General features: G+C 45.3%; 57 protein-coding genes, 11 tRNA genes, 1 rRNA gene, 1 riboswitch and 1 other annotated feature. Of the genes, 55 read left to right on the top strand and 14 right to left on the bottom strand.

Going from position 1 to position 57671, the window contains the following annotated elements; all coding sequences use genetic code 11:
• Positions 1 to 144 precede the first annotated feature (144 nt).
• From BHE18_RS01890 to BHE18_RS01865, 6 genes are all read left to right on the top strand, one after another.
• Entirely contained in the window at positions 145 to 1200 is a 1056-nt protein-coding gene (locus BHE18_RS01890; RefSeq protein ID WP_071617031.1) for a DmpA family aminopeptidase, read from the top strand.
• A gap of 85 nt (positions 1201 to 1285) precedes the next feature.
• A complete protein-coding gene (locus BHE18_RS01885) occupies positions 1286 to 1870 on the top strand; it encodes a DNA-3-methyladenine glycosylase (protein WP_071617030.1) in 585 nt (194 codons plus the stop codon).
• Positions 1871 to 2607: 737 nt separating this feature from the next.
• Complete coding sequence (locus tag BHE18_RS01880; protein ID WP_171910638.1) at positions 2608 to 4323, top strand: ABC transporter permease subunit; 1716 nt, start codon at positions 2608 to 2610, stop codon at positions 4321 to 4323.
• Between the two features lie 16 nt (positions 4324 to 4339).
• Positions 4340 to 4810 (top strand): helix-hairpin-helix domain-containing protein, encoded by a 471-nt coding sequence (locus BHE18_RS01875; RefSeq protein WP_071617028.1) that lies wholly within the window; start codon positions 4340 to 4342, stop codon positions 4808 to 4810.
• A 225-nt stretch (positions 4811 to 5035) separates the two neighbouring features.
• Positions 5036 to 6403: an LVIVD repeat-containing protein gene (locus BHE18_RS01870; protein WP_071617027.1), complete on the top strand. Its 1368-nt coding sequence runs from the start codon at positions 5036 to 5038 to the stop codon at positions 6401 to 6403.
• A 139-nt stretch (positions 6404 to 6542) separates the two neighbouring features.
• Entirely contained in the window at positions 6543 to 7301 is a 759-nt protein-coding gene (locus BHE18_RS01865) for a (S)-benzoin forming benzil reductase (RefSeq protein WP_071617026.1), read from the top strand.
• Between the two features lie 46 nt (positions 7302 to 7347).
• Here the strand turns inward: BHE18_RS01865 and BHE18_RS01860 are convergent, their stop codons facing one another.
• Positions 7348 to 8664 carry a Na+/H+ antiporter NhaC family protein gene (locus BHE18_RS01860; RefSeq protein ID WP_071617025.1) on the bottom strand — a complete coding sequence of 439 codons (1317 nt, stop codon included), beginning with the start codon at positions 8662 to 8664 and terminating at the stop codon, positions 7348 to 7350.
• 84 nt (positions 8665 to 8748) lie between these two features.
• A riboswitch (SAM riboswitch) is annotated at positions 8749 to 8853 on the bottom strand.
• 269 nt (positions 8854 to 9122) lie between these two features.
• Here BHE18_RS01860 and BHE18_RS01855 point away from each other — a divergent pair.
• The 3 genes from BHE18_RS01855 to BHE18_RS01845 all read left to right on the top strand — a co-directional run bounded on the left by BHE18_RS01855 (position 9123) and on the right by BHE18_RS01845 (position 11684).
• Positions 9123 to 10295 carry an MFS transporter gene (locus BHE18_RS01855; RefSeq protein WP_071617024.1) on the top strand — a complete coding sequence of 391 codons (1173 nt, stop codon included), beginning with the start codon at positions 9123 to 9125 and terminating at the stop codon, positions 10293 to 10295.
• 129 nt (positions 10296 to 10424) lie between these two features.
• Entirely contained in the window at positions 10425 to 11279 is an 855-nt protein-coding gene (locus tag BHE18_RS01850; protein WP_071617044.1) for a phosphotransferase family protein, read from the top strand.
• 132 nt (positions 11280 to 11411) lie between these two features.
• Positions 11412 to 11684 (top strand): DUF2187 family protein, encoded by a 273-nt coding sequence (locus BHE18_RS01845; RefSeq protein ID WP_071617023.1) that lies wholly within the window; start codon positions 11412 to 11414, stop codon positions 11682 to 11684.
• A 47-nt stretch (positions 11685 to 11731) separates the two neighbouring features.
• Here the strand turns inward: BHE18_RS01845 and BHE18_RS01840 are convergent, their stop codons facing one another.
• Entirely contained in the window at positions 11732 to 11992 is a 261-nt protein-coding gene (locus BHE18_RS01840) for a DUF2533 family protein (protein ID WP_071617022.1), read from the bottom strand.
• A gap of 397 nt (positions 11993 to 12389) precedes the next feature.
• Here BHE18_RS01840 and BHE18_RS01835 point away from each other — a divergent pair, with 397 nt between their 5' ends.
• From BHE18_RS01835 to BHE18_RS01815, 5 genes are all read left to right on the top strand, one after another.
• Positions 12390 to 13493: a sensor histidine kinase gene (locus BHE18_RS01835; RefSeq protein WP_071617021.1), complete on the top strand. Its 1104-nt coding sequence runs from the start codon at positions 12390 to 12392 to the stop codon at positions 13491 to 13493.
• A complete protein-coding gene (locus BHE18_RS01830) occupies positions 13490 to 14122 on the top strand; it encodes a response regulator transcription factor (RefSeq protein ID WP_071617020.1) in 633 nt (210 codons plus the stop codon). The genes BHE18_RS01835 and BHE18_RS01830 overlap by 4 nt, the downstream gene beginning before the upstream one ends.
• A gap of 310 nt (positions 14123 to 14432) precedes the next feature.
• Positions 14433 to 15365, top strand: a complete 933-nt coding sequence (locus tag BHE18_RS01825; protein ID WP_071617019.1) for an ABC transporter ATP-binding protein — start codon at positions 14433 to 14435, stop codon at positions 15363 to 15365.
• 11 nt (positions 15366 to 15376) lie between these two features.
• Entirely contained in the window at positions 15377 to 16648 is a 1272-nt protein-coding gene (locus tag BHE18_RS01820; protein ID WP_071617018.1) for an ABC transporter permease, read from the top strand.
• Complete coding sequence (locus tag BHE18_RS01815) at positions 16645 to 17754, top strand: ABC transporter permease (protein WP_071617017.1); 1110 nt, start codon at positions 16645 to 16647, stop codon at positions 17752 to 17754. Before BHE18_RS01820 ends, BHE18_RS01815 begins: the two co-directional genes overlap by 4 nt.
• 51 nt (positions 17755 to 17805) lie before the next feature.
• Here the strand turns inward: BHE18_RS01815 and BHE18_RS01810 are convergent, their stop codons facing one another.
• The 4 genes from BHE18_RS01810 to safA all read right to left on the bottom strand — a co-directional run bounded on the left by BHE18_RS01810 (position 17806) and on the right by safA (position 21046).
• Positions 17806 to 19236, bottom strand: coding sequence for an alanine/glycine:cation symporter family protein (locus tag BHE18_RS01810; RefSeq protein WP_071617016.1), 1431 nt, complete (start codon positions 19234 to 19236; stop codon positions 17806 to 17808).
• Between the two features lie 327 nt (positions 19237 to 19563).
• Complete coding sequence (locus BHE18_RS23090) at positions 19564 to 19728, bottom strand: hypothetical protein (RefSeq protein WP_171910637.1); 165 nt, start codon at positions 19726 to 19728, stop codon at positions 19564 to 19566.
• Positions 19729 to 19870: 142 nt separating this feature from the next.
• A complete protein-coding gene (locus tag BHE18_RS01805) occupies positions 19871 to 20287 on the bottom strand; it encodes a CBS domain-containing protein (RefSeq protein ID WP_071617015.1) in 417 nt (138 codons plus the stop codon).
• 138 nt (positions 20288 to 20425) lie between these two features.
• On the bottom strand, positions 20426 to 21046 hold the full coding sequence (gene safA / locus BHE18_RS01800; RefSeq protein ID WP_071617014.1) for a SafA/ExsA family spore coat assembly protein: 621 nt from the start codon (positions 21044 to 21046) through the stop codon (positions 20426 to 20428).
• 156 nt (positions 21047 to 21202) lie between these two features.
• On the opposite strand from safA, the gene BHE18_RS23720 reads away from it, so the two are divergent.
• From BHE18_RS23720 to BHE18_RS01790, 3 genes are all read left to right on the top strand, one after another.
• Complete coding sequence (locus tag BHE18_RS23720; RefSeq protein ID WP_306471845.1) at positions 21203 to 21361, top strand: Lmo0850 family protein; 159 nt, start codon at positions 21203 to 21205, stop codon at positions 21359 to 21361.
• A 67-nt stretch (positions 21362 to 21428) separates the two neighbouring features.
• Positions 21429 to 21710, top strand: a complete 282-nt coding sequence (locus tag BHE18_RS01795; protein WP_231937980.1) for a hypothetical protein — start codon at positions 21429 to 21431, stop codon at positions 21708 to 21710.
• 154 nt (positions 21711 to 21864) lie between these two features.
• Positions 21865 to 22767, top strand: a complete 903-nt coding sequence (locus BHE18_RS01790) for a diacylglycerol/lipid kinase family protein (protein ID WP_071617013.1) — start codon at positions 21865 to 21867, stop codon at positions 22765 to 22767.
• A gap of 74 nt (positions 22768 to 22841) precedes the next feature.
• Here the strand turns inward: BHE18_RS01790 and BHE18_RS01785 are convergent, their stop codons facing one another.
• The 3 genes from BHE18_RS01785 to BHE18_RS01775 all read right to left on the bottom strand — a co-directional run bounded on the left by BHE18_RS01785 (position 22842) and on the right by BHE18_RS01775 (position 27479).
• Positions 22842 to 23423, bottom strand: a complete 582-nt coding sequence (locus BHE18_RS01785; RefSeq protein ID WP_071617012.1) for a YqaA family protein — start codon at positions 23421 to 23423, stop codon at positions 22842 to 22844.
• A gap of 709 nt (positions 23424 to 24132) precedes the next feature.
• On the bottom strand, positions 24133 to 25821 hold the full coding sequence (argS, locus tag BHE18_RS01780; RefSeq protein ID WP_071617011.1) for an arginine--tRNA ligase: 1689 nt from the start codon (positions 25819 to 25821) through the stop codon (positions 24133 to 24135).
• Positions 25822 to 26040: 219 nt separating this feature from the next.
• Positions 26041 to 26248: a binding site (T-box leader), on the bottom strand.
• 55 nt (positions 26249 to 26303) lie between these two features.
• Entirely contained in the window at positions 26304 to 27479 is a 1176-nt protein-coding gene (locus BHE18_RS01775; protein ID WP_071617010.1) for an FtsW/RodA/SpoVE family cell cycle protein, read from the bottom strand.
• A gap of 489 nt (positions 27480 to 27968) precedes the next feature.
• On the opposite strand from BHE18_RS01775, the gene BHE18_RS01770 reads away from it, so the two are divergent.
• A complete protein-coding gene (locus tag BHE18_RS01770; protein WP_083573576.1) occupies positions 27969 to 28742 on the top strand; it encodes a hypothetical protein in 774 nt (257 codons plus the stop codon).
• 157 nt (positions 28743 to 28899) lie between these two features.
• Here BHE18_RS01770 and BHE18_RS01765 read toward each other — a convergent pair whose 3' ends face one another.
• Positions 28900 to 29394: a BsuPI-related putative proteinase inhibitor gene (locus tag BHE18_RS01765; protein WP_071617009.1), complete on the bottom strand. Its 495-nt coding sequence runs from the start codon at positions 29392 to 29394 to the stop codon at positions 28900 to 28902.
• A 180-nt stretch (positions 29395 to 29574) separates the two neighbouring features.
• On the opposite strand from BHE18_RS01765, the gene BHE18_RS01760 reads away from it, so the two are divergent.
• The gene (locus BHE18_RS01760; RefSeq protein WP_071617008.1) at positions 29575 to 30231 is read left to right on the top strand and encodes a TVP38/TMEM64 family protein; all 657 of its coding nucleotides are present in this window, start codon (positions 29575 to 29577) and stop codon (positions 30229 to 30231) included.
• A 160-nt stretch (positions 30232 to 30391) separates the two neighbouring features.
• Here BHE18_RS01760 and BHE18_RS01755 read toward each other — a convergent pair whose 3' ends face one another.
• Both BHE18_RS01755 and BHE18_RS01750 read right to left on the bottom strand, forming a co-directional pair.
• Positions 30392 to 30943: a GNAT family N-acetyltransferase gene (locus tag BHE18_RS01755; protein WP_071617007.1), complete on the bottom strand. Its 552-nt coding sequence runs from the start codon at positions 30941 to 30943 to the stop codon at positions 30392 to 30394.
• 119 nt (positions 30944 to 31062) lie between these two features.
• The gene (locus tag BHE18_RS01750) at positions 31063 to 32250 is read right to left on the bottom strand and encodes a dicarboxylate/amino acid:cation symporter (protein WP_071617006.1); all 1188 of its coding nucleotides are present in this window, start codon (positions 32248 to 32250) and stop codon (positions 31063 to 31065) included.
• Positions 32251 to 32551: 301 nt separating this feature from the next.
• On the opposite strand from BHE18_RS01750, the gene BHE18_RS01745 reads away from it, so the two are divergent.
• The 9 genes from BHE18_RS01745 to BHE18_RS01705 all read left to right on the top strand — a co-directional run bounded on the left by BHE18_RS01745 (position 32552) and on the right by BHE18_RS01705 (position 42381).
• Positions 32552 to 33631 (top strand): D-alanine--D-alanine ligase, encoded by a 1080-nt coding sequence (locus BHE18_RS01745; protein WP_071617005.1) that lies wholly within the window; start codon positions 32552 to 32554, stop codon positions 33629 to 33631.
• A 94-nt stretch (positions 33632 to 33725) separates the two neighbouring features.
• Entirely contained in the window at positions 33726 to 35102 is a 1377-nt protein-coding gene (locus tag BHE18_RS01740; protein ID WP_071617004.1) for a UDP-N-acetylmuramoyl-tripeptide--D-alanyl-D-alanine ligase, read from the top strand.
• 96 nt (positions 35103 to 35198) lie between these two features.
• On the top strand, positions 35199 to 35888 hold the full coding sequence (locus BHE18_RS01735; protein WP_071617003.1) for an alpha/beta hydrolase: 690 nt from the start codon (positions 35199 to 35201) through the stop codon (positions 35886 to 35888).
• A 335-nt stretch (positions 35889 to 36223) separates the two neighbouring features.
• Positions 36224 to 37735, top strand: coding sequence for a DEAD/DEAH box helicase (locus BHE18_RS01730; RefSeq protein WP_071617002.1), 1512 nt, complete (start codon positions 36224 to 36226; stop codon positions 37733 to 37735).
• Positions 37736 to 38011: 276 nt separating this feature from the next.
• Positions 38012 to 38152, top strand: coding sequence for a hypothetical protein (locus BHE18_RS23085; RefSeq protein ID WP_171910636.1), 141 nt, complete (start codon positions 38012 to 38014; stop codon positions 38150 to 38152).
• 152 nt (positions 38153 to 38304) lie between these two features.
• Positions 38305 to 39273: a nuclease-related domain-containing protein gene (locus BHE18_RS01720; RefSeq protein ID WP_071617000.1), complete on the top strand. Its 969-nt coding sequence runs from the start codon at positions 38305 to 38307 to the stop codon at positions 39271 to 39273.
• A 60-nt stretch (positions 39274 to 39333) separates the two neighbouring features.
• Positions 39334 to 40296 carry a UV DNA damage repair endonuclease UvsE gene (gene uvsE, locus BHE18_RS01715; RefSeq protein ID WP_071616999.1) on the top strand — a complete coding sequence of 321 codons (963 nt, stop codon included), beginning with the start codon at positions 39334 to 39336 and terminating at the stop codon, positions 40294 to 40296.
• Positions 40297 to 40448: 152 nt separating this feature from the next.
• Entirely contained in the window at positions 40449 to 40928 is a 480-nt protein-coding gene (locus tag BHE18_RS01710; protein WP_071616998.1) for a PH domain-containing protein, read from the top strand.
• The gene (locus BHE18_RS01705) at positions 40918 to 42381 is read left to right on the top strand and encodes a PH domain-containing protein (protein ID WP_071616997.1); all 1464 of its coding nucleotides are present in this window, start codon (positions 40918 to 40920) and stop codon (positions 42379 to 42381) included. The genes BHE18_RS01710 and BHE18_RS01705 overlap by 11 nt, the downstream gene beginning before the upstream one ends.
• Positions 42382 to 42610: 229 nt before the next feature.
• On the opposite strand, the gene BHE18_RS01700 is transcribed toward BHE18_RS01705, so the two are convergent.
• On the bottom strand, positions 42611 to 43195 hold the full coding sequence (locus BHE18_RS01700; protein WP_071616996.1) for a rhomboid family intramembrane serine protease: 585 nt from the start codon (positions 43193 to 43195) through the stop codon (positions 42611 to 42613).
• 98 nt (positions 43196 to 43293) lie between these two features.
• Here BHE18_RS01700 and acpS point away from each other — a divergent pair, with 98 nt between their 5' ends.
• The 14 genes from acpS to BHE18_RS01625 all read left to right on the top strand — a co-directional run bounded on the left by acpS (position 43294) and on the right by BHE18_RS01625 (position 55120).
• Positions 43294 to 43644, top strand: a complete 351-nt coding sequence (gene acpS / locus BHE18_RS01695; RefSeq protein WP_071616995.1) for a holo-ACP synthase — start codon at positions 43294 to 43296, stop codon at positions 43642 to 43644.
• A 204-nt stretch (positions 43645 to 43848) separates the two neighbouring features.
• Positions 43849 to 44862 (top strand): LolA family protein, encoded by a 1014-nt coding sequence (locus tag BHE18_RS01690; protein ID WP_071616994.1) that lies wholly within the window; start codon positions 43849 to 43851, stop codon positions 44860 to 44862.
• Positions 44863 to 45232: 370 nt separating this feature from the next.
• Complete coding sequence (gene alr / locus BHE18_RS01685) at positions 45233 to 46402, top strand: alanine racemase (protein ID WP_071616993.1); 1170 nt, start codon at positions 45233 to 45235, stop codon at positions 46400 to 46402.
• A 165-nt stretch (positions 46403 to 46567) separates the two neighbouring features.
• Positions 46568 to 46849 carry a CopG family ribbon-helix-helix protein gene (locus tag BHE18_RS01680; RefSeq protein ID WP_032085355.1) on the top strand — a complete coding sequence of 94 codons (282 nt, stop codon included), beginning with the start codon at positions 46568 to 46570 and terminating at the stop codon, positions 46847 to 46849.
• 4 nt (positions 46850 to 46853) lie between these two features.
• The gene (ndoA, locus tag BHE18_RS01675) at positions 46854 to 47204 is read left to right on the top strand and encodes a type II toxin-antitoxin system endoribonuclease NdoA (protein ID WP_071616992.1); all 351 of its coding nucleotides are present in this window, start codon (positions 46854 to 46856) and stop codon (positions 47202 to 47204) included.
• A 385-nt stretch (positions 47205 to 47589) separates the two neighbouring features.
• Complete coding sequence (locus BHE18_RS01670; protein WP_071616991.1) at positions 47590 to 48420, top strand: RsbT co-antagonist protein RsbRA; 831 nt, start codon at positions 47590 to 47592, stop codon at positions 48418 to 48420.
• On the top strand, positions 48417 to 48773 hold the full coding sequence (locus tag BHE18_RS01665) for an STAS domain-containing protein (protein ID WP_058300003.1): 357 nt from the start codon (positions 48417 to 48419) through the stop codon (positions 48771 to 48773). Before BHE18_RS01670 ends, BHE18_RS01665 begins: the two co-directional genes overlap by 4 nt.
• A gap of 3 nt (positions 48774 to 48776) precedes the next feature.
• A complete protein-coding gene (locus BHE18_RS01660) occupies positions 48777 to 49178 on the top strand; it encodes an anti-sigma regulatory factor (protein ID WP_032085358.1) in 402 nt (133 codons plus the stop codon).
• A gap of 10 nt (positions 49179 to 49188) precedes the next feature.
• Positions 49189 to 50199 (top strand): PP2C family protein-serine/threonine phosphatase, encoded by a 1011-nt coding sequence (locus tag BHE18_RS01655; RefSeq protein ID WP_071616990.1) that lies wholly within the window; start codon positions 49189 to 49191, stop codon positions 50197 to 50199.
• Between the two features lie 80 nt (positions 50200 to 50279).
• The gene (locus tag BHE18_RS01650) at positions 50280 to 50615 is read left to right on the top strand and encodes an anti-sigma factor antagonist (protein ID WP_071616989.1); all 336 of its coding nucleotides are present in this window, start codon (positions 50280 to 50282) and stop codon (positions 50613 to 50615) included.
• A complete protein-coding gene (gene rsbW / locus BHE18_RS01645) occupies positions 50615 to 51082 on the top strand; it encodes an anti-sigma B factor RsbW (protein ID WP_071617042.1) in 468 nt (155 codons plus the stop codon). Before BHE18_RS01650 ends, rsbW begins: the two co-directional genes overlap by 1 nt.
• On the top strand, positions 51060 to 51857 hold the full coding sequence (gene sigB / locus BHE18_RS01640) for an RNA polymerase sigma factor SigB (RefSeq protein WP_071616988.1): 798 nt from the start codon (positions 51060 to 51062) through the stop codon (positions 51855 to 51857). The genes rsbW and sigB overlap by 23 nt, the downstream gene beginning before the upstream one ends.
• On the top strand, positions 51857 to 52453 hold the full coding sequence (locus BHE18_RS01635) for a PP2C family serine/threonine-protein phosphatase (protein WP_071616987.1): 597 nt from the start codon (positions 51857 to 51859) through the stop codon (positions 52451 to 52453). Before sigB ends, BHE18_RS01635 begins: the two co-directional genes overlap by 1 nt.
• Positions 52454 to 52963: 510 nt before the next feature.
• A complete protein-coding gene (locus BHE18_RS01625) occupies positions 52964 to 55120 on the top strand; it encodes a Tex family protein (RefSeq protein WP_440480375.1) in 2157 nt (718 codons plus the stop codon).
• An 82-nt stretch (positions 55121 to 55202) separates the two neighbouring features.
• Here BHE18_RS01625 and cmpA read toward each other — a convergent pair whose 3' ends face one another.
• Positions 55203 to 55319: a cortex morphogenetic protein CmpA gene (gene cmpA, locus BHE18_RS22810; protein ID WP_098151155.1), complete on the bottom strand. Its 117-nt coding sequence runs from the start codon at positions 55317 to 55319 to the stop codon at positions 55203 to 55205.
• Positions 55320 to 55463: 144 nt separating this feature from the next.
• Between cmpA and BHE18_RS01620 the strand changes: the two genes are divergently transcribed.
• The 13 genes from BHE18_RS01620 to BHE18_RS23425 all read left to right on the top strand — a co-directional run.
• A complete protein-coding gene (locus BHE18_RS01620; protein ID WP_071616984.1) occupies positions 55464 to 55931 on the top strand; it encodes a SprT family protein in 468 nt (155 codons plus the stop codon).
• A 132-nt stretch (positions 55932 to 56063) separates the two neighbouring features.
• Positions 56064 to 56138: transfer RNA gene (locus tag BHE18_RS01615), tRNA-Asn, on the top strand.
• Positions 56139 to 56145: 7 nt separating this feature from the next.
• Positions 56146 to 56236 (top strand) — tRNA-Ser (locus tag BHE18_RS01610).
• 18 nt (positions 56237 to 56254) lie between these two features.
• Positions 56255 to 56326 (top strand) — tRNA-Glu (locus BHE18_RS01605).
• A gap of 111 nt (positions 56327 to 56437) precedes the next feature.
• Positions 56438 to 56514 (top strand) — tRNA-Asp (locus BHE18_RS01600).
• A gap of 76 nt (positions 56515 to 56590) precedes the next feature.
• A tRNA-Gln gene (locus BHE18_RS01595) sits at positions 56591 to 56665 on the top strand.
• A 4-nt stretch (positions 56666 to 56669) separates the two neighbouring features.
• Positions 56670 to 56745 (top strand) — tRNA-Lys (locus BHE18_RS01590).
• 37 nt (positions 56746 to 56782) lie between these two features.
• Positions 56783 to 56864 (top strand) — tRNA-Leu (locus BHE18_RS01585).
• Between the two features lie 73 nt (positions 56865 to 56937).
• Positions 56938 to 57023 (top strand) — tRNA-Leu (locus tag BHE18_RS01580).
• 16 nt (positions 57024 to 57039) lie between these two features.
• A tRNA-Arg gene (locus BHE18_RS01575) sits at positions 57040 to 57116 on the top strand.
• Between the two features lie 53 nt (positions 57117 to 57169).
• Positions 57170 to 57246, top strand: a tRNA-Pro gene (locus tag BHE18_RS01570).
• A 20-nt stretch (positions 57247 to 57266) separates the two neighbouring features.
• Positions 57267 to 57340, top strand: a tRNA-Gly gene (locus BHE18_RS01565).
• Between the two features lie 109 nt (positions 57341 to 57449).
• Positions 57450 to 57671 (top strand): 16S ribosomal RNA (locus BHE18_RS23425); the annotation flags it as partial.

The following is a 57671-nucleotide window of genomic DNA, read 5'->3' as shown; positions in this document are numbered from 1 at the left end:
ACCAGGTACAAGGAGACGGTATTGTACCAGGTACACACCTGTCAACTACGAGAACCAAAACCCTATTGTTTCCCTCTTTCAAAAGGTGATCGCATGTCCATAATCGAATAAGTAAACAACAATATTTAAAAAGGGGAGTTCATCATGACGAATAGAAAAAGGCTGCGAGACCTCGGTGTGGAAATCGGTACTTTCCCATGCGGGCGTAATAACAGCATCACTGATATTCCCGGGGTGAAAGTGGGGCATCAAACGCTTCATCATAAGAAAAATGGGAGAGTGGTCAGGACAGGGGTTACGGCGATATTGCCCCATGAAGGAAATCTATTCAGGGAAAAGGTTTTTGCAGCGAGCCATGTAATCAATGGATTTGGCAAAACGGCGGGAACGATCCAAATCGAGGAATTGGGCGTGCTGGAAAGTCCGGTCATGCTGACGAATACACTTTCTGTCGGCGATGTCATGAAAGGGACGGTAGAGTATTTGATGGGGGAGTGCCCTGAAATAGGAGATACGACAGGGACGGTGAATGTATTTGTCGGTGAGTGCAATGATGGATATTTGAATGATATCCGCGGACTTCATGTGACTGCGGAGGACGCGGGGCAGGCGATTAGAAATGCACGCTCCGGATTGGTCGATGAAGGATGTGTCGGAGCGGGGACAGGGATGCTTTGTCTTGGATATAAGGGGGGCGTCGGGACAAGTTCGAGGCGATACACAATTGGAGCGGATGAATATACTGTAGGAGCTTTAGTGGTGACGAATTTCGGCAGGCTAAGGGACCTTCCCCTCCAAACCGGCATCACAATAGAAGAATGGGAAGTCCCTGACGGATCAATTATGATCATTCTTGCGACAGACGCCCCTATGAATGAAAGACAGCTCAAACGTCTGGCCAAGCGGGCGTCATTCGGCCTTTCCAGGACCGGATCGTATGCTGCGCACGGGAGCGGTGATATTGTCCTAGCCTTTTCCACTGCCCAAAAGGTCCCGCATCAACCGGATGAAAACAATACAAACTCTTATTCATTTATCAAAGAAGATGGAGAGTTCATTTCTACCCTGTTCGAGATGGCTGTTGAGTGTGTTGAAGAAGCCATATGGAATGCCCTGGCAAAGGCAGAAACAACAACTGGAAGGCAGGGACGGCTTGTGGAAGCCATTCCGCTGGAGCTGCTTGCCGGTTTAGGGAAATAAGGAATAGGGAAATGGTAACCTGCACTTAAAATGGTTTTTCCTGAAAGATAAGAGGAAGAATAAGATTGAAAGGAAGTGAAAAACGATGAATCATATACCGCTGCCTCTTTCATTTTACGAGCAGCCGACTTTGGAGCTTGCTCAGAGCTTGCTGGGATGTGTGCTCGTGAAGGAAACGGAAGAAGGAATCGCTTCGGGTTATATAGTGGAAACAGAAGCGTATCTCGGTCCGGAAGACAGGGCCGCACACAGCTTTGGAAACCGCCGGACAAAACGGACGGAAATCATGTTCCATGAAGCCGGCCGTGTCTATACATATTTGATGCATACCCACTGTCTTGTGAATGTCGTCGCTGCAGAAACCGGGGTGCCGAATGCCATCCTGATAAGGGCAGTAGAACCGCTGGAGGGACTCGGCTTAATGAAAGAGCGAAGGAAGGGCCATCCGATGAAAAACTGGACGAGCGGTCCGGGTAAATTGACGAAAGCCCTCGGGATCACGATGGAGGACTATGGAAGATTCTACACCGAGCCTCCGCTTATCATAACGGAGGGATATGCACCTCCAGAGATTGCAGCCGGTAAAAGAATCGGGATCGATAACTCAGGTGAAGCAAGAGATTACCCTTGGCGCTTCTGGGTCAAGGGGAACCCTTATGTATCCAGGTGACCGGATGGATTCTAAATTTTCAAGTAAACACTAGAAAGAATAATCCCAATGTACTAATTTTATGGTATATTTTACTTAATTAGACCTTATTCTACATAAAATGATAATTTCCGCATTGGGAGCTGTGAACCTGACTGATAAATGGGCGCTTGCATTCAGGGGAGCTAGTAGCGCCAACCGACCACATTCGAACGGATTTACGTTCTTTCATGTGGTCTTTTTTCAAGCCGTGCAAACGTCCAAAAAACTTTTAATAAAGAAAGTACAGGGGATTTATGAATATTTTTACGATTTTTCGGGAAACCGAGTAAGCTGCTTGCATAATAACAGAAGATCATAAGCTTCAAGAACGCTTGAATAGGAATTTGACGGGAACAGAAACTTCATATGAAATGAAATTGTTTTAATTGAAATAAAATTGAAAAAATTTACATCTTCATTTAAACTGAAGAAAAAGGAAAAAGGGGATTATTATGAGGGTTTTGAAGTTTCCGTTGAAACTGATATTTTATTATTCTCTTGGTCTAATTGGCATTCTGGCTGTAAGTATAGCTCCTCAAGCATTCACTGAGAGAGGAATGTATAACTTTATAGGTTACTTCGAAGAATTCATCAAGTTTATTTTTTATTTTATGGAGCCGGAAAATTGGATTTATTATTATAAGAATCAACCTGTTGAACTTTTGGAGTTTCTATGGGGTACATATCTATACTCCTTAAAGATTTTGGGGGGAGCTTTGGCTATTGGACTAGGTCTTGCATTAATTTTAAATTTGATTACTGTCTTTCTGCCCCGCTGGTTGACTGTACCGATCAAAAAGCTTCTAAATCTGCTCGAAACTGTTCCGGATCTGATGTTTGCTTTTCTTCTCCAATTATTCATTGTTTTTATATTTAAAAAATCCGGTATTGAGTTAATGCTATTTACCGCTTACGGGGAAGAGACCGTATATCTTGCCCCGATGATTACTCTCGCTGTCATACCGATTATCTCTTTTTTTCGTATTCTACTTTTAATTACAGAAGAGGAATTTTTGAAACCCCATATTGAATTCGCACAAAGCAAAGGGTTATCAAAATGGAAAATATTCCGCTCACATGTAATGAAAAATGTGTCACCGAGTTTTTTTCACCATGGGAAAATCATTATCTGGGGCATGCTCTCAAGCCTGTTCATCATTGAAACAATCTTTAATACGAGAGGAATAACGTACTTCGTCACTGATGATTTCAGGCCGATTGTCATTGCAGTCTCCCTTATACTCATTTTCACCCCATTCTTTGTCATATATCAAGGAGTATATCTGTGGGTGAATGATGGAAGCGGAGAAGACCTTACCAAATATAAGAAAGATCGCAATCATTTCCGGGAATGGAGAATATGGTTGTGGGCCGCCACCCTCAGAAAGCTATGGTGGCAGCATATGCATAACCCTAAGTTTGCAGCCGGATTCAGCATGATTTTTATCATGATCGTGTATAGTTTCATATTTCCGTTGTTTAAAGAAAAACCTATCAACTTTATTAATTACATGAAAAATGATGAAGGGCGGATTATCTCAGCACCGCCGCATCCTCCATCCAAAGAGATGATTTTAGGGTCTGATTTCTTTGGGTACAGCATCATGGATCAAATGATTGTGGGGGCTAAATATACACTTTTATTTGCGTTGATCGTTGCGTTTCTAAGGGTCGTAGGAGGGTTCTACCTTGGTGTGGTGTATCACTTTCATTTAAAAGAATACCGGAAAAACTGGCTTGACCGAATGGTGGATTCCATCCATTTCCTTCCCTTGAGTTTGATTGCTTATTTATTGTTGAGACCCGTATTATGGGGTTCTCCTGCTCAGGGATTTCAAAATTCCATATTTGAACGACTGATTTTTGAAGCTATCCTGCTGACGATACTGGTATTACCCTTAACCACCGTGCTTATCGGGAATGAATTGAAGTTGATAGGCAAGAAAGACTTTGTTCTTTCTGCCAAGCTGCTTGGAGGAAGTAATAAGCATTTGCTCTGGACCCATTTATTCCCCCATTTGGCACCTCGGCTATTTATTATTTTCGGCCATCAATTCATTCAAACGCTGCTCATATTAGTTCATTTAGGTTTATTTCACTTATTCTTGGGAGGAACGATCATTACGGGCGGAGACATGCCTGACCCCCCTAAGACCGGGACCTTTGAGTGGTCAGGACTGATAAGCTCTGCAAGGTATTCACTGATGACAGGTAAATACTGGGTCGTACTTGCCCCGCTTGCAGCTTTCATGATCGCTATCATCGCGATGCAGCTCATTGTCCAGGGAGTAAAGGAAATCCAGCAGAAAAAGGTCGGTGTGCTCGTAAACAACACACCAATCAAGCACAAACGAAAGCGTGTGAAAAAGAAAGAGTACCATCCGGTCATGGACGATTTCAAGTTGACTAATCATCAGACTTATAAAGGATAAAAGGAGTTTTCGAAATATGAGCGGTAAGAGCCCGAAACTGCCTTTGACAGATGAAGAAAGAAGTTCCTTGCGGCGGGAGAAAATAAGATTGAAGGAAATCAAACATTATTCCCCGGAAGAGCTGGGAGAAAGACTGGGAATCCCGATTGAAAGAGCGCAATATCTGGTGGGGATGTCCATTTTTCAGCAGGTTCCTTCCATCGGTCCGAACATGGCTCACAACGTCGTAGAAGATTTGCAGTTTCATACATTTGAAGAGATCAAGGATGAAAAAGGGGAAGACCTCATTATCGCACTCGAGAAAAAATACGGTGTGTGGATGGACCCCTGTGTAGAAGATTCGTTGAGATGTGTTGTTCACCATGCCAGCCACCCTGACAGTGACAAGAACTGGTGGGATTTCACGGCCGAGAGAAAAGCTTACAGGGAAAAATACGGGTATCCTCCTGACAGGCCGACAAAGGCTTGGGACACGATGAAGAAATAAAATAAAGCAGATATGAACATGTCTTATAAGGCATGTTTTTTTCTATGGGTCAATTAGCAGACGGCCCATCCTGACTTACCGACTAAATAATCTAAAAATTCAAAAAAATAACTAGTTCTTTTCATCTGTTTTTACTCGAACATGCTGACAAGCTATTATACATGTGTTAAAACATATAAAACCATAAAAAGGAATTAATGGTAAAAAAGTCAGGGAGGCTGTTACGTGAAAGGAAAATTTCTATTAAAATCAGTTTTTATTGGAGCATTAGGTCTTGCAATGATGACACCAGGTGCGATCGCCCATGACGTATTAGATGACATTTCCATAGAAAAAGGCGAAGGTGCAGGATCAGAAGCCGTGATCCCACAACTTGAAGGCAGCAAGAATCTTAGTGGATGGCATGAAGTAGCAGCGGTTCAATTGGAAGAGAAAGATGGGGTTCAAAACAATACGGCTGATGTCTATGCCCATAATGGCTTTGCCTACGTTGGTACCCATACTCAGAATGGAGGCAACGGGGGTGTACGGGTATTTGATCTCAAAGATCCGTCGAACCCCGAGGAAGTAGCGGTATTTGGCGATGAAATTCCAGGTACATGGACAGAGAAGGTCATCGTGAAGAAGGTAAATACGAAAGATTTTAATGGAGACTTGGCAGCAGTCAGTGTTCAACAGCTTGATCGCAGCAACCCTGACTCTGTAGGAGGAGTTCTTCTTTATGATGTTACGGACCCAAATCATCCTGAAAAGCTTGGATTCTGGGAGGTGGATAAGAGAGCACCGGGAACCCATGAATTATATTTGGCCAAACAGGGAGACCGTGCTTTCGTACTGGCAGCAAGCAACTATGCTGACTATTATACACACGGAGAGAAGAAGGATTTCTCATTGATTGATGTAAGTGATCCATCCAACCCTGAAACCATCTATGAATTTGACCCGCGTCAGCTTGAAGAAGTGGCAGATGACTTTAATGGGTACCACTGGGAGGCTCCGGACGGAAAGACTCGTCCAGTATTCAATCACAGCGTCATGACAGATGAAAATGCAAAGACTGCTTTCTTATCTTATTGGGATCTTGGGACAATCATGCTGGACATCAGTGACCCGGATAACCCTGAGTATTTGGGAAGAACGGAATATGCCTCGGACCAGCAAGGCTCTGCACATTCGGCGCAGGTTGCCAAGGGAGGTACAGTGCTGGTTGAAACAAGGGAAGTATATGCCCCAAAAAGGGAGGGCTATGAAGAGTCCTATGGGTACACGAGGATCTTTGATATCAAGGATAAATCAAATCCTAAGCTCTTAAGCAATTTCAAGACGGATCTTGTTGATGAGGTGGAAGATGGGGTAACATTCGCAAATACTGTCCATGACCCCAAAGTCGTCGGGAATACTCTTTATTTATCCCATTATGCAGGCGGCGTAAGAGCGGTGGACATTACAGACCCTGCGACACCAACAGAGATTGGCCGCTACGTTCCGGAGAACTCGTTTATCTGGGGTGTGTTCGCCGACCGAAACTACATTCTTGCCTCAGATATGGGATCAGGCTTGAAAGTGCTTCAAAAAAGTAATAAACCTGAGTAACGATAAAAAGCTCCACGATTAAGTATCGTGGAGCTTTTTTGAGTGAGCGATTCTGAATTGAAGGTGTAAGAAGTCAAAAGTTTTTGTGATTTAAAATGTCTCCTATATAATCAATTCATATAAGAAAGGAGAGGATAGGATGGATTATGCAATCGTAACGGGTGCCACCAGGGGACTCGGGGAGTCAATCGCAAAGCTCTTCATTGAAAAGGGGATTTCACTCATCAATATTTCACGGTCAGATCATGACGAATTAAAGGAAATGTGTGAAGGAGAAGGAGTCTCCTGCGAGTACGTGCCATGCGACCTTTCCAATCCGGAGGAAGCAGGGAAGGCGGCGAAGAAGGCAGGGGAAATCGCATTGAACTCCAATGCCGAACGCATCTTTTTGATTCAGAATGCCGGTGTGGTGACACCAATCAATCCTTCGGGGCAGGTGGAGAATGCGGATCTTGAAAAAAGTGTGAATGTCAATCTGCTGTCCCCCATGATTATAACCAACGAAATGCTGAGAGCCTTGCAAGATTCGGAAAAAAGCCAGCTGATCATGGTCAATGTGAGTTCGGGAGCGGGAAGCAGGCCTGTCTACGGGTGGAGTACCTACTGTTCCACCAAGGCCGGAATCAATATGATGACTGAAACCGTCAGCCTTGAGCTTTCGAAAAAGGGCAGCCGCCACAAAGTGATTGCGTTCAGTCCGGGAGTGATGGACACGGATATGCAGGGAACCATCCGTTCTTCTTCTGAGAAAGCTTTCGCAGACGTAGAAAACTTCAAGCGATATAAGGAGCAGGGGATGCTGAGAAGTGCGGATACAGTAGCAGGCGCCCTTGTGGATCTTGTAACCGAAACAGATGTGGAATCCGGGAAACTATATCATGTGAATGACTTGTTATAAACAAAAAAAGAGACAAATCCTTAATTCGGATTTGTCTCTTTTTCCATTATGAGCGTGCAGTGCTTGCCTTATGCGCCTTTGCACGCGTGAACTTCGGCAGGGCAAATCGGATCGCGACCAATCCGCATACTGCTGTCAGGATCGGATAGAAAGCATATGGAATAACACTTAAGGGCGAGATTCCTGCTGTTTCTGCGACGAGCAGCGCCTGGGCTCCATATGGGATCAGTCCTTGAACGGAGCAGGAGAAGATATCGAGAATACTGGCAGACTTACGTGCGTCGACGCCGTAATTTTCGCCGATTTCTTTCGCAAGCGGACCAGCAATGATGATAGAGATTGTATTATTCGCCGTACAAAGATTCGTTGAGCTTACAAGACCGGCCGTTGCCAGCTGTGCCCCTTTTGGCGAGAGGATCTTGCGTGTTGCAAGATAAAGCAGCGCCTGAATGCCGCCGTTATAACGGATCAGTTCCACAACGCCTCCAATCAGGACGGTAAGAATGACGATTTCAGCCATACCAGTCATGCCGTCGGCAATGCTTCCGAAATAGCTGGAAGGCGTAAAGCTGCCATCCGCGAACCCGATGATGCCTGAAAGAACGATGCCGCCGAATAACACGACAAACACGTTTAATCCTGCCAATGCCCCGATGATGACTCCAAGATAAGGGAGGATCTTCACCCAGTCATACGTGCCTGCTTCAACCGCAGACTGATTGCCTGCCGTGATAAAGAACAAGATGACCATCGTCAGAATGGCTGCAGGCAGGACGATGAAGAAATTCACTTTGAACTTATCTTTCATTTCTGTTTTCTGCGTGCGCACTGCTGCGATCGTTGTATCGGAAATGAAAGAGAGATTATCACCGAACATCGCACCCCCGATGACTGTTGCCATCGCGACAGGCATGCTGATGTCCGTGCCGCTGCTGATTCCGACACCGATTGGCGCAAGTGCTGCGATCGTACCCATTGAGGTACCCATGGATAGTGAAACAAACGCCGCAATGATGAACAAACCAACGATCAGAAGGTTTTCAGGAAGTACAGTTAAAGCCAGGTTCACGGTAGAATCAACAGCACCCATTTTCTCAGCGACACCGGAGAATGCCCCTGCTAAAAGGAAGATGAACACCATGATCATGATATCAGGATGTCCCGCCCCTTTAGCGAAACGCTCCACTTTCGCATTCAGTGACTCTTTTCGGTTCATAAGCAACGCCGCTACGGCTGCGATGATGATGGAAACGAGTACCGGGAATGCATAGAAATCACCTGAAATGATTCCCGCACCCAGAAACAGTGCAACAAATATGACTAATGGCAGTAACGCCAGAAGATTTCCTTTTTCGTTAAACATTCGAACAACTCCTTTGGCATATGGTGTAGGAAAATAAAAAACCTCTTCTTGGGCAAGAAGAGGTTTCCAATAAAAGAAACACTCCCCTTATCTTTCAAGCATCATGCTTGCTGGATGTGGCACAGCACTCAAAATGAGTCCGCTGCCGAGACATCACAGGGCCAGTCCCTCCGTCTCTCTTGATAAGAAGAATACGTCTATATTCATTTGAAAATTATACTTACATACTTTAAGGCGTTTATAGGAAAAAGTCAAACGTAAATTTGTTCGTATTCTTTTAATAAGGCTATAAATGATTTCCAGTCCACTCGGCTGAATCCGTTGAAGCCCCATAATAATAGGATTTTCAAAAAAGGAGCGATTGATGCAGTATCTTGTTTTATCCATAAAAAGGATTTACAATCTTCTAAAATAGGTCTAGTATTATAGGGATAAAAAAACATCTGGGGGATACGGAAGTGGAAAAAACGGTGCGTAATCAAGTCTTTACATTGCAAGGCTTTTATTTTTTGACTTTTTTTGGGGTGGGCAGCCTATACCCGCTGTTAAGCGTCTATTTAAGCGAAAGTGTCGGTCTGAATGGCTACCAGATCGGGACCATCATGTCGATCGGCCCCATCATGATGATCTTCTTTCAGCCGGTCTGGGGAATGGTGAGCGATTCGACAAACCGTCCGACCCAGGTGCTCTCCTTTACTTCGCTTATTGCGGGGATATTTGCTCTGGGGTATCTGGTGACCGACCTTTATTACGGGATTCTCCTGACAGCCATCCTTGTCGCTGTTTTCCAGAGTGCGATCATACCCGTTTCTGACAGTATCAGCCTGAAATATACTAGTAAAGTGAAATATAATTATGGCAATATACGATTATTCGGTTCACTGGGATTTGGTGTCGCAGTGTATGTGATGGGTAAATTGTCCGAAGGGTTCATCGGTCCGACCATCATTTTCTATGCATTCTTCATATGTCTTGTATTTTCAGCAATACTGGCTTTTCGTTTCCCGAAGGAACGCGCATCGGCCAAGCTTGATTTGAAAGCAGGTATGAAAGAATTATTCGGACTGAAAAAATTCCTCATCTTCCTTGTCGTCACCTTCATGGTATTCGGACCGAATCTCGCCAATAATACGTACTTCGGATTATTCGTCGAAGATTCGGGCGGTACATATGCAGGGATAGGGCTGGCATTCTTGATTGCTGTATTATCGGAAGTTCCGTTCATGAGAATCGCAGGAAGCTGGATCGACCGGTTCGGGCTTTTGTCGGTCGCTGCCCTCGCAGGAGCGGCATCCATGATCCGCTGGCTGTTTTATTTTACGGAGCCGAGTCTTTGGCTTGTATACAGCTCTGCCGTCATGCAGGGTCTGGCGATCGGATTGTTCGTCCCGGCAGGCCTCCGTTATATACGGGAAATTACGCCCGCTCACATCACCGCCACTGCCGTCACGATTTATTCGGCGATCGGAAACGGCCTAGGCAATTGGTTCAGCACGTTTATCGGAGGCTTCATCCTGGAGACCTTCTCCATCTACGCCGTTTATCTTTTCTTCGCCTTCCTGTCCATGATCGGCATCCTCCTTTGCTTTGTGTTGATGAAGGAAGAAAAGAAGCAGGCATTGGCTTATTAAGGAGAAAGACGTTCCCTAAAGTGAAATCTTCGGGGAGCGTCTTTTTTATGGTAAAAAAGGTATTTAACGAAGTGACATCAAATTAATAGGTAAGGAAAATGATAAATGTGTCAGGAAAAGGAGAAGAAAATGCAAGATAAAATCAATCTTATTAAAGAGAAGATACCAAACTTCATCATCCACAATTACTATAAAAATGAACAGGGTCAGAATAATGTTGTACTGATCATCAATGACGAATGGGTTTTTCGGTTTCCAAAGTATAAAGGGGGGATCGAACAGCTGAAGAAAGAGACAGTGATCCTGGAGAGTGTCTCAACAAAGCTCTCCATCCCTGTACCGAAACCGGAATTTCAATCCTTTCATTCTGAAGAACCGGGACAGGTTTTTACAGCTTACCGCCTATTACCCGGATCTCCATTATGGAGAGAAAACATAATCAATATTGAAGAACCTTGGAGACAGCAGGCAGCCGGGGACCTGGCTGTATTCCTGAAAGAACTGCACAGTATTCCAGCGGACACCATTCTCAGCCCGGCCCAGCAGAATTCGGTCGTTGAGGAAATGGAAGATTTGTATAAAAGATTGGAGACAAAGGTATTTCCTTTTATGAAACAGGAGGCGGTCGAAGAAACGGAAAAGCGCTTCACTGCTTACTTCAGCTCCTTTCAATCTGCGGAAGCAAGTATCGTGCATGGGGATTTCGGCTGCTCGAATATTCTATGGGATAAGGGGAGGGTATCCGGCATCATCGACTTCGGCGGAGCCGGGATCGGGGACCCTGCCTATGATGTTGCCGGGATATTAGCGAGCTATGGTGAAGAGTTTCTTAATATGATGATTCCTCATTATCCTGAAATAATTTCATTTCAAGAGAGAGTCCATTTTTACAAGAGTACGTTTGCGTTGCAGGAAGCATTGTTTGGTGTAGAAAACGGAGACAGGCAAGCTTTTGAGAATGGACTGGCAGGGTATAAAAAATAGTTTTCGAAAAAAATTTTATCTGAAAAGGTTTGAATTTTCTCAACAAGTGGTAGAAATACGGTAAGAAAATTATAATCAATCAACTTAAATAGATCGAGCCATAGGCCACTAATTATAAAGGAGACAATTCCAATGAATAACAACTTCGTGTACTCGAAAAATTTTGCAAACCTTGGAGATAAAATTGAATTCAAACGTAAGAAGCATATAGTAAACGGAGTGGTGACCACTTTAAGAGAAAACACCGTCATCATTAAAGTAGATAATGAGACTGCAAAGAAACTGGATCTTCCAGATAACCAGACGGTTGTCTCCCATAAAAATTATGTCATCGTCGAAAGAGCAGAGAATGACACACAGCCGGTATTCGTTTATGACGGCTGGAACAGTGCGTTAAAAGCATAAAAAGAAGAAAGGCTGACTCTGAATCTGCGGGGTCAGCCTTTTCTTTATTATTTATTCAGTTTTGCCGCATACTCCTCGACCATTTCGACGGTCACTGTTTTCCTCTGCGGAACGACTCCCTGTCGTGCAAGGGTGTTGATTTCCCGGGTTGCCTCATTGATCCGGTCTGTTGTAAAGGCATCGCCTGCCTGACAGAGCTTTACCGCTTCATCGATTGCCCTTTCCCGTTCTTCGTCCAGTTTCATGAACTTTTGTACAAGCTGGTTTTGCCTGGTTGAATGTTTGGTGATGTCTTTATGTACACTCATGGTCTCATTCCTCTCAGTCCGTTAGTTTTCTATGTCTTTATTATGCTTTTGTATGATCGAAATGGCAATGTTGTTTTTTTGTTGTGATAATGACGCTGTTGGTTTCCGTGGAAGATTTCGCTTTCCGCGGGCGGGCGGTGAGCCTCCTCGGCTTCGCCTCCGGGGTCTCACCAGCGCCGCTTATCCCGCCGGAGTCTTCGTCTTCCACTCCAACCTACAGCTGGAGCGGGCTGTACTAAACAATATTCCCTATCAACCACTACATAGGTATATCTGTCATTAAGGACGAATATGAATGATAATCCGTCAGCTAACACTAAAATATACCAATTATGTTATTGACTTGAACCTGTTGTTTTAGTAGTTTCAAAGTAAGTGAGGGGAAGGGGGAGTCTTGTTGACAGCTATTATTATACGGACAATTTTTCTGAGTGTGCTGTGGGGTGTGTTGATTTACGATTCTTCTCAAGATTCCATTTCGATGATTTCTCTGATGATGATCTGTTCTCTTTCTTTTGCACTCTTCTTTATCACACCTGTTTCCAGGAACAAGCTCTTCCTTTACATATGCCAGACCCTGCTGCTCCTGGTTTCAAGCTTAGTGAGCCCGGAACCGCTGCTGGCCTGGGGCATCTTCTGTTATTTCCATCTTGAAGCAAGCATCCACCTTCTCCCGGAAAAGTACCGGTTGTTCATGTATAGTACAGTTCTCTTCTTTGGTGTTGAAGCTTTTCTTTTTTGGGATTCCTATACCCCCGCTGTCATCCCTTTCTTCGCCATGTTCTTGTTCATGACATGGAAAGTGAATGAAGGAAGTCATGATTTGAAGGAGCAAAGGCTCCTGTATGATCAGCTGCTCGGGGAATACAGGAAGCTGAAAAGGGTCCTGTATACTGCGGAGCGGAATTCAAAGGCCGAGGAAAGGACGAGGATCGCAAGGGAAATCCATGATTCTGTCGGTCACAATCTTACGGCGCTCCTGATGAAAATCGAAATGTTATCCATTCAGCATGGATATTCCCTTTTCAAAGAGATAAAGAATCTTGCAGCAGCCAGCCTGGATGAAACAAGGGAAGCGGTGAAGGCACTGAAAGAAGGAGAAATCGAAGGGATTCAATCCGTCATCCAGTTGATCAGGAAGCTGGAATCGGAGAGTTCCGTCATGGTTGAGCTGACGACTCAGCATGGGGTGCTCTCAACCAGGCTGACGAATAAACAGAATATTGCGGTGTACCGCTGTATTCAGGAAGGGATCACGAATGCCATGAAACACAGCTGTGTTAAAGAAGTGAAAGTGACGCTCGGCAAGACCGCGCTCGGGCATCTTCATTTCATAATCACCAATCAACTCGATGAAGTCCGTCCCTTCCAAATGGGTTTCGGATTAACCAATATGAAAGAACGGGTGGAGGAGCTTGGCGGCAAGCTTGAAATCCATCAAACTGATAAAGAATTCATACTGAGAGGAGCTTTCCCTGTGGAAGAGGTGGCTACGGCATGAAGAGAATCTTATTGGTGGAAGATCAGGGAATCGTGCGGCAGGGCCTGAAAATGATGATCGAACAGGACGACGCATTAAGGGTAGTTGCAGAAGCGGAAAATGGGGTTCAGGCCATCAGTCAAATGGAGGCCCATCTCATCGATTTGGTTGTCATGGATATCCGCATGCCTGAAATGAATGGTCTGGAAGCGACCAGAGTCATAAAGAACCAATGGCCGCAGGTGAAAATCCTCATCCTGACCACTTTCAATGATGATGAATACGCATTGGAGGCATTAAAGGAAGGAGCGAACGGATTCCTGCTGAAAACCTCTCAAGGGGATAAGCTGATCCGGTCCATACACAGCTGCTTGAAAGGCGGCATGAGCCTGCAGGATGAAGTAGCAGCAAAAGTGGTGCCTAAACTGCTGTCCCGTAAGGAAAATACAGAAGCAGATCATCCTTTAACCGAAAGGGAACTATCGATCACCCGCCTGGTGGGGCAGGGAAGGACGAATAAAGAGATAGCCGGTGAGCTTCACTTATCGGTCGGCACCGTAAAGAATCACCTGACCCAGATCCTTCAGAAATTAGAACTCCGTGACCGGACACAGCTGGCCATATATGCAGTCAAACATGACATCGCCTGACTGACCCGATCATGGGCCGGTCATTTTTTTTTGCGCTTATTTGAAGGCTGATTTCTAAAAGGCTGCTGCTTTTTGTAAATTGGATTACGGCCTGAATATAGCTTGTGGAAGTGCTCTTTTCAAACTCAAGTTCAAACAACAGTTTGACGGACAAGCTGATACCACTGTAAAACAATAAGTATGCGAAAAGAGATTTTTTGAAAAAGTGACGGAGGTCATACCGATACAGGCAGAGTAGTGACAGAGGTAAGTGTGAGGATTCCATTTTGCGAAATACAATAAGAGTATAAATGACAAAGGGGCTGATTTGATGCTGGAAGTGGTGAACCTTTCAAAAAGTTTCAAGAAGAACGTAGCGGCGGACGGTGTGAATCTTTATCTTGAAAAGGGAGAGATGGTCGGGCTGCTCGGTCCGAACGGAGCCGGGAAATCAACAACGATATCCATGATTTCATCGCTCATTTCCCCGAGTGAAGGAGATGTAAGGCTGCATAATGAAAGCATCCTGAAGACTCCGGGTAAACTGAGGAAGGTCCTTGGGGTGGTTCCTCAGGAGATTGCCTTATACACAGATTTAACGGCTAAAGAGAATCTTGAATTCTTCGGGAAGATCCACCGATTGAGCGGAAGGGGACTAAAAGAAAAAATAAAGGATATTTTAGAGCAGATCGGTCTGACCGACCGCCAGAACGATGTAGTCAAAACATTTTCGGGCGGAATGAAAAGAAGGCTCAATATTGGGGTGGCACTCCTGCATGACCCTGAAATCCTCATCATGGATGAACCGACGGTGGGCATCGATCCGCAATCCAGAAACTATATCCTGGAAGAGGTAAAAAGGCTCAATACCCAAAAAAACATGACGATATTATACACCAGTCATTACATGGAAGAAGTGGAATTCCTGTGTGACCGTATTTACATCATGGATAAAGGGAGCATCATCGCTTCAGGAACAAAAGATGAAATCAAAAGTATACTCTCATCGGAATCGACCATCCTCATCAAGCTGGATAAAAATTCACCCCCGTTTGTGGAAAAGTTAAAAGAGCTTGCAGTCTTCAAGTCCGTTACCTCCCATGAGAAAACGGTCACGGTCGTCATTCCAAAAGAAGTACACCCATTCAATCAGATCTTTCAAATCGCTGATGAAACGGAAGCCATTATTGTCACGATCGACCGGCAGACACCGACCCTTGAAGATGTGTTCCTGCATCTGACAGGAAGAGCACTGAGGGATTAGGAGGGGTTAAGATGATTGTTCAATTCATAAAAAAACAGCTCCTCCTGATGGTCCGGAATCCGCAGGTTCTGCTTATTCTGATCGGGATGCCTCTCATTTTGATTACGATTCTCGGATTCGCCCTCGGCAGCGTGATGAACGGGGAAGAAGTAAGCGTGAAAGCAAAAGTAGCGATCATTGAATATGGGGACAGCGCACAGGAACTACAAGATTTTCTAGAGGATCTGGAATCTTCAACGCTTCCCCCGGAAGCAAGGGAAGATGTCTCTCAATCTGCCAAAAGGCTGATGCCGGTTGAACTTTTAAAGAGTGAGGTATTAAAGAGGCCGGAACTGAAAAAATATATATCCGTCGATGAGGCAGAGCCGGGTGACTTGGAAAAAACGAAAGAGGACGACACCTACTCTGCCATCATCGAAATTCCCGAGGGATTCACAGAGCAGATCCTTTCTTCCTTGTTCCTGAAAGGGGGGGAGAAGATTCCGCAGCTCGAGCTTTACCGGAATGAAGGAAAAGAATTGACCTCCAATCTAGTAGAAGATTTACTGGCGGGCTTCCAAAAGCAATACTCGCTTTCAGCTGTCATCGGCAGGTCAAGTGAATCCATTCTGGATACTGACACTATGGATACTGAGGTAATGGGGACGGTGGCAAGCGTGGAAGACCGGGAACCTCTTACTTCTGTGACTTATTATGCAGTAGGAATGAGCGTCATGTTTGTTTTATACATTGCCTCCAATATGGGATCGTTCGCCTATCAGGAAAAGGAGGACCACGTATTCGACCGGATGATACTGGCGGACGTACCGGTCTGGAAATACTTTGTCAGCATTCTGGTGACCACGGTCATTCTCGCGATACTGCAGCTGGGGATTCTCTTTGGGGTATGTGCGATACTTTACGATGTGACATGGCCGGATATAAGTGCTTTTTTACTGGTGACCACTGCACTGAGTCTCGCGGTGGGGAGCATCGGGGCACTGTTGACATCATTAAATTATCGTGCGAATTCCGAGGTCTTTTCTAACTTTTTCTCTACTGTGGCGGTTACGATATTCGCCTTTATAGGAGGCAGTTTTGGAGAATTATTCTCCTCGGACTTTATTCAAAAAATCGGTATCCTAACACCGAATGGTGCAGGCATGGCAGCTTATTTCAAATTATTCCAAGGCTACCCGTTATCAGGTGTATACAGTGAGATGCTTACGCTGATGATTTTCAGCCTCGTTATTCTGACTGCAGCCGCGTTACTATTCCCGAAGAGAGGGGGAACGGCAAAATGAGGGGAATCCTTTTTGCGAAAATGAAAATGTTCCTGCGTAAACCATGGCTCTTTGTCATCATGTCTGCCGTCTGTGTGATGTTTGCATTTTTTACAAGTCAGGGCGGAGTCAATAAAATTCCGATCCCGTACAGTGTGGCTGGTGAAGCCGGTAAAACAGATCAAATCATAAATGAGCTGTCCAACGAAGAAGCCTTTCATTTTCATGAGGTCACACAGGAGGAATTAACAGAGCTGGTGAGTGAAGGGAAAAGGGATGGCGGCCTCATTTTAAAAGAAAATGAGTTCAATATCATCATTTCATCGCGTACCGGCACGACTTCCCTGCTGCAGCAGGCAGTCGGTAAAGCTTATGGCAGCATAGCAAATAAGGAAGCATTGAAAGTGTCTGCAGAATCCAAAGGAATCGATGCAGATGAAGTGGACTCATGGTATTCAGAAGCTGAATCGTCCCCGGTATTTTCAATCAAACAATCTTCATTCAAGGGCAGTGATACGTTCATCTATGACCCGAAACTGCAGTCACTCTTTGGCTTTTCATTGTTTTTTGTCATCTATACAATCGCTTATAATGTCGCGTCGATTCTTTTTGAAAAAAGGGAAGGGGTCTGGGACAGGATGATCCTCTCGCCGATACGCAAATGGGAGATGTATGCCGGGAATCTGGTTTACAGCTTTATCCTCGGGTATATCCAGCTGCTATTGATCTTCCTTGTATTCAGGTATATAACCGATGTGGAATTCTACGGCGGATTCACCACTGTCCTGCTTCTGCTCATTCCTTATGTCTTTTCCATCGTGGCACTGTCGATGCTGATAACGGGACTGGTGAAGAAGGTTCAGCATTTCAACGCGGTCATCCCGATTGTGGCTGTAAGCATGGCGATGATCGGAGGGGCATACTGGCCGCTTGAAATCGTGACGTCCAACATTCTGCTGACCTTGTCTAAAGTTGTGCCGATCACCTATGGTATGGAAGCTTTGAAAGGAGCAACCATTAATGGATGGGGAGCGGAACAATTGATGTTTCCCGTTGCGGTATTGATATTGATGGGAGTTCTGATGATCGGTGTAGGGATCAATCTAATGGAGAAGAGGCATATATAATATAAAAAAGAACAGGCCGACGAGGGGGCCTGTTCTTCCCGTTTAAAGAGTTTATTCATTTGCAGCTTTCTTGCGCAGTTCTTCCCGCTTCGGCCAGCTTTCGACTCCCTTCAAGCCGGGGATGTCATCCGCATAGAAGACTGGATCCAGTCCCTGCCTGCGCTGATCCATATAATTGTTCAACGCTTTAAAGGCGATAGGTGCCAGGATTCCAATCGCAATCAAGTTGGTGATCGCCATCAGGGCCATCGAGAAGTCTGCAAGTGCCCAGACAATATCGAGGCTGGCCAAAGAACCGAATATGACCATGCCAAGGGCGATGATGCGATAGATGAGCAGTCCGGTTTTACTCTTATTGATGAATGGAAGATTGGCTTCCCCATAATAGTAGCTTCCGATAATCGAGCTGAAGGCAAAGGTAAAGATTGCAATTGCCAGGAAGATACCAGCCCATGAGTGGAAATGCTCGGACATGGCAGCCTGTGAAAGCTCGATTCCGGTCAGACCTGATCCATACGCATCTGAAGTAAGGATGATGAACGCCGTGGCAGAACATACGAGAAGCGTATCAAAGAACACGCCGAGTGCCTGGATGAATCCCTGCTTTACAGGGTGGGATACGGATGCTGTCGCAGCCGCGTTCGGCGCACTACCCATACCGGCTTCATTTGAGAACAGTCCGCGTTTCACACCGTTCATGATGGCAGCACCGATTCCGCCTCCGACTACCTGTTCAAATCCAAATGCGCTTTTAAAGATGAGAGCGATTACACTTGGCATTTCAGTGATATTCGTGATGACGACAAACAATGCCAGTACGATGTAAAATCCGGCCATAAGTGGAACGATGGCAGATGAGAAATTGGCAATACGCTTGACCCCTCCAAAAATGATGAGAGCCGTCAATCCCGCCAGGATCAGGCCGATTGCGAGCGGGCTGATTCCGAATGAATTAGTGAACGCTGTCGAAATTGTGTTACTCTGCACAGCATTGAATGTTGTCCCGAAAGAAAGGAGGATCGTTACTGCAAAAATCGAACTCATCCAGCGTTTCCCTAATTGTTTCTCCATGTAGTAGCCGGGACCGCCCTTGAATCCAACTTTATCCTTGACTTTATAAATCTGTGCCAGGGTGCTTTCGACAAATGCACTGGCTCCTCCCAGAATGGCTACAAGCCACATCCAGAATACCGCTCCAGGGCCCCCAAGTGCTAAGGCAATGGCTACTCCAGCTAAATTACCTGTACCAATTCGAGTACCTGCTCCGATGAAGAATGCCTGCAGGGAAGAAATTTGTTTCTTTCCGTCTGCCTCCTGGACATCCTTGTCCCCTAAAAGCCGGATCATTTCACCCAGATGACGGATCTGGACAAATTTCGACCCAACAGTAAAATAAATCCCTAAGATGATCAATAAACCGATTAAGATATAACCCCATAAATATGAATTCGCTTCGTTGACTAAGTTGTTTAGAATCTCCATGATAACCCCCTCGAAAATTTGAATCGGTTACGTTTATTATTATCTGAAAATTGAAACCGCTTGTCAAGTTGTTATCTGAATATTAAAATATTACCAATAATTATTTAGGGGTGCGAAATATACCGTCATAGTAAATCGTTGATTTATATAGGGATAACAAGGAGGAGGGTAATAAGAGGCTATAGATAGAATTATTCTAAGATAATAAAAAATTGATTAATGAATAACTATTTTTTTTGTAAAAAAAGAAAAAGCCACGGATGAATCCATGGCAGAAGGAGGTATTGTTATCAAATTATTAAATGAATTATGTAAATCAGTCAGGGATCAAAAGTAGTTCCAGTAGCTTAAGACAAAGAGTAATACTCCAGTGATCATGGAAATGCCAAACAGCATGAATAAGAAATCAAGAATGCTGTCTACAAATATTTTCTTACGGCTCTCACGTCTGAAATTCCGTACTTCTTTACGATAATAAGCTGAACGGCTCATCCCTTTACCTCCTCGAACTCTTTTAGAGCGATATATACATATTCTCGAAGAAGCAAGAAAATCCTGCCTTTACGTGAAAAAATTGTCGGAAACAAGGGTAAAAAGAGAGAGGCTGGACCAATCCAGCCCCTCTTGTCTGTCACTAGCGTGTTTGGTTCTCAGAAATCTGACTGAGGGCGCCGCCTGCGCTTTGATCGGATTTCTGCTGTACTGCCAAGTCTCCAAGTGCCAGCATTCCGACAAGATTCCCGTTTTCTACAACCGGGAGACGGCGGATTTGATTCTGGGACATCAATGCCGCAGCTTCTTCTGCTGAAGCATCAGGAGAAATGGTTACAACATTCTGGGACATGACATTGGATACGTTGTCCTCTGTACCATTTGTCAATCCGCGGGTGGCGATGTCACGGTCCGTTATCATACCGACAACCTGTCCGTTTTCAACTACAGGCACCGAACCAACATTCTTGGATTGCATTTTTGATGCAACATTCGATAAAGAATCCTGGTTGGATGCAGCTTCAACATTTGTCGACATAAGATCGCGTACTTTCATCATTCTGATTTCCCCCTCAAGTTGTTGTGGCAGTACAATCATTAGTATTTGAAATTTTGCGTTTCATATCCCTTTGCATTACAGGAAGCGATGTCAAGATGCACCAATGTAAATACCCCCGGAAGATCAGGGGGGCACCGGCTATTTTGAGATGAACATCTGTGTCCAGTACGTTCCGTAAGAACCGCCTTTGGCATACCCGACCCCGATATAGGTGTAGGTGCCATTCAAGATGTTTTTACGATGACCGGGACTGTTCATCCATTCGCTGACTACCTGCTCAGGACTGGTTTGGCCGACAGCAATGTTTTCGCCTGCCGAGCTGTACTGAACATTGAAGCTCTTCATCATGTCAAAAGGTGATCCATATTGGGGACTTCTATGGGCGAAATACCCTGTATCCCTCATGTCACTTGATTTATAAAGTGCGACCCTGGACAGCTGCCAGTCCAATTGAAGAGGGGCGAGTCCCGCTTTCTGCCGTTCCTGATTGGTAAGGTCTATCACTTGGCTTTCGACCGACTTTACTGATTTCATGCGGGGGATGAGGATCTCCTGACCTGGATAAATCAAGTCCGGATTTGACAGCTGGGGGTTCGCATCAATGAGTTCAGTTAAGCCGACTCTGAACTTCTTGGATATTTTCCAGAGAGTGTCTCCTTTCTTTACTTGATAAGACTGCGCTGCTTGAGCGCTTTCCATTCCATTAATACCAAAGGCAAGGGACAGGACGAGCATCAGACTAACGAATTTTGTTTTCATAGGTATAAATTGTGTATTTACAGGTGAAATATTCTTAGGAAAAATTAAAAAATAGGATTATTGTTTCATTTAAAGGGAATAGGTAAACCATCTAGAATAAAGTGAAACCTTTTTTATTTTCATACGTACAAATAGATAACGAATTAAAACAAAGAGGTGAATAATGTGGTAAAGGAGAACGATCGCTTTAAAAAGGTGATAACCAAATTGTCGAATGTCGGTGTCAATATCTCCAAGACGAAGTCCAGACGTGAAATTCTCCATTCACTTAAGCAATATCAGCCATTACCCAAAACATTAACACAGGATTCATAACAGGCTGCCAGGCATATTTCTCTTTTTTTCACGATATACTACATAGTAGTGAAAAGGAGGGGAAGATATGGAGAGAGTGATGTTTGATGTACAGACATTAATGGAAATCAGAAAGAAGGCGGATGAAATTTCCTACCGGTGCATGAGCGGGGATCGCCCTTCTGACCTCTACAACATCAACTTGGCGCTGGATCAGGTATCCCGTGCATTGGCCATGTTCGCAGAGATGGAAATCCATCGGATGCAGAACACCCATATTGCATGTGACGGACAAAGCTATATCAAGGGCCGTCTGCGGATAGCATATCGATCGATCCTTCCTCAGGAAGAAGAGTCGAACACAGCATAATAAAGAGGTTGACCCAAGAATACGAAAGTCTAAGAAGCTCCATCCATCAGACGCATTGGCTCATAAAGGACTGATCCTTTAAGGATGAGCATTTCATCTTTTTGGGTCAGCCTCTTTTTTTATCCTTAAAACATTAATAAAGCGTGGTGAGATAATGACAATTCTTTACTCAAAGATATTATTGGTCTGCAATGGAAAAGCAGGCCGGGGGGAATTGGAGACTCAATTGATGGAAGTCACCCCGCCCCTTTTGGACATTTGTGATACCCTGACAATTCATAAAACCAAAGATAAAGGCGGCGCAGAGAAGATCTGCCATGACACAGGAAATGAATATGATCTTGTCGTCATCCTCGGAGGAGACGGAACGGTCCATGAAGCCGTCAACGGGCTGGCACAGCTCTCATCAAGGCCAAAGACCGCCATCCTGCCGGGAGGGACGTGCAATGATTTCGCCCGATCCTTGAATATCCCGATGAACTTGAGGCTTGCCGCTGAGACGATTGCGAATGATTTTCACGAAAAGGATATCGACCTCGTCAAAGCGGATGACCGCTATTTCAGCAATTTCTGGGGGACGGGCCTGGTTTCTCAGACAAGTGAAAATATCGACACGGGATCCAAAAGCGTACTTGGAAAGCTCAGTTATTATATCAGCGCCTTTCAGTCCATACAGGATCCTGTTCTGTTGAATGCCTCAGTCACTGCCGATGGACGGGAGTATAACGAAGAAGTGGTCATGCTGCTCGCTGCTAATGGGCGTTCGATCGGTACGAACCCTCTGCCTGAGTCGATATCGCTTCAGGATGGATTGATCGACCTTTATATGGTCAAGAAAACGGGTCTTCCTTTGATGATGGAATTTTTCAAGATAAGAAGCACCGGAGAAATCAGTTCTGCTTCCGACGACATCATCCACATTCAGGCTTCAGACGTCACGATTCACCTGGATGACGTGAAAAAGGTCGATATGGACGGAGAACTTTATGAGGAACAGAAACAGAACTTGAAGGTTTTGAAGCATCATATGCGTTTCATAACAGGAGAAGATAAATAAAGAAAGTATCGGGCAGCAGCCCGATACTCTCTTTTTGTGTGGTTGGTGATGATACAGCTAATGCGGCATTAGGATTATACCGTATGTTTTTTCTTCCTTATGATCAGGTACACGATATAAGCGAGTATCAATACTCCACCCGCTGCAAGTGTGAGCATGGTGAAGTTTTCTTCGATGAACGGTTTCGCTTTGGCCCCGAGTGTCAAGATAATGGCACCTTCAAGGAAGAAGCGGATGCCTCGTCCGATAATCGACCAGATGACCAGAGTTCGTATCCTGACTCCTGAAACACCGGCGAATATAGTGAAAATTTTATAAGGAACGGGTGTAAGGCCAGCTATGAGAAGCGCCATCGGCCCGTATTTTTTAAAGTATTCTTCAACCTTCTGGATCCTTTGTTCAGAAAACAGATAGACCAGGATCGGGCGTCCCAGCTTCTTTCCGATCCACCATCCGAATAAGGCTCCGATCACTGAAGACACGGTGGTGTATAATGCGTAAAGCAAAGCATTTTCAGGATTGGCGATGGCAAGCGGGATCAACAGGACATCCGGCGGAATCGGGAAGAAGGATGAATCGGCAAACGATACAGCAATAAGCCCCCATACCCCGTAATCCATCAGCCAGGCTTCAAACGCGTGAAGTAATTCAGACATGAGATATCTCCTTTATGATATGCAATTATAGTCAATCTTCATTTTGTTTCATCAATACTCAAAAAGTATATCATCTTTTGAGGAGAGCGTCATGAATTATCTGTCTGGCAGGGGGAGGGTGGATCTGGGTTTGGCGGCTGGCAAATTGGTATCCTGGTGTATCGGCTGATGTAGTTATATGATGATTTCGAATGGCCGAGCATCGGTGTGGGGGTATGCTGATTAGAATAATTCTTAAAAGATCATATAATTTGAAAATGGATCATATATTTTCATTTTGGATCATAAATTTCTGGAATGGATCATAAATCGGAGGAATGGATCATAAATTCCGAATCAGGATCATAAATCTCGTACGTGCCGCTTAGATCCAAAGAAATGAAGCCAAAAAAGCCCTTGTTAAGCCCCTTAAACCCCCAAAAAGGAACGAAAAACCCCTGATTCACAACAGATTTCGAGTAAATATGATGAAACTATCAGAAAAATGTTCTAATTCAACCCAATAGCAAACTCTCCGTCATAAGACTATTTTCAACATGCTTCACTTTTTCGGAAATACCTCACCTCAAAAAAAGCCTTTCCCCTGAAACATACCACCCAACCCCAACCAGCACTTCTTCAACCCAAAACAACAACTAACACTCCAAACTGACCACCCTAACCTAAACCAATCATTTCTCGGGAAATAACGACAAGAACCAGCGGGTTTCTACATTTCCTCCGGCGCCCCGATGCCTAATATGCCCAATCCTGTTGACAGTACAGACGCAACAGAATAGACGAGGGTCAGACGTGAATCCTGCTTGCTGTCATCGTTGATAATCTTGGTATTCCCATAATAGCTGTTAAACGACTTCGCAAGTTCCAGAAGATATTTAGCAAGGATGGAGGGGGCATAGTTTCTCCAAGCCCGTTCCACCGTTTCCGGAAATAGTCGCAGCTGCTTGATGACTTCCCAGCTGGCCTTGTCTTCGAGCCCTTCAAACGTGGAAGGCTTTGAGGCCCCGGCTTTTCTCAATATCGATTGGGCCCTTGCATGCGTGTATTGCAGGTAAGGACCGGTTTCTCCTTCAAACGTAAGCATCTGTTCCAAGGAAAACTCGATGTCGTTCAATCGGTCATTTTTTAAATCATGAAAGAGGACCGCGCCGACCCCAACGTCCCGTGCCACTTGGTCCGCATCTTTAAGATCGGGGTTCTTCTTCTTGATATTTTTACGGGCCATCGTATTCGCTTCCTGCAGTACTTCTTCAAGGAGGATGACGCGTCCCTTTCGCGTAGACATCTTCTTTCCGTCTTTAAGGTAGAGGCCGAATGGGATATGCTTCATGTTATGTGCCCATTCATACCCGAGCTTATCAAGAACGCCTTTCACTTGCTTGAAGTGGACGGTCTGCTCCTGTCCCACCACATAAAGCGCTTCTTCAAACGAGTATTCACGCTGACGGTAAATGGCGGCAGCCAGATCCCTCGTAGCGTACAGGGTGGCTCCGTCTGTTTTTTTGATCAGGCAAGGAGGGAGGGTTTCATCTTCCATGCGGACGACCTTCGCTCCTTGAGAGGTTTCGAGCAGCTGCTTTTCTTCGAGAAGCTTCACCACTTCATCCATCTTGTCATTAAAGAATGCCTCGCCGTTATAGGAATCGAATTCGACTCCAAGCAGGGAGTAAATGGTCTTGAATGCTTCGAGGGATTCCGTTTTAAACCATTTCCAAAGCCTTGTGATTTCCACGTCACCATCTTCAAGGAGCTTGAATGCTTTCCGGCCTTCCTCCTCCAGGGAGGGGTGGAGTGCTGCCTCTTCATGGAACTTCTTATAAAGGGTAAACAGTTCGGCGATTGGGTTCTCTTTCACTTTTTCTTCATCGCCCCATTTTTTAAACGCGACGATCAGCTTCCCGAACTGGGTGCCCCAATCACCGATATAGTTGATCTTTACGGTTTTGTAACCGCAGGTTTCCGCCAGGTTGGCAATTCCGTTTCCGATAACGGTGGAACGGAGGTGCCCCATTGAAAAGGGTTTGGCGATATTCGGGGAGGACATATCCAATACAACGGTCTTGCCGCTGCCAAAAGAATGCTTTCCATAATGTTCGCCTTGCTGCAAGATCGAGTCCACAATTTCTTTACCGGCAGCTGCGGAATCAAAGTGCACATTTACGTACGGACCGGCTGCTTCCACTTTTGAGAACAGGGGGGAAGCCAGTTTTCCGGCCAGTTCCTCAGCTATAGCGCCGGGGGCTTTCCGATATTCCTTCGCCAGTTTAAAACATGGGAAAGCAAGGTCGCCTAGATGCACATGCTTAGGTGTTTCGATTAAGACAAGAAGGTCTTCCTCGGTCCATGATGAGAGAACCTGGGACTTCAATACGTTTGCGAATGCTGATTTCAAATCCAATTTCTCCACCTCCAACTAAAATAGAAAACAGTTTTTTAAAAGGACGCTGCTTTTCGTAAATAGGCTTGCAGCCTGTATATAGCTTGTGGGCGTGCTTTTTCGAACTCAAGCTTAAACAACAGACGGGCGGACAAACCGAAAATACCCAAGTTCCGGTATTTTCTTGTGTTCAAAGCAGCAAGCGAAATGAGCCAAATAAAAAAACCCGTCTCTACACTATGTAGAGACGAGTTTTGGCTCGCGGTACCACTCTTATTCCCTTAAAGGGCGCTCATAAATTAACGGTTTTACCCGGTCTTTCCCTACTGAAATTTGAGGAAAGACTTCTCAGAAGTGCGCTTCATTCCGGGTTTCACACCAGGCTTGCACCGTCCCTGGTTCGCTTCTGGATCCACGTGGGAATTACTCTCTTCATCATTGAATATCCTGTATATGGTTAGATATTATTTTACACATTCTGGAGATAATTACAACAACCATTTTTAAGATTCTTCAGAAGAGAACATATACGTTTTATGATGGTATCTCATACTGAATACGAGGCCGAGAGCGAGCATATTCCCCATCAGGGAACTTCCCCCGTAGCTGATGAACGGAAGCGGGATTCCCGTGATCGGCAATAACTGGATCGTCATGCCGATGTTTTGGAACACATGGAACGTGATCATCGAGATGATTCCTGCACATACATAGGCATTGAATGGTTCCTTTGTATCAAGGGCCGTCTTGGTCAAGTGATAGATCAACAGGAAGAATAAACTGATGACCACACTTGCACCGATAAAGCCGTATTCCTCACCGATGACACTGAATATGAAGTCGGTATGATTTTCAGGGATATACACTTCCCCGTCGCTGTAGCCTTTTCCGAAAATCTGCCCGGATCCGATCGCATTCAACGAATTGATCAAGTGGAATCCTTCCAATTTGGAATAGTTATAAGGATCAAGCCACGCATATATACGTCCGAACTGATAAGGTTCAAAGCCTGTATACTTTTCCAAAAATTCCGGTGCCCAGATGACAAGTGAAAGCAGGATGCCGCCGACCACTCCAAGAAAAGCATAAATCGGGACGATCAGTTTCCATGTGATACCCGACACCAAAATGATCCCTGTCATGATGGCCAGGATGACAAGGGATGTCCCAAGGTCCGGCTGCTGCATGATGAAAGCAAGCGGGATGAGGGTGGTGAATCCAATTTTCAATAATAATTGAAAATCCGACTTCAATGTCTTCCGTACCGTGACTTCATTGTGGTTCGTGATCACACGGGCTAGAGCAATAATCAGAAATGTCTTCATAAATTCTGAAGGCTGGATGGAACCGAGCGGTCCGAGCATGAACCAGCTTTTTGCTCCATTCCGGTAAGGTGCTATGCTTTCGGGAGATATGAGAAGCACAAGAAGCAGGAAGATCCCAAAGCCGTACAGATACCAAGCAAGGCGTTTATACTGATCTGAATCGAAGAACAAAGCACCTGTAATGATGATTGCTCCGACAACATACCAAAAGGCCTGCCGGATGACAAAGTTTGTTTCATATTGACCTGAGGTCTGGGCACTGCTTATCCCAAGCGCACTGACGATAAAAAACATCATCAATAAAAAGAGGAGACCCCAGTCAAATTTATCAGCAAAACGCTGGCGAGTTTCCATAATCAATTCACCTGAATTTCGTAAGATTTCACATTCCTAGTCTAATAGAAAAGAAGGAAAATTTCTACTGCATGCAATCCTGAAATTCCCTTCTTTTTTCACCCGGTTCCCCTAATGAATCATTTAAACAAGATAATAAAGAGGAAACATGCAGACAGCCGTGATTTATTTTCCATATATTACATCAATCTTCCTGTTTAGGAAGATATAAAGATTCGATTTCAAATGTAACATTTCCAGTGGTATATAGCCAGAACAGTCATAACTGTAAAAAACAAGCATTTCTACACTTTAACAGCCGCTCTCCTGGCCCAGCCTCCCCAAGTCCGGCTTACTAAGCTCCTTTTCCCGCACAATGACTTTTTTCGACAATTCCCTGCGACTTTTGTCATCATTTTGAAATGAAATAGAAAAGAACGGTATCCTCCTATCTTTGATAAAATAGATACTATTAGATACGCATCGTGTAAATCAGATGGAGGGAATGTATTGAAGACATACAAACAAACAAAAGATATCATCTATGTACATATGAATACCGATCGGCAATTTGTCGTTTCATACGGCATCAGCTTTCAGGATTTTGCTTCGAATCTGCCGAGGCCCCTCAAGAACCTGTTGTTGATCAAGCATCAGTATGAGCATGGAGCGTTCAATATTCACACTCATCTTGAATATGTGGAACAGGAAGAAATGAACAAGATCACCCATGATCATGTAGATAACTATGGTGACTTTTGCTGGATCGATTTTGACGAGGAAGCTGGCGTCAATGAATTAAATGGCCAGGAGATTGCAGAGCTTCTCTACATGGGCCATCTGAAACAGCCCCTCCATGCCCCTTTTTACTCGAAATTGAATAACCGGTATGCATACCTTTCACATGATGACGGATGGTTCAACAAGATCTACTACCGTGATTTCGCTGATTTCTACCATATGCTTGGGTCGACGGTAGCGTCGAAATTGGGAAGCATTAAGGGCGGTAAAGGATTATTCGGCATGAAAAAGGAAAAACAGTACCCTGATATCGGGTCTCAGATCATCACTTCGTTTAAAGAAAAAATAAAAGAAGGCATGATCATTTCCCTTGAGAAGGCGATTGTCAGCAGGGGGAAGATCGAAATTCCAATCTGGGTCATTGGCGACTATTTCAATATGGATGAAATGATCGAGGATTATCAGCAATTCAGCAAGTCACCTGCAAATGGTTTGCTTGTTTTTGACCGGAAAACGAAGAGCTGGAGCTCCTCCATACGTTAGGCATGCACACCCTGTATTTACGGGGAATAGGTTATAGGGATGAAGCCTGGTACCCAGGACTCAGCATGCCTGCAAAAGGGAAGGATTAATCTGCATAAAGGGCTTCATCAACCGCCTGAGTTGAATGAACCTCTTTATTTGGATTAATCCTTTTTTCTTACGGCACGTTTATTACCTGCTCTACTTTATATTGATCTTCGCCTTTTGCTGTCAGCCATACTGTAAGGGTGTAAGTGCCGCTCTCAAGATTCGGAAGGGTAAGTTTTCTGGAAAACTCTTCACCCTGTTTGACTGGGATTTCCTGAATGGCCTGTGTATACATCTTGCCTTCAGAATCCCGGTAAACGATTTTACCGTTCTGATCTTTTATTTCAAAGTCGATGGTTTGTCCCGTAGAAAACACAAATGTCTTTATGCTTTCGGTTTGATTTTTTATTTTATATTCGTAGACCAGCTTTCCGTTCTTTTCTTCCTGCTCAATTAAAGAAGGTTCCATACTGCCCGCCACAATCCCTTTCTCTGTTTGGTTTGATTCAGGGGTCCCGTTCGTCTCCTGTGAATCTGTGTCAGGGTCTGGACTGCCGCCTGTGCCGCATCCTGTCAAACCTGCAAGGAGAAGTGCCCCTGTAAATACAATGATCAGCTTCTTCATTTGCTTTCACCTCTATACTATTAGACTTGTCTGAATCAGAAAAGTTTCACTACTTTGTTCCTTATTGTGAAAGCAAGACCATTCACCCATAGGATAACCGGCAAAGTTGGTTTTATTTAATGAGAACAGTACAATGGAAGAAAGATTACACCATCACTGGAATGAACGGGAGGGGAGGCAATGAAGATAAAAGATGTCTTAAAGGTACTCGGTTTCGTTGCCGTCCTCCTTCTGATCGTATGGGGTAGCCGCAGCTTTTGGGAAGTGAGGCCTTCCGATATCAGGGATCTTGTCATCTCGTTCGGCTGGTGGGCACCGGTTGTGTTCATTGCGCTGCTGACATTCCGTCCCCTTGTATTATTTCCAACATCCATCTTTTCGATCGCAGCCGGCCTGGCGTTCGGCCCGTACAACGGGTTTATCTATATTTTCATTGGTGCCATCGGAGGGGCGTCTCTGGCATATGTCATATCCAGCTTTCTGGGGATGAAGTTTTGGAGGAAACCGTCTCCTAAAATGAGCAGCGTCCGCGAAAAAATGGCTGAAAACAGTTTCTTTTATATATTGATTCTCCGCTTGCTTCCATTTTTGAACTTTGATTTGGTCAGTTATTTAGCCGGGGCAGGGAAAGTGCGCTACTTGCCTTATATTGCAGCTACCGCTGTCGGGATCATCCCGGGGACGATCGGATTTGTCTTCTTTGGTTCAGGTTTGAGCGGGGAAGACAGGGTGCATCTGTATGTGGCTATGGCCATGTTCATCCTATTTTTCCTGCTTCTTTTTTTCACTAGAAAGAGGCTGAAGGACTGGTTTGGCGACTCGAAGGATGAAAAATAAGAAAAGCGGAGGCGGCTCGCCCAGGGACGACAAGCATATGATGTGACCCCCGGAAAGGCGTTCTTTGCCTTTTTGGGGGTCACGTCATATGACCTCGAGTCTCTAGCCGCCGCAGCTGGACAATAGAAGAGGAGGACAACGAAACGCCGTCCTCCTCTTTTTAACGGGAGTACAATTGATCCCACTCTTCACGGATGATTCCCATCCGTATCGAATCGTAATAAACGCCGTTATAATACCGGCATTTCCTCATCCTGCCCTCAATCTTCATGCCGACTTTCTCTGCGGCCTTCATCATCCGTTCGTTCCCGGACCAGGTGGTGATGCCGACCCGTCCGATTTCCTTCGACTCAAAAAGATGCTGTACCCATTGTGACAGAGCTTCTGTGCCATAGCCCCCGTTCCAATAGCCGGGATTATAGATGACGATACCCGCTTCCAGCCATCTTGTCGGTTCGTACTCCCAGTAAAAGCTGACCGTCCCGATGATGTTTCCTTCAACTTCGATGATCCGCTGTCGGTCATTGTGCTGCTCCAGTTTTGCGAGGAAGCTGCGTTTATAATCTTCGAATGGCATTGGTTTGTGTTCAAAATAAGGTGCGTCCCATTGTTTCCACTCAGGTGCTTCTTCTTTGTATATGTAGTCCCAAAGTGTTTCAAGGTCCTTTTCTTCTATTTTTCTCAATGTTACTCGGCTGCTCGTTGAGTTCAAAAATCCGCACTCCTTTGTTTTGGTCTATCTACTTAATTCTCCAGGAGGCACGGTTTTTCCTGTAAAAAAGAAGGCCCGTCCCTCACCGCTGTAAAGCGGCGAGGGACGGGCCTTCAAAATCAGCTTGCTTTCACATTTGAAATGGCTGCTTTTTTCTTGTTGGTCAGTTTGTCGACGATGGATGTGATGGCACCGTCGCCTGTTACGTTGCACGCTGTTCCGAAACTGTCCTGTGCAAGGTAAAGGGCGATCATAAGGGATGTCATTGTCGGGCCGAATCCGAGCATGGATTCAAGCAGACCGAGAGCGGCCATCACGGCACCGCCAGGGACACCGGGTGCAGCAATCATCGTCACGCCGAGCATGAGGATGAACGGGAACAGCTGCGCGAATTGCAGGGCTTCACCCTGTATGAACATAACGGCCATCGCACAGCTGACTAGTGTGATCGTGCTGCCTGACAGGTGAATCGTAGCAAGCAGCGGCACTGAGAAATCAGAAATACGATCCCTTACCCCGAGTTTTTTCGTCCTTTCAAGAGTCACAGGGATTGTAGAAGCGGATGACTGCGTTCCGAGCGCCGTAAAATAGGCGGGAAGCATTCCCTTCATCATCAGGAACGGATTTTGCTTGCGCAATGTGCCTGCCGTTGTATATTGCACTGCCAAAAAGAATAGATGCAATAAGATGATCATTACAAAGACTTTGGCGAATACCGACATGATGGCACTGACTTGACCACCCTGAGTCATATTGGCGAATATCCCCAGGATATGGATCGGAAGTAGCGGGATGATGATTTTTTCAATCACCAATTCTATGATGTTTCTAAACTCATTCATTCCTTTTTGCAGGGCGTCCCCTTTAATGGCGGCTATGCCCAGACCAAGAGTGAAGGCGATCAGGAGGGCCGTCATGACACCCATTACCGGAGGCATGTCCACTGTGAAGAATCCCTTTAAGAGAGCTTCTTCCGGATTTTCGAATGATTGAGAAGTTTGATTGGCCAGGAGAGATGGGTAAATACTCTTAGCGACTGAATATGCAAGCAGCCCCGCAATCACTGTGGATCCGTAAGCAAGAGCCGTAGTCAGTCCAAGCAGCTTTCCTGCTCCTTTGCCCATTGAACCGATACCGGGTGCGATGAAACCGATGATGATCAATGGAATCGCGAAACCGAGGAAATTACCGAAAAGTCCATTAAACGTAGCAAATAATTTCACGATCCATTCCGGTGCATATGCACCAATGACAATACCTAAGGCAATCCCCAACAGGATCTTAGGCAGTAAACCAAGCTTTCTCATCCGGGTGTCCTCCTTGAATGTACAAATGTTTTCGTTAGAAGGATTATACACCCGTGAGAATGATATTTTAAGAGGGAAATGAATAGGCGGAATCTTAAATGTATTCTGATAAAATAAAGCCCGTCCGCCTGTTGCGGGACTAGGCTGGGTCTACATACATATATAAGGACGGAATACAGAGGGAGGTTGCCTTCTTTTCAAGGACAATGGTGGTAATTTTTAATTTCCATCACATCATTCTTTCCCTTTGAGTTGAAAGTGATAAAATAGAAACATCTATTGTTAATATTGGAGGTAGCTCATGAAAACCAAGCTTTGTTTATTATACGGCGGCAAATCTGCCGAACATAATGTATCGCTGCAAACAGCCAAGGCAGTCATCGGTGCCCTGGACTTAAATAAATATGAAATACACCCTGTCTTTATCTCAACAGAAGGGCAGTGGATCAAAGGACCGCAGCTGAATGCGCCAGTTGAAGATGTAAAAGCACTTCAATTCAATGAAGGTGAGGAGATCTCACCAAATGCACTGGGTACGGCAATGGTCCCTGCAGATTCCAGGGAGAGTGAAGGATACGATATGATCTTCCCGCTGCTCCACGGTCCGAACGGGGAAGACGGAACGGTTCAGGGGATGCTTGAATTACTGAATCTCCCTTACGTGGGGAACGGTGTCCTTGCTTCATCTGCAGGCATGGACAAAGTCATCATGAAGAATCTTTTCGCACAGGCAGGAATTCCGCAGGTGGACTATACCTGGTTTATCCGCAGCACGTGGAAGGCGAATCCTGAAAACGCATATAAGCAGGTGGAAGAGCAAATCGGTTATCCTTGCTTCGTCAAGCCGGCAAACCTCGGTTCATCCGTCGGCATCAGCAAATGTACATCCAAAGAGGAACTGGCGGCTGCATTCGAAGAAGCGTTCCAATTCGACCGCAAGATCATCATTGAAGAAGGCGTAAAAGCACGCGAAATCGAACTGGGCGTTCTTGGTAACGACCAGCCTGAATGTTCAGTTGCGGGTGAGATCGTCCCTAAGAAGGATTTCTATGATTACAAGGCAAAGTATGAAGACGGGGACACGGCCCTCATCATCCCTGCAGAAATCGACCAGGAAACATACGGGAATATGAAGGAGATTGCAATCCAATCCTTCAAGGCCCTCGACTGTTCCGGACTCGTCCGTGCAGATTTCTTCCTGACTGAAGACGGCAAAATCTATATGAACGAAGTAAACACGATGCCCGGGTTCACGCCTTTCAGCATGTTCCCGCTTCTATGGAAGCACACAGGCGTCGACTATCCGACCCTGATCGGCAAACTCGTCGAACTCGGCATGGAGCGCCATAAGGAAAAGCAGACAATCAAACATACGATGTAACACATACCTGAACGAAGGGACTGACTGGAAGATCATCATCTAAAAGCAGTCCCTCCTCTGTTTGTCACCCGAAAACGCATAAAGGAGAAAGACAATGTTTGAAAAAACGATAAAACAAGCATGTGATATGCTGCATGTTCATAATGATCTCACAAAGTTCGAAGATACCATCATAAAAGGTGTAAGCATCGATACACGCAAAATTGAAAAAGGGAATCTCTTCGTCCCGTTCAAAGGTGAAAATGTGGACGGCCACCAATTTGTCAGGCAGGCGATCGAAAAGGGGGCAGGAGCCGCCCTATGGGATAAAAATGTCGCAAACCCTCCTGAAGATCTTCCGGTCCTCATCGTCGATGATCCGCTACTTGCCCTGCAGTCACTGGCAAATCAATACCGCCATGAACTGGACCTGAAAGTGGTCGGCATCACAGGGAGCAACGGGAAGACCACGACGAAGGATATGGTCGCAAGCCTGCTGGGCACGAAATACAAAGTCCATAAGACGCAGGGGAACTACAATAACCATATCGGCCTTCCGTTGACGATCCTCGCCCTCCCGGAGGATGCTGAAGTGGCGGTCCTGGAGATGGGGATGAGCGGTTTTGGTGAAATCGAACTGCTGTCTGAAATTTCGCAGCCCGATGCCGCGATCATCACCAACATTGGAGAGTCGCATCTTCAGGATCTCGGCTCACGTGAAGGCATCACCAAAGCCAAGCTTGAAATCGTCCAGGGACTTAAGGAAAACGGCCTGTTTGCCTACTACGGAGACGAGCCTCTTTTACAAGAGCATGTAAAGGACCTTACACTTGCGCGGATCGAAACATTCGGCAGAAGTGAAGCGAACACGATTTACCCGGTGAACATAGAAATGAACAACGACGGCAGCCAATTTGAAACGTCTCTGTATGAAGGGGAAACATTTTTCCTTCCTGTACTCGGACAGCACAACATCCATAACGCTCTGGCAGCGATCCTGATCGCCAAGGAATTCGATGTGACGGTTGAAGGAATGAAAGAAGGGTTGAAGTCGCTTAAACTCACGCAAATGCGAATGGAAACGTCCCTCGGTAAAAAAGGGGAAAAAATCATCAATGATGCCTATAACGCCAGCCCGACTTCCGTGAAGGCAGCCATCGGGCTTGTATCCGAACTTGACGGCGTCAACAACAAGATTCTCGTACTCGGTGATATGCTCGAGCTCGGTGACAACGAAGAAGAGTTCCATTTTGAAATCGGCAGAATCATCGATCCCGCACAAATTCAGCATGTCTATACCTATGGAAGGCTCGGGGAGCTCATTGCGAAAGGTGCACTTGAGCGCTTTGCAGCTGAAAACGTCCATGCGTTCCAAGACAAGAAAGAGCTTGCCGCCATGCTTGAAAAGCAGACACAAAGCGGAGATCTGGTTTTATTCAAAGCTTCCAGGGGAATGAAACTGGAAGAAGTCATTGAAACATTGACGAATTAGAATCAAAGAAAGTGTTTAAAATGAGAAAGTGAAAGAAAAGGGAGGATGCCCCTTCCTTTTCTTAATAAGCCATTCTTAAAGTGAGTGGGGATCAGGATGATTGGGTGTTTACTTATACATGGCTTCACCGGCGGTCCTTATGAAGTCGAGCCTCTCGCAAATTTTCTGAAGGAACGGACACAATGGGAAATCGCTGTCCCGACCTTGCCGGGACACGGGGAAACTCTGGCTTTGAGAGGGATCAAGCATGCCGAGTGGATCGAACATGCAGAAGAAGAATTGAAAGAGCTCATCTCAACGTGTGAAAAAGTATATGTCATCGGTTTTTCGATGGGCGGACTGATCGCCTCCTACCTCTCTGTCAAATACGAGGTAGACAAACTTGTCTTGTTGAGTGCAGCTGCCTACTATATAAATTACAGACAGCTGGTAAAAGATATTGGTAATTTAATCAAGGAAGGGCTCCAGGGAAAAATACTTGAAAATGAACTTTACAACCGCTATAAATTTAAAGTGACCAACACCCCGATCCTTTCTGCCTATGAGTTCAAAAAGGTGGTCCGTATCGCACGGCCGCTCCTTAAAGAAGTGAACATCCCTACCTTTATAGCCCAGGGAGAAATCGACGGGATTGTTCCTCCCAAAAGTGCCCAATATATTTATGAGACCATTTCGTCTGAGGAAAAGAACCTATTTTATTCCCCAAAAGCGAATCACTTAATTTGTCACAGTGAAGATAAGCACGAATTATTTGGAGAGATCTACCATTTCCTGCAGAGTGAATAGATTGACTATTTTACAATAGATTGAAATTCATCTCTATAAGTGGTAACATAACTACAACATTGTTCTATTTGTTGGACGTGCAGCTCTTCGATTTAGAAGAGTGTATTTTTTTGCATTGAACATGCAGGATCCTTCAGCCGCCTTGCAACCTGAGCCGGCACACACATTGCAGCAAACATTCCAATGGAATATCAAACAAATAAACATCTCAAATAGACGATTTTAGATTAGATACCGAAGTCTTTCGGTGTGTGAGATTTCGTTCCGATTTAAAAATATAATCAGCATAATTGATTAGTTATAAAAGATGTAAATTAAAAGGAGAATGAATAGCATTGACTAAGTTTTCAGATTTAAACTTAAGCGCATCTACGTTGAAATCAATCAAACGTATGGGCTTTGAAGAAGCAACCCCAATCCAGGCAAGTACAATCCCGGCAGGTCTTGAAGGCAAAGATATCATCGGCCAGGCACAGACAGGAACAGGTAAAACGACTGCATTCGGTATCCCTATGATCGAAAAGATCGATATGAAGAACCCGAACGTTCAGGCTCTTGTTATCGCTCCGACCCGTGAACTTGCGATCCAGGTTTCAGAAGAATTATACCGCATAGGTTCAGATAAGCGTGCACGCGTATTATCAGTATACGGCGGCCAGGATATCCAGCGCCAAATCCGTGCGATGAAAAAGAACCCGCACATCATTGTGGGTACACCAGGACGTCTTCTAGACCACATCAAGCGCCGCACGCTGAAGCTTGATAACGTGGAAACACTCGTTCTTGACGAAGCGGATGAAATGCTGAACATGGGCTTCATTGATGACATCGAGAGCATCCTTGAAACCGTACCAAGCACAAGACAGACACTTCTGTTCTCTGCAACCATGCCGGATCCAATCCGCCGCATCGCAGAACGCTTCATGACAGAACCTGAATTGATCAAAGTAAAATCAAAAGAAGTGACGGTTTCAAATATCGAACAGTACTTCACGAAAGTAACAGAAAAAGAAAAATTCGATGTATTGTCCCGTCTGATCGACGTTCAATCACCTGAACTTGCGATCGTATTCGGACGCACAAAGCGCCGTGTTGACGAACTGTCACGCGCACTCAGCATCCGCGGCTACCTTGCGGAAGGAATCCACGGAGACCTTTCACAGGCACGCCGTATGACGGTTCTTAAAAAGTTCAAAGAAGGCCGCATCGATATCCTGATCGCAACGGATGTTGCAGCCCGCGGACTTGATATCTCAGGAGTAACGCACGTATACAACTTCGATATCCCGCAAGATCCTGAAAGCTACGTTCACCGTATCGGACGTACAGGCCGTGCAGGTAAGAAGGGTATGTCCATCACATTCGTAACTCCGAGAGAAATGGGTTACCTTCGCGTAGTTGAACAAACAACGAAGAAGAAAATGATGGGCCTTAAGCCGCCAAGCCAAAATGAAGCACTCGAAGGTCAGCAGCGCCTTGCTTTAGAAAAACTGATTGAAGCGGCAAAAGAAAATGACATCAAGGATTACTACCAATTTGCTGAGGAATTCCTGAATGACCACGATCCAATCCAGGCAGTGGCAGCAGCGATCAAAGTCCTTACAAAAGAGCCGGACACAACTCCTGTAGAAATCACAGAAGAGCGTCCATTGCCAAATAGAGGCGGCGGTGGCAACCGCGGCGGCTACAAAGGCGGATCACGCAGCGGAAAAGGCGGCGGACGCGGTGGAAGCGGAGGCCCACGTGGCGGCGGTTCACGCGGTGGATCATCCCGTGGCGGCGATCGTCGCGGCGGCGGCAGACCACAATCATCAGGCAGCAGACGCAAGTCTTATAACAATAACTAATAAATTTTGATTAGAACACGATGACCCTTTGTTGGGGGTTGTCGTGTTTTTTTTTGGAAGGTTGGATCGGGGTTGGTGTGGGAGCCTGCGGTTTGTGTGGTGACAGGGGCTGGCATTGTGGGTGGTGTTGGAGCCGGGGGTTGGCATTGGGCTGGGGTTCCGTTTCGAGCGGAAGTTCTGCGCTTGTATTTGGCGGGTAAAGGCGGTGGTTGTCTGTTTTGGCTGGGGTTGGGGCTGGGGTGGAGGTGGTGATTTTGATTGTAGGAGTGTAGTGGGATGGGGGATTGGAAAATGGTTTTGACAAATTGGGGTTTTGGGTTTTGGATGGGTGGGGAAGCGTGGGTGTTGGTGAAGAAAATTCGACAAGATGCACGTATTTTTGAAAAGTGGAATGTATTTTTGATAAATGGTTTGTAAATCTGAAATCCTGCATGGAAATTTAAAAACCTGCACGTAAATTTGTGAAAGTGGAATGAAAATCTAAAATGGTATCTATTACACCAATCAAAAAGAGGATTTTTGCTATTTTAAGAGAAGTACTTATAGATAAAATTTAAAGGAGTGATCAATTGTTCGCAAAAGAGAGGAAAATACCAATAAGAATCGAACAAAATGAAGCATTAATAAGAAATTTAAACCGTCATCATTCGAAGATTCCCCTTATTGAACAGGATCTGAAGAAAAGGAAAGCCGGCTATAACGGAGAAAAATCGATTGACTACCACTTAAGTTTTCTGGATAGCCAAAAGTATATGATTTTCAACGATTTAAAGCTCCCGATGACTCCCCATCACTTTCAAATCGATTCACTGCTTTTCACCCCCTTCTACACTTTGATTCTAGAAATTAAGAACATTTCAGGAATATTGACGATCGACTCTGAATTTAATCAATTAACAAGAAATTATAATGGCATCGAAACCGGATTTTCCGACCCCATTACACAAGTTAACCGCCTGAAACTCTTTCTTCAACGTTTTTTCTATGAGCATAATTTAGTGCTCCCGCCAATTGAATTCCTCGTTGTTATCAGTAATCCTTCTACGATACTTAAAATGGCCCCGGGTCAACAGCTTCTTACTCCGTATAACAAAATCATACATGCTCAGAATTTAATCAGTGAAATCAGTAATTTGAACTCCTCGTATAACGAATTGGCTGCGACAAAAAAGGATCTTAGAAAAATCAAAAGGGTACTCCTCGCCCAACATGATACGAGCATGACAAGTGTGCTAAAAACATTTGGGATTGAAGAACATGAAATTATTAACGGGGTCAACTGTGAAAATTGTGCTTCCATAATGACTAGGAAGTTTGGATGCTGGCACTGTCCCGAATGTAACCTCTCCTCTAAAAAAGCTCATGAGCAGAAAATAGAAGATTATTTTCTTCTCTTTAAACCATTTATCACCAACAGGGAACTAAGGATCTTCTTAAATGTTTCCTCCCCTAGAACCGCACATCTTTTATTAAACTCTTCCAACCTAAAAATCCAAGGCTCCGGAAAAAGCACAACCTACCATAAAGAATTTTCATAATAAACATGAATCACGACCGTCGCGCACATACTACCACTAAAAAAAGGAGCTCCACCCACCATGACCCTCATCCGACTCGGCTATGTTGCCATGAGCATGAATCTGCAGAATGCTTCACCTTCGCAGACGATGACATTTAAGCAGTTTTCCTCGATAAGGGACCGGGAAGCGGCGATTGCGAAGCTTGAACGGATTGCCCGCTCGAATTTGCAGAATTGCCTGCGCCTGTTGAAGCATAATGTTCTTCATGAGATTCATTTTTTCCGTTACAGCTCGAAGCTGATTCCGCTTGCGAACCACCCTGATCTGAAGGGGTGGGATTTTATCTCGCCGTTAAAGCCGGAACTGAACAAAATAAAAGAGTATTTGGAGGAGCATCCGATGCGGGTGGGGTTTCACCCGGACCATTTTGTTCTGCTGAATACGAGTGATTCTGATGTCCTCAAGAATACGTTTCACACATTGAAGATGCACAGGGATCTGCTCAGGGGGATGGGTGTCGATCCGGTGCACCGCTGTGTGCTGCATGTGGGAGGGGCGTATGATGATAAGGAAAGGGCGCTTGAACAGTTCATTCATAATTGGGGGCTGACGCCTGCTTCCTTGCAGGAAATGATCATCCTGGAAAATGACGATACCGTGTACAGTGCTGCGGATGCCCTCTACTTGTGTGAGAAGCTCGGTGTTCCACAGGTGTTCGATTATCATCATCACCTTGCACATCATGAGCGGGATTGGCAGGAGGATTGGAATCGGATCGTCTCCACGTGGAGTCAGTCGCCGCTTCCTGTCAAAATGCATATATCGAGTCCCCGCTCTCAAAAAGATTACAAAGCCCACGCCGATTTTATCGAACCGGAAATGTTCATGGAATTCCTCCAGGGAATAAAAGGGACGGTCGATCAAGTGGACTGTATGATCGAAGCTAAGAAAAAAGATGATGCCCTGTTCCGGCTGGCAGAAGAGTTGAAGGGGCAAAAGGGATTGGAGCAGGTGGACGAGTCCTCCTTTAAAATTCTTTGAGTGATGGAGATGCTTCAGCCAGAAGCATCTCCATCACTCGGCAGCAAATGAATCCGAATTTTTCCCTGCACGCTGCGAAACCAATCCTATCCTCAAACGTAAATATACTGTAAGATTTATACATAAAGAGAGACATGAAGGAGGAAACGGGTATGAGAGAAGAGCCTCAGAAACGGATTTCACCAAAGGCTTTGAAGGTATGGAAGCTGCATGGTGTGATCCAGTCAGCGGTGCTGGCGCTAGCGGTGGCAGGTGTCGGCGTGTTGACCTGGTTTTTTGGTTGGCCGGTCTGGATCACGGCTGCGGCAATCGGGGTATTGCTATTATTTATCTATTTGATGATCTTTTTTCTTCCGACGATGAGGTGGAAGCGATGGAGATATGAGGTGAGGGAGCAGGAAATCGAGCTTCAGAGGGGATTTATTTTTGTGAAGCGCACTCTGGTGCCGATGGTCAGGGTACAGCATGTCGATACGGTCCAGGGGCCACTTTTGAAGAGGTATCATTTATCGACGATCACGATTTCGACTGCGGCGACGGTGCACGAAATACCGGCATTGGATACGGGGGAAGCGGATGAATTGAGACATTCCATCTCTATGCTTGCAAGGGTGGCGGAAGATGATGTCTGAATATAAACGGCTGCATCCGATTTCAGCAGTGGCAAATTTTTTAAAGCAATTAAAAGAATTGATCATCCCGTTCGTCCTGTTATTTGTTCTGAACAGCAGGGGGGAGAAGAGCGGTTTTTGGGATTATATGCCCTTGATATCAATGGGGGTTGTCCTCGTGGTGGTCCTTGCGGCCGGCGTGATCAAGTGGCTCAGATTCACTTACCGCCTTGAAGAGGGCGAGCTCAGGATCGAGTACGGTCTTTTTGTGAAAAAGAAGCGCTATATTCCGTTTGACCGGATACAGAGCCTGAATTTTTCGGAAGGGATCATCCATCGTCCGTTTGGGCTGGTGAAGGTCAAGGTGGAAACGGCCGGATCGTCCAGTCCCCGTGAGTCGGAAGCAGAGCTGACGGCGATCATGAAAGAGGAAGCATTGGAACTCGAAAGGATCATTTACCGTGAGAAGAAGGGGCAGGCAGTAGAAGCAGTCGAAGGGCTTGCCTCCAAGGAAGAGGAGACACTAAAGGAAGAGAAGCACGTCTTCAAAATGAGTGGCAGGGATATCTGGGTGCTCGCCGCGACTTCCGGGGGTGTCGGGGTCATTCTTTCCGGTGTGGGGGTCTTCCTGTCGCAGTTCTCGGACCTCATTCCTTATGAAGCGGTTTTTGATGAAGTGATGGTGTTTGTGAAAAGCGGCTTGGTGTTTATTGCTGTCCTGGTGTTTATCGTCCTTCTTATCGCCTGGATCATTTCGGTAGCTTGGACGTTTGTAGTGTACGGTGATTTTAAAATTAGGCTGACCGAGGATAATATCGTCATTACCAGGGGTCTGCTGGAGAAAAAGCAGGTCACCGTGCCGCTGAACCGTGTCCAGGGGATCCGTATTGTCGAAAACCCGGTGCGTCAGCTGCTCGGCTACTGTACGGTCGTAATCGAGAATGCCGGGGGATCTGTCCTTGAAAAAGACAGCTCTACGATCAAGCTGATTCCGGTTGTGAAGAAAAGGAGAGTCCCGGATTTGCTTCAAGCCATTTTTCCCGACTATGAGCTGTCGGAAGATTTTAAGCTGCTGCCGAAGCGCGCGGTCCGGAAATATATCTTCCGGGCATCTTTTTGGCTGATTGTACCGGTGGTCATCCTGGCGATTATGTTTTGGCCGCTTGGACTCTTCAGTCTCCTGCTGATCGTTCCGTTCGGCCTGCTTGGGTACTTCCAGCATCGTGCCGGGGGATGGGGAATCACCGGTAATCAGCTGGCGCTAAGGTATCGCGGGGTCCTGAAGCACACGGCATATATGAAAAAGAGCAGAATTCAAGCTCTTGATTCCAGGCAGACCTGGTTTCAGGATAAAAGGGATTTAAGCAGCATTTCCACTACGCTGAAATCCGGCCAGACAGGTTACTCAAACAGAGTGGATGATCTTGAGCTTGAAGATGCAGCCGAGATTTATCATTGGTTTTCACATGAATAAAGAAAAAGGTGACCCGGCTGATGCATGGGTCACCTTTTTCATCGGGGCTGTTTTCTAAAAGGTTGTTGCTTTTCGTAAATTGGCTTGCAGCTTGAATATAGTTTGTGGACGTGCTCTTTTCGTACTCAAGTTCAAATAACAAACCGACGGACAAGCCGAAAATACCCAAGTTCCGGAATTTTCTAGTGTGTAAAACAACAAAGTATGCGAAAAGAGCCTTCATCGAAAATCATTTTTTTCCGGAGATCCAGCCTATGATGAATCCGCCGAGCAGGCCGAAGAGATGCGCGGTGATATTGATGCCGGATTGCATGAATGTCATGACCACCCCGATGACCACGATCGGGAGGATGACTTGCCGGCTTTCGCGGGTGATGAATGCTTTTTTCATCAGGATCATGGCGATGTAGAAACCGAACAGTCCGAAGATCGCCCCTGAAGCCCCGACATGGCTGTAGGTTAGGGGCTTGATCAAATAGGTAATAATATTGGCAAAGATTCCGCTTGCCAGGTATAGCAGGATGAACCGGACCTTGCCCAGGTATTTCTCAAGCGGCGGGCCGAATAAGACGAGTGAAAACGAGTTGAAAAGCAGGTGGGCGAATCCAAGATGAACGAAGATCGGCGTGACGAGCCGCCACCACTCGCCTTCCTTGATGAACAGGTTAATCCCGGCAAGCTGTTCAAACACCCAGCGCTGCGGGAAAATCGGAAGGGAGCTCACTAAATAAAGAACAATATGGATCAACACAATCAGTGAAATGATCGGATATAGCCGCAGGAATTGCGGGAAGCTTTCCGTTCTGACAAACATAGTGTATCCTCCTAAATAGAATAGTGCTGTACAATACATGGGTTCATTATACTATAAACTATATGAATAACAGGACAAGAGTAGAAGGAGAACTGCATATGATTACAGGGATCGGGTTGGACATCATTGAAATAGAACGTATAAAGCAGCTGGCCGGCAGGCAGCCGAAATTGATTACAAGGGTGCTGACCGAATATGAGCAGGATCACCTGGCAGCTCTGTCGGGTTTGCGTTCCATTGAGTTCCTTGCCGGGAGATTCGCCGCGAAGGAGGCTTTCGCAAAAGCAAACGGTACGGGGATCGGGCAATGCCTTTCTTTTCAGGATATCGAAATAAGCAAGGATGCGAACGGCAAGCCGTTTTTTTCAAAGCCCCAAGGGGTGAAGGCCCATTTGTCGATCACCCACAGCAGGGACTTCGCTGCAGCGCAAGTGGTGATTGAAAAATAAAAAAGGCCGGCTTGTCATCTTGGCTAGCATATTTCCCGAGGTTGTCTCATATATTCAGTAGTGCAATAGGAGAGACAAGGCTAGGTATAACTGTCGGTGCACCCGATTGTAAGAGAGACAAAGATAAAGAACGTCTTTTTCTTATACCGTCTAGCTTTCCCCTCTCTCAATTACGTATATCTTGAGACAAAAGGGGCTGAAAAAATGAAGAAAAAGCTAGTTGTACTAGTGATGGCCATGCTGGCAATACTCATGCTTGCCGCCTGCGGGGAGAAATCGAAGGAAGACGTGACGAAGGATCTTAAGTCGAAGGTAGAGGACATGAAGGGGTACAAAGCGGACGCCAAAATGACACTTCAGGTCGGCGATGAGCCGCAGACCTATGATGTGGAAGTCTGGCACAATAACCCTAATTACTACCGGGTGGCCCTCAAGAATGCCGCAAAGGATCAAAGCCAGATGATTCTCCGGAATGACGAAGGAGTATTTGTCCTGACGCCTGCATTGAATAAGAGCTTCCGTTTCCAAAGCGAATGGCCGAACAACAGCAGCCAGGCTTATCTGTATGAATCTCTTGTTCAGGATGTGCTGGAGGACAAGGAAGCGACCTTTAAAGAAACGAAGAGTCACTATGTGTTCACAACGAAAACACGTTATCAGAATAAGCAGATGCTTCCTACCCAGGAGATTGCTTTTAACAAGAAAGATCTTTCACCTGCAACCGTCAAGGTGATGGATGCGGATCATAACTCCCTTGTGAAAGTCGAATTCTCCAAGATGGATATGAAAGCCGCTTTCGATAAAAAAGATTTTGATATGAAGAAAAATATGACAGGCGCCCAGCTTGAAGTTCCGGTTACAGCCAATGTGGAAGACAAGGAGTTCACTGTCCTCTATCCTATGTCTGAAATCACGGGAACTGAATTGGTAGAAGAAAAAGAAGTGGCGACTGAAAACGGGAAACGTGTCGTCCTGACGTATGACGGTGAGAAATCATTTACGATCATCCAGGAAAAAACAACCATTGTTCCTACCATGACAGTATCCACATCACTTAAGGGAGAACTTGTTGATTTAGGATTCACGGTGGCAGCGATGACCGACACGTCCATCAGATGGACGAATAACGGCATCGACTACATGCTTGCTTCAAATGACCTTTCTCCTTCCGAAATGGTGATGCTTGCACAGTCTGTACAAGGATCCATGGTGAAATAAGAATATATCAAACGGGGCGGACCTTATGGTTTGCCTCTTTTCTTTTTTAATTGTTAAAAATGACCGGATGTTGATTGCCTGTTTTATAGAATTGGCCTTTGGCGATGGGTCCTATCATTAAGAATATACAACTAATGGGTATGCTGATTGTGCCGGTTCTGAGATTATTGTGCCAATTCCGGAATTATTGTGCCGGAATCCCATTTTATGTGCCGCCTGCGAAAAATCCCCCCTATTTACAATCACCACACCCCGCACAAAGAACCTTGCCACCCGAAAATTAATTTGACACAATAAAAGAATAGATGAATAATCAAAGATATTCTTGAATAGACTGACAATGTTTTGTTGATATGAGGAAGTGACCACAGTGGAAGCAGAGACGCAGTTTTTTCGTGATACATGGGCTGAAATCAATCTTGATCATTTAACGGATAATATAAAAAATATCAAAAGGCATATCGCTTCAGATGAAGTGAAGATGTTTGCGGTCGTAAAGGCAAACGCTTACGGGCACGGAGATCTCCAGGTTGCAGAGGCTGCCTTGGAAGCAGGTGCCCACGGCCTTGCGGTGGCATTCCTGGACGAAGCCATTTCACTGAGAAAAGGAGGGATCAGGGCAACCATTCTTGTACTGGGCGCATCGCGGGCAAGGGATGTGAACCTGGCATCGGAACACAATGTATCGCTGACGGCCTTTGATCTCGATTGGCTGCAAGAAGCATCAAAACATCTTGACCCGGGTGCACTATTGAAGCTGCATATCAAGTGTGATACCGGGATGGGCAGGATCGGGGTCCGTTCTCCAGATGAACTAAAAAAAATCGAGACGTTCATCCATTCCATCGGCCAGTTCGAAATGGAAGGCATCTTCACACACTATGCCACCGCCGACGAACTGGATGATGCCTACCTCGAGCGGCAGTTGGAGAAATTCAATGAAATGCTGGCAGTTCTCGATGAACGTCCAGAATATGTGCATTCATCCAACAGCGCGGCAATTCTAAGAAAACCGGACACCCATTTCAACGCCGTCCGCGTCGGGATTGCCATGTATGGGCTCACTCCGTCGCAGGAAATGAAAGAAGTGCTGCCCGTACCGTTAAAAGAGGTTTTCTCCCTTTACTCAAGACTGATTCACACAAAGCAAATCGAAGCAGGGGATAAAATCAGCTACGGTGCGACCTATGAAGCATCGGGAAATGAATGGATCGGGACGATTCCCATCGGCTATGCAGATGGATGGATCCGTAAGCTGCAGGGCCAGGAGGTCATTGTGGATGGGAAAAGGTCCCCGATTGTCGGAAGGATCTGTATGGATCAATGCATGATATCACTGCCGCGCCCCTTGAAAACAGGAGAGATGGTGACCCTTATCGGCAGGGAAGGGAATGAAGCGGTTTCGATAGATGATATTGCCGGGAGGCTTGGAACGATCAATTACGAAATCCCGTGTATCATTTCTGCAAGAGTCCCGCGTATTTATATAAGGGATGGAAAGCCTGTCGCGGTCACTAATAAACTATTATCTTCAGGATGATAAAATAAAAATTTAATTCATCCCGATTTTAATGAATAATTACTATTTTATATGGCGGATACTAGAAGAGATTGATAAATTGTCTTTTCATTCCGGTTATTTAATGGTATGATTAGAATGTTATTGAACAGAAACGGTATGTAGTGATTGGTGGAGGTGTAGTTTGTGTCTGAATCCAGCGCAACAACAGAAATCTTAATTCGTCTGCCGCAACAGCTCGTTACAGAATTAGACGGCTTTGCAGATCAAGAGAATGTGAATCGCAATGAGTTTATTTATCGTGCTACCAAAATGTATTTACGGGAACGTAAAAAACGGCAACTACGTGAATCTATGAGACGCGGCTATATGGAAATGGCTAAGATTAATCTCGCAATCGCTTCTGAAGCGATACAAGCAGAATATGAGGCAGAACATACAGTCGAGCGCTTAGTAAGCGGAGGTTAATCCTTTGATTGTAAAGCGTGGTGACGTATATTTTGCGGATCTTTCTCCTGTTGTAGGTTCAGAACAAGGCGGAGTTCGACCGGTACTTGTTATTCAAAACGATATTGGGAACCGATTCAGTCCCACAGTGATCGTTGCTGCCATTACCGCACAAATCCAAAAAGCTAAACTGCCTACTCATGTTGAAATTGATGCAAAACGTTATGGCTTTGAACGGGATTCTGTTATTTTACTTGAACAAATCCGAACGATTGATAAACAACGTCTGACAGATAAAATTACACACTTGGATGATGAAATGATGGATAAAGTGGATGATGCCCTCCAAATCAGTGTCGGCTTGATTCAATTTTAACCTCTTTCATCCTATGTGGTTGTATGATTACAATAATCATTACACAGCTGCAAACAGAAGGCTTGCTGATCAAAGGGAACGAACCGATCAGCAGGCCTTCTGTTTTTATATGTTCATTTCTGTTATCCCGGTTTCAGGGTCAAAAGAAATAGTCTGTGGTGAATATCGTCATTTTTATGACAAATCACTTTCAACAATTTATAATTAAAATGAATATGGGGAAAATATCCGAAAAGTCATAGTTTTTTTCAATTTGGAGTTTATTTGTTACTATGTTAATAAGTGCGACAAATTTAAAGCATTAGGACGGAATGATTAAATATACATTACATCTATTCGTATAGCAGTTGGTGTAAATTTCTTATGGTAGAATGGGGAGAGTTATATGTTCACTGAAATCACGGATTATATCCAGAGTAATAAGTCGGATTTAACAGATGAATGGATGGAACGGATGAAGGATGAAGCTGATGAAAAGTTTCTCCAAGTAGTCTCGGATCAGATTTTTGCTAAGACAAGCCATGAGTTTGTAGAAATGATCGCATCCAATCTGAGGGATTCGAAGGAATTCTCATCACGGCTTGAAGATTTTGCCGAGAAGGTAGTGCGCTTCGGCTGGCCGCTTACATTTGTCACGACAGCTCTAAGTACGTTTGCCAAAGTGGTATACGAGGCGATGAAGAAAGACAATCTGATCAAAGAAGAAAACCATGCTGAACAGGTTGAGAAATTCGATAATTGGGTTACTCCCATGTATAACAAGGTAATTAGTGCGTATACAGAATCATGGGAAAGAACGGTATCCCTTCAGAAAATAGCCCTTCAGGAACTTTCTGCACCGTTGATTCCGGTATTCGAGAAGATTTCGGTTATGCCACTGGTCGGCACGATCGACACCGAACGGGCACGATTGATCATGGAAAACCTCCTCAATGGTGTAGTGAAGCACCGTGCGGAAGTCGTCCTGATTGATATCACAGGTGTACCGGTGGTGGATACAATGGTCGCCCACCATATCATCCAGGCTGCAGATGCAGTCCGGCTTGTGGGAGCCAAGTGCATGCTTGTGGGAATCAGACCCGAAATTGCCCAGACGATCGTTAACCTGGGAATCGATCTTAATCAATTCAGCACGAACAGCACCTTGAGAAAAGGAATCGAGAAGGCTCTCGAAATGACTGATAGAAAAATTGTTTCGGCGGAGGGATCAGAGTGAGAATACCAATTTTAAAATTGCACGATTGCTTGTTGATTTCAATTCAGTGGGAACTTGACGATCAAACAGCCCTTCAATTTCAAGAAGACCTCCTGCATAAGATACATGAAACGAGTGCAAGAGGGGTTGTCATCGATATCACTTCGATCGACTTTATTGATTCATTTATCGCCAAGGTTCTTGGTGATGTTATAAATATGTCGAGATTGATGGGAGCAAAAGTCGTGATCACGGGCATCCAGCCTGCTGTTGCGATTACGCTGATTGAACTCGGCATCAGGTTGGACGACGTGCTGACCGCTCTGGACTTGGAAAAAGGTTTGGAGAAACTACAGACGGAACTGGGGGATTAGTGAATGGATAGCCAATCCTGCGTGAAGATCACGAATGAATGGGACATCGTTGCTGCCCGCCAGTTAGGGAGGAATGTAGCGAAAGAGCTGGGATTCGGCACTGTCGACCAGGCTCGAATCACTACTGCCATCAGTGAACTAGCACGAAATATTTATCTTTATGCTGGTCATGGCCAAATCTGCATCGAAAAGCTTTTTGACGGCGGAAAAAAAGGTGTGCGCATCATTGCATTGGATGATGGTCCCGGTATCAATGATTTAAGGAAAGTGATGGAAGACGGATATTCCACATCAGGTGGTTTGGGAGCAGGGTTGCCTGGAGTGAAGCGTTTGATGGATGAATTCAACGTAGAATCCGTACCCGGTGAAGGGACGGATATTCGGGCAACAAAATGGCTCCGCTAGGGGGAGTTACATGAACTTTAGAGAATTGATGGATTCAAAATATAAAGAAATCATAGAGCACTACTTGAATGAGCAAGATGAAAAGGCTCTGTATCTCGGTCAGAAATTCAGCCGTAAATCAATAGAGCATCATGTGTCGCCTGAAGAGATCATCAGTCTCCATAAGAGCGTCATGCTCGAGATGGAGCCGGATATCCCGCATCATGTCCTTCATGCTTTTGACATTTTGCTGGAAGTGATGATCGGGTACGGGTTTGCATACCGTGAGCACCAAAGCCTCAGAAGCAAGCAGCAGGAATTGAACAATGAAATCGATATTGCTTCCAATATGCAGCAGACCCTTCTTGGTACAAGCATACCGTCAGTCGAAGGGCTGGATATCGCTGCTGTCAGTGTTCCCGCCAAGAAGATGAACGGCGATTACTATCACTTTGTTCAGGATGAAAACGATACTGTCAGTGTCGCGATCGCCGATGTAATCGGAAAAGGGATACCTGCAGCGTTATGCATGTCCATGATCAAATATGCAATGGACAGCCTGCCTGAATACCGCAATGAACCGAATGCTGTACTGGAAAGCCTGAATCGGGTCGTGGAGCAGAACGTTGACGCCAGCATGTTCATTACCATGTTTTACGGTGTCTACAACTCCCGTAAACACCTGTTCAGTTATTCATCAGCCGGACATGAGCCCGGCTTCTTTTATAATGCCGGAAGCGGCCAATTTGAGGACCTTGATGCAAAAGGACTCTTATTGGGTGTGGATAAAAAAGCCAAGTACAGGCAGTATGAACGCCGGGTTGAAGAGGGAGACATGATTATCCTGCTTTCAGACGGAGTGACGGAATGCCGGACTGAAGAAGGCTTCATTGAACGAGAAGATCTGGTGGATCTGATCAGCCAGCATAAACATTTGACTTCGGATGAAATTGTTACCAACGTCTATAAAGAACTGGAGAAACTGCAGCATTTTGAACTGCGTGATGACTTCACCCTTATTATTATAAAAAGAAATTCCTGAATCTTGTTTATCTCCCTTCCTAATGGGGTAAACGAATAAGAGACTTTATTATAATGTTTTCTAAAAAAGGTGGTCATTTTATGAACTTGTCAATAGATATGCAAGAGAGAGAGAGCGAATTATTTGTAAAAGTAGCCGGAGAAATTGATGCATATACAGCACCTAAGCTTAAAGAAACCCTTCACCCTTCTGCCGAAGCTGAGAATGATAAAGATATCGTTGTAGACCTTTCAGAAGTATCCTATATGGACAGTACCGGACTCGGTGTGTTTGTAGGGCTGTTCAAGACGGTCAACGCACGCGGCGGTCAGCTTAAACTTGTCGGTTTATCCGATCGTCTGAGAAGATTGTTTGATATTACAGGTTTAGGGGATATTATGAATATAAATTCCAAGGTAGAAGGTGGAGTTGAATGATGCAAGCTTTTGATTACATCGAGATGAAAATTCCCGCGAAGCCTGAATACGTAGGGGTTATTCGTCTGACGCTGTCAGGGATATCCAGCCGTATGGGCTTTGATTATGATGCGATAGAGGACTTGAAGATCGCCACAAGCGAAGCGATCACAAACGCTGTCCAGCATGCTTATAAAGGTGGTGACGGAGAAGTGGTGGTCGGCTTTGCCCTTTACGAAGACCGTTTAGAGGTAATGGTGGCAGATCACGGGGAAAGCTTTGACTTTAAAGCAATCCGCAGTGCTGTCGGTCCATATCATGCCGATCATTCAGTTGAATTCCTAAGAGAAGGTGGATTGGGTCTTTACCTGATCGAGAGCCTTATGGATGATGTAAAGGTACACCATAAAGAGGGAGTCACGGTCTTCATGACCAAATTCCTTTCAGGAGAGCAGGTGGAGAGGGATGAAAAAACTATCTCAACCTGATCAGCAGGCTCAAAAAGAAAAAGTTCTTCAATGGATCAAGGACTATCAGGAGCATCAGGACGATGAGGCTCAAAGCGAGCTTATCCTCCACTATCAAAACCTGGTGGAATCCATTGCGAGAAAGTACTCAAAAGGCAGGTCTTTTCATGAAGATATCATCCAGGTCGGCATGATCGGTCTGCTTGGTGCAATCAGGCGCTATGATGAATCTTTCGGGAGGTCCTTCGAAGCATTTGCCATTCCTACGATCATCGGGGAAATCAAGCGCTTCCTTCGTGACAAGACTTGGAGTGTTCATGTTCCCAGAAGAATCAAAGAGCTCGGTCCGAAGATCAAATCAACCGTAGAAGAGTTAACTAATCAATTGGAACGTTCTCCGCAAGTTCATGAAATTGCTGAATACCTTGAAGTAAGTGAAGAAGAAGTGTTGGAAGCAATGGAAATGGGCAGAAGTTATCAGGCCCTTTCAGTGGATCATTCCATTGAAGCAGATTCTGAGGGGAGTACCGTTACGATACTGGACATAGTAGGGAATCCGGATGAGGGCTACGAGAAGGTTAATCAACGGATGGTCCTGGAGAAAGTGCTGCATGTCCTCTCTGACAGAGAGAAATCGATCATCCAGTATACTTACCTTGAGAACCTGAGTCAAAAAGAAGCAGGGGAGAAGCTTGGAATTTCTCAAATGCATGTCTCCCGTTTGCAGCGCAGAGCAATCAAGAAGCTGCGGGAAGCAATCCAGGAGGAAACTTTCGAGTCGGAGAGTCATTATTAATGGGTTATTTTCAACAAAATGAAATTGAGCTCTATGCAGAACAATTTTCAAAAAACGGTGACCCTTACTGCGGAGACAGTTACTATTATGTCTCAACCAATGACTACTTTGTCTGCGTATTGGCAGATGGATTGGGAAGTGGTAAATTCGCCTATGAATCATCTCATGAAGTGGTGGAAATCGTTGAGAAGAACCACCATGAAGATGTTGAGGTGCTGATGGATCTATGCAACACCGCCCTTCAGAAGAAGCGCGGGGCAGCAGTGGCCATCATCAAGGCGTATTACCACTCAAAAGAATTCGTCTACAGCTGTGTAGGGAATATACGGTTTTATTTGTATTCTCCTGAAGGCAAAATTACCTATCCGCTCCCGGTAACCGGTTATTTATCCGGAAGGCCGCAAAAATATCAGACAAAACGATATTCGTACGTGCCAAACTCGAGATTCCTGCTTCACTCAGATGGACTGAATATTTCAGGAGTTAAGACAATCCTGCAAAAGTATCCAACATTGCACAGTACTGTGCACGACATTCACACCCGGGTCGACGAAACAGCCGACGACACCACCTATATATTAGGAAGCTTACTCTAAACGAAAAGGGTAAGCTTTCTTTTTTGTTTTTAGGGGAAGGATTTTAAGTGAAGTTTTGACCGGGGGACTTATTCTGAACTAAAGCCGTGATCAAGTAAATTTGATTAAGTTATTTTCCAGCGGTTGATTGGAGTGCAATATGAAGACTCCTGCGGCAAGAGTAGCTTATCAGAAAAGCGGAAGGGCTTTGAAGAGAGGCGGGTGGCGTAAGACGAATCGGACTGGAAGGTGTTCTTTGCCTTCTTGGTCGGTTTGGCTTATGACATGTACCTATGAGCCCTGGAGCTGGACAAGTGATACCCCGAAGAAACGGAGTGACGAGGAGGCTCACGGGCTATCCGAGGAAAGGGAAGTCTTGCACGGAAATCAAAAGAGGTAATTAATAGTCAATGCTATAAAATATTAGTGCCAAACGGATGCATCTGTTATGTGTAAAAAGAACTTTGCTTCTCCATATGGTAAACTTAAAGGGAAACCTTTTAGATGGAGGTCGTAACATTGACTGTAACGATAACGAATCAAGAAAACTTATTGCAAAGCGTTTCTAAAAAAGTAAACATATCTCTTAAAAACGTAAAGAATGTTATATCCCTATTGGAAGAAGGCAACACAGTACCATTCATCGCCCGCTACCGGAAAGAACAAACCGGGGCACTGGATGAAGTGCAGATCAAAGATATCATGGAGCAGTGGAACTACCTCCAAAACCTGGAGCAAAGAAAAGAAGAAGTCCTTAGGCTGATCGATGAACAAGGAAAACTGACAGATGAATTGTCACAAGCCATCAGAAAAGCCGACAAATTGCAAAAGGTAGAGGACTTGTACCGGCCCTTCAAACAAAAACGGCGTACGAAAGCGACTGTGGCCAAAGAAAAAGGACTGGAACCATTAGCCGGCTGGATCATGACTTTCCCGGCATCGGCTGACGTCCAACAGGAAGCGGCCCGCTATATCTCTGATGAAAAAGAAGTGACCACGGCTGACGAAGCACTTGCCGGAGCAAAGGACATCATCGCAGAAATCATTTCCGACGAAGCAGCATACCGTGAATACATAAGAAATCACACATTCCGCAAGGGTGTCATCGAAACAAAAGTAAAAAATGAAGAAAAAGATGAGAAGAACGTTTTTGAGATGTACTATGAATACAGCGAACCTGTCAGCAAAGTCGTCCCGCACCGTGTTCTCGCGATGAATAGAGGAGAAAAAGAGGATATCATCAAAGTGAATATCCAGCCTGACATAGACTCGATTCTTCACTATCTGCAAAAACAGGTAATAAAAAATGTCCACTCACCAGTGGTTCCCCTTGTCAAAGAGGCGGTCGAGGATGCCTATAAACGACTGATCCAGCCGTCTGTCGAGAGGGAAATTCGTAATGAACTGACGGAAAAAGCAGAAGATCAAGCCATTCATATTTTCTCAGAAAACCTTAGGAACCTCCTTCTTCAGCCTCCTATGAAAGGAAAGATGGTTCTTGGGGTGGACCCGGCCTACAGAACAGGGTGTAAGCTTGCGGTGATTGACGAAACCGGGAAGATGCTGGAAGTAAGTGTCATATACCCGCATCCGCCCAAATCACAAAAGGCTGCATCTGAAGAAATGATGAAGAAAATCATCAGCAAATACTCGATAGAGGTAGTGGCCGTCGGAAACGGAACGGCTTCGAGAGAGACTGAACAATTCGTGGCTGACGTTTTGAAAAGCATCAATAAAGAAATCTTCTATTTGATTGTGAATGAAGCGGGTGCCAGTGTATACTCAGCCTCCGACGTGGCGAGAGAAGAATTTCCTTCTCTCCAGGTCGAGGAAAGAAGTGCTGTATCCATCGCCAGAAGATTGCAGGATCCCCTTGCCGAACTGGTAAAAATCGATCCGAAATCTGTGGGTGTCGGACAATACCAGCATGATGTTTCCCAGAAAAAACTTAACGAATCGCTGACGTTCGTCGTGGAGACAGCCGTTAACAAGGTAGGGGTAAATGTAAACACAGCCTCTTCCTCGCTGCTGCAATACGTTGCTGGCCTCTCTAAAACGGTAGCTAATAATATCGTCAAAAAAAGAGAGGAAGAAGGGAAGTTCAAATCGAGGGCGCAATTGAAGAAAATCCCGAGACTTGGTGCAAAAACTTACGAGCAGAGTATAGGCTTCCTGCGAATCACGGACGGAACGGACGTTCTTGACCGTACGCCCATCCACCCGGATAACTACGGAGATGTCAAAAAGCTGCTGTCCAAAACGGGGTTCAGTGAAGAAGCGATCGGGAGTGAAGAATTGAGACAAGCTCTTAATCAACTGAATGTAAACGAACTCTCTGAAGAACTGGGAATCGGGAAGCTGACCCTGAAAGATATCATCGATGCGTTGATCCGTCCCGGAAGAGATCCGCGTGATGAATTCCCCAAACCACTGCTTAAAAAAGATGTCCTTAAACTTGAGGATCTTAAAGAAGGAATGGAGCTTCAGGGAACCGTCCGCAATGTCGTTGATTTCGGAGCGTTTGTCGATATCGGCGTAAAACAGGATGGACTTGTCCACATCTCGAAGCTGAAACAAGGCTTCGTCAAGCATCCGCTTGATGTCGTATCCGTCGGAGATGTTGTAACCGTCTGGGTGGACAGTGTAGATGTGAAAAAAGGCAGAGTTGCCTTGACGATGATTCAATGATTAATTAGGGAAGATAAAAAAGCTGACTTGACTGCAACTCCACCAAGTCAGCTTTTTTATCAGCTTCTGCGAACTTTTTTTATTATTGAGGGAAGTTTTTCTTCCTATAAAAATTCCAGCATTGATTAAGAAGCTTGATCTGATAACGATTCTTCTCAAGATATGCCTTCCTCATCTGATTCACGAGCCAGTTTGGCATAAGGCACCCTCCTTATTCCAATCTCTTAGAAAACATTCTTGAACTGATGGCCGATGTCCATTCCTTCTGGATGTTATATAATCTAATTGTATGAAACAAAAGGTTGTCCTGTGCGCGGCAACGAACAGTTAAAGGAGAATAAGCATGACCAATCAAGAACTGCAGTCACTGGTTGAAGAGATTTCAATCCGGCATTTTCAAAAACCATTCCGCCACAAAGCTTACTTCAACACCAGGCTCAGGACTACAGGCGGGAGATATATGCTCGGGAGCCACAACATCGATATTAACGGAAAGTATCTCGAAGAACACGGATTACCCGAATTGATAGGGATCATCAAACATGAACTCTGTCACTATCATCTTCATATAGAAGGGAAGGGATACAAGCACAGAGACCCGGAGTTCAAATTTCTCCTCGAACAAGTGGGAGGTGCCAGACACTGCACCCCGCTGCAAAAAACAAAAAAGAACAGGCGGATCCTCATTTATTCCTGTTCAAAATGCAACCTCATGTTTAAAAGGAGAAGAAGGATTGATACAAAGAAGTATGTGTGCGGAAAGTGCAAAGGAAAGCTTGTATTCAAAGAAGAACTCATGCAGGAGTTATAATCATAGAATGAACGGTACAGACTGCGTATGTTTTTATAAAAACTCTCTCAAAAATTATTGACAAGAAGTTACTGAGTCATTATAATCGAAAGAGTCGATAAGACATTTTAAATGCGTTAGAATACTTCACGTTCCGCAGTAGCTCAGTGGTAGAGCTATCGGCTGTTAACCGATCGGTCGCAGGTTCGAATCCTGCCTGCGGAGCCATTTTTATGGAGAAGTACTCAAGTGGCTGAAGAGGCGCCCCTGCTAAGGGTGTAGGTCGGGCAACTGGCGCGAGGGTTCAAATCCCTCCTTCTCCGCCATTACATTTCTATTATCCTGGCCCGTTGGTCAAGCGGTTAAGACACCGCCCTTTCACGGCGGTAACACGGGTTCGAATCCCGTACGGGTCATATTTTGATTTCCATTTCAAAATTAAATGTGAGATAACATATTTAAGATCGTATGGAAGTTATTTCACGGAAGTACTTAATGATAACTGTTTTGCTATCGCAAAAAGCTTTGGTCCGGTAGTTCAGTTGGTTAGAATGCCTGCCTGTCACGCAGGAGGTCGCGGGTTCGAGTCCCGTCCGGACCGCCAGAATTTTTTAAGGAAAGTGGTTGACGACCACGAGGCGGACATGTTATCATATAAACCTCGTCACTTTTCGAGGCATTGGGCTATAGCCAAGCGGTAAGGCATCGCACTTTGACTGCGACATGCGTTGGTTCGAATCCAGCTAGCCCAGCCATTATGAGCCATTAGCTCAGTTGGTAGAGCATCTGACTTTTAATCAGAGGGTCGAAGGTTCGAGTCCTTCATGGCTCACCATAGATTTTGCAAAAGGCAAATATCTATCTCATTACATGCGGGTGTGGCGGAATTGGCAGACGCACCAGACTTAGGATCTGGCGCCGCAAGGCGTGGGGGTTCAAGTCCCTTCACCCGCATTATTATTTTTTAAAAAAGTATTGACATAACAGAAATTCCTAGTTACAATAGTGTTTGTCGCTTTTAAAAAATGCGGTCGTGGCGGAATGGCAGACGCGCTAGGTTGAGGGCCTAGTGGGGGCAACCCCGTGGAGGTTCAAGTCCTCTCGGCCGCACCAAAGGTTCTAACATACTGCGCCCGTAGCTCAATTGGATAGAGCGTTTGACTACGGATCAAAAGGTTAGGGGTTCGACTCCTCTCGGGCGCGCCACTAATTCTTCTACAAGCGGGTATGAAAGAATGAATAAGTAAATGCTTCTGAAACGGGAAGTAGCTCAGCTTGGTAGAGCACTTGGTTTGGGACCAAGGGGTCGCAGGTTCGAATCCTGTCTTCCCGACCACCACAATACATATTATATATGCGGGTGTAGTTTAATGGTAAAACCTCAGCCTTCCAAGCTGATGTCGTGGGTTCGATTCCCATCACCCGCTCCATACAAACCATTGAACCTTGAAAACTGAACAAAACAAGACAATTACGTCAACGTTAATTCTAGATTTACCGCAACGATTGAATCGTTGCAAACAAGAGCTATTCAAACTTTTATCGGAGAGTTTGATCCTGGCTCAGGACGAACGCTGGCGGCGTGCCTAATACATGCAAGTCGAGCGGATTTTGGGAAACCTAGTTTCCCCTTAATCAGCGGCGGACGGGTGAGTAACACGTGGGTAACCTGCCTGTAAGACTGGGATAACTCCGGGAAACCGGGGCTAATACCGGATAATTCAGTTCCTCGCATGAGGAACTGTTGAAAGGTGGCTTTCA

Origin of the sequence: Rossellomorea aquimaris (genome assembly GCF_001877785.1) — a bacterium.
Lineage (GTDB): Bacteria > Bacillota > Bacilli > Bacillales > Bacillaceae_B > Rossellomorea > Rossellomorea aquimaris_A.
Note: the sequence above shows the minus strand (reverse complement) of the source record. Positions and strands in the feature narration are given on the sequence as shown.

Excerpts from the sequence above, each read along its gene's own strand:
- BHE18_RS01825 (WP_071617019.1), top strand. The coding sequence starts at position 14,433 with ATGCTGGAAGTGGTGAACCTTTCAAAAAGTTTCAAGAAGAACGTAGCG.
- BHE18_RS01745 (WP_071617005.1), top strand. The coding sequence starts at position 32,552 with ATGAAAACCAAGCTTTGTTTATTATACGGCGGCAAATCTGCCGAACAT.
- BHE18_RS01890 (WP_071617031.1), top strand. The coding sequence starts at position 145 with ATGACGAATAGAAAAAGGCTGCGAGACCTCGGTGTGGAAATCGGTACT.
- BHE18_RS01860 (WP_071617025.1), bottom strand. The coding sequence starts at position 8,664 with ATGTTTAACGAAAAAGGAAATCTTCTGGCGTTACTGCCATTAGTCATA.
- BHE18_RS01820 (WP_071617018.1), top strand. The coding sequence starts at position 15,377 with ATGATTGTTCAATTCATAAAAAAACAGCTCCTCCTGATGGTCCGGAAT.
- BHE18_RS01810 (WP_071617016.1), bottom strand. The coding sequence starts at position 19,236 with ATGGAGATTCTAAACAACTTAGTCAACGAAGCGAATTCATATTTATGG.
- BHE18_RS01690 (WP_071616994.1), top strand. The coding sequence starts at position 43,849 with ATGAAGAAAAAGCTAGTTGTACTAGTGATGGCCATGCTGGCAATACTC.
- BHE18_RS23090 (WP_171910637.1), bottom strand. The coding sequence starts at position 19,728 with ATGAGCCGTTCAGCTTATTATCGTAAAGAAGTACGGAATTTCAGACGT.
- rsbW (WP_071617042.1), top strand. The coding sequence starts at position 50,615 with ATGCAAGCTTTTGATTACATCGAGATGAAAATTCCCGCGAAGCCTGAA.
- BHE18_RS01760 (WP_071617008.1), top strand. The coding sequence starts at position 29,575 with ATGAAGATAAAAGATGTCTTAAAGGTACTCGGTTTCGTTGCCGTCCTC.
- uvsE (WP_071616999.1), top strand. The coding sequence starts at position 39,334 with ATGACCCTCATCCGACTCGGCTATGTTGCCATGAGCATGAATCTGCAG.
- acpS (WP_071616995.1), top strand. The coding sequence starts at position 43,294 with ATGATTACAGGGATCGGGTTGGACATCATTGAAATAGAACGTATAAAG.
- sigB (WP_071616988.1), top strand. The coding sequence starts at position 51,060 with ATGAAAAAACTATCTCAACCTGATCAGCAGGCTCAAAAAGAAAAAGTT.
- BHE18_RS01775 (WP_071617010.1), bottom strand. The coding sequence starts at position 27,479 with ATGGAAACTCGCCAGCGTTTTGCTGATAAATTTGACTGGGGTCTCCTC.
- BHE18_RS01705 (WP_071616997.1), top strand. The coding sequence starts at position 40,918 with ATGATGTCTGAATATAAACGGCTGCATCCGATTTCAGCAGTGGCAAAT.
- BHE18_RS01850 (WP_071617044.1), top strand. The coding sequence starts at position 10,425 with ATGCAAGATAAAATCAATCTTATTAAAGAGAAGATACCAAACTTCATC.
- BHE18_RS01655 (WP_071616990.1), top strand. The coding sequence starts at position 49,189 with ATGAACTTTAGAGAATTGATGGATTCAAAATATAAAGAAATCATAGAG.
- BHE18_RS01830 (WP_071617020.1), top strand. The coding sequence starts at position 13,490 with ATGAAGAGAATCTTATTGGTGGAAGATCAGGGAATCGTGCGGCAGGGC.
- BHE18_RS01670 (WP_071616991.1), top strand. The coding sequence starts at position 47,590 with ATGTTCACTGAAATCACGGATTATATCCAGAGTAATAAGTCGGATTTA.
- BHE18_RS01865 (WP_071617026.1), top strand. The coding sequence starts at position 6,543 with ATGGATTATGCAATCGTAACGGGTGCCACCAGGGGACTCGGGGAGTCA.
- BHE18_RS23085 (WP_171910636.1), top strand. The coding sequence starts at position 38,012 with ATGGGGGATTGGAAAATGGTTTTGACAAATTGGGGTTTTGGGTTTTGG.
- BHE18_RS01750 (WP_071617006.1), bottom strand. The coding sequence starts at position 32,250 with ATGAGAAAGCTTGGTTTACTGCCTAAGATCCTGTTGGGGATTGCCTTA.
- BHE18_RS01620 (WP_071616984.1), top strand. The coding sequence starts at position 55,464 with ATGACCAATCAAGAACTGCAGTCACTGGTTGAAGAGATTTCAATCCGG.
- cmpA (WP_098151155.1), bottom strand. The coding sequence starts at position 55,319 with ATGCCAAACTGGCTCGTGAATCAGATGAGGAAGGCATATCTTGAGAAG.
- BHE18_RS01875 (WP_071617028.1), top strand. The coding sequence starts at position 4,340 with ATGAGCGGTAAGAGCCCGAAACTGCCTTTGACAGATGAAGAAAGAAGT.
- BHE18_RS01660 (WP_032085358.1), top strand. The coding sequence starts at position 48,777 with ATGGATAGCCAATCCTGCGTGAAGATCACGAATGAATGGGACATCGTT.
- safA (WP_071617014.1), bottom strand. The coding sequence starts at position 21,046 with ATGAAAACAAAATTCGTTAGTCTGATGCTCGTCCTGTCCCTTGCCTTT.
- BHE18_RS01700 (WP_071616996.1), bottom strand. The coding sequence starts at position 43,195 with ATGTTTGTCAGAACGGAAAGCTTCCCGCAATTCCTGCGGCTATATCCG.
- BHE18_RS01815 (WP_071617017.1), top strand. The coding sequence starts at position 16,645 with ATGAGGGGAATCCTTTTTGCGAAAATGAAAATGTTCCTGCGTAAACCA.
- BHE18_RS01710 (WP_071616998.1), top strand. The coding sequence starts at position 40,449 with ATGAGAGAAGAGCCTCAGAAACGGATTTCACCAAAGGCTTTGAAGGTA.
- BHE18_RS01650 (WP_071616989.1), top strand. The coding sequence starts at position 50,280 with ATGAACTTGTCAATAGATATGCAAGAGAGAGAGAGCGAATTATTTGTA.
- BHE18_RS01805 (WP_071617015.1), bottom strand. The coding sequence starts at position 20,287 with ATGATGAAAGTACGCGATCTTATGTCGACAAATGTTGAAGCTGCATCC.
- BHE18_RS01765 (WP_071617009.1), bottom strand. The coding sequence starts at position 29,394 with ATGAAGAAGCTGATCATTGTATTTACAGGGGCACTTCTCCTTGCAGGT.
- BHE18_RS01785 (WP_071617012.1), bottom strand. The coding sequence starts at position 23,423 with ATGTCTGAATTACTTCACGCGTTTGAAGCCTGGCTGATGGATTACGGG.
- BHE18_RS01635 (WP_071616987.1), top strand. The coding sequence starts at position 51,857 with ATGGGTTATTTTCAACAAAATGAAATTGAGCTCTATGCAGAACAATTT.
- BHE18_RS01735 (WP_071617003.1), top strand. The coding sequence starts at position 35,199 with ATGATTGGGTGTTTACTTATACATGGCTTCACCGGCGGTCCTTATGAA.
- BHE18_RS01790 (WP_071617013.1), top strand. The coding sequence starts at position 21,865 with ATGACAATTCTTTACTCAAAGATATTATTGGTCTGCAATGGAAAAGCA.
- BHE18_RS01840 (WP_071617022.1), bottom strand. The coding sequence starts at position 11,992 with ATGAGTGTACATAAAGACATCACCAAACATTCAACCAGGCAAAACCAG.
- BHE18_RS01845 (WP_071617023.1), top strand. The coding sequence starts at position 11,412 with ATGAATAACAACTTCGTGTACTCGAAAAATTTTGCAAACCTTGGAGAT.
- BHE18_RS01795 (WP_231937980.1), top strand. The coding sequence starts at position 21,429 with ATGGAGAGAGTGATGTTTGATGTACAGACATTAATGGAAATCAGAAAG.
- BHE18_RS01885 (WP_071617030.1), top strand. The coding sequence starts at position 1,286 with ATGAATCATATACCGCTGCCTCTTTCATTTTACGAGCAGCCGACTTTG.
- BHE18_RS01740 (WP_071617004.1), top strand. The coding sequence starts at position 33,726 with ATGTTTGAAAAAACGATAAAACAAGCATGTGATATGCTGCATGTTCAT.